Genomic DNA, 48,611 nt, shown 5'->3' on the forward strand with positions numbered 1-48,611 from the left:
GGAAGCGCTCGAAGCTGCCGCCGATAATGGCGACCATCAGCGGCAGGCCAAGCGTACCGGCGCGCGCGAACGAACCTGGCGTACCGCCAACGCCGAGCCAGATCGGCAACCGTTCCTGATGCGGGCGAGGATAAACACCTTCACCATTCAGCGCTGGCCGGAAACGGCCATTCCAACTGATATGAGGCGCATCGTTGAGCTTGAGCAGGAGGTCGAGCTTTTCGGCAAACAACGCATCATAGTCGCGCAGGTCGTAGCCAAACAGCGGATAGGCTTCGGTGAAAGACCCCCTGCCAACCACAAGTTCGGCTCTGCCTTTCGAAATAAGATCGAGTGTCGCGAACTCCTGAAACACCCGTACCGGGTCGGCAGCGCTGATCACCGCGACCGCGCTTGTCAGCCTGATAGTCTTCGTGCGCGCCGCCGCAGCCGCGAGAATAACGGCAGGCGCCGAGTCGAGCGTGTTCTCCCGGTGATGCTCGCCCATGCCGAAGACGTCCAGGCCGACCTGGTCGGCCAGCTCCATTTCTGCAAGCACGCTTTCCATGCGATCAGGGGCGGACTGCAAATGGCCTGTCCTTGGGTCGATCGCAAGCATCGCAAAACTATCGATACCGATCTCCACTCTTCATTCCTTTCGAGGCGCGATACTGAGAACTTGCGCGATCTGAAACCTCGACAATGCGGTGTTGATCTTCAAAGGCATTCAAGAGTGCCTGTTTTGAGCCCGACTTCGGTTTCAGCCGTGGTTCTGGAGGACGTCGGACAGACTGCGGCGATGCAGCCATGCGACAGTCGAGGTGATCGCCAGCAGCACGATAGCCGGGAGCGGGCTCCCGCCGATCAGCGCCAGATGAGTGAACACGGCGCAGACCATGGTAACAGCCAACAGAACGGCGCCGAACGCCGCCGTCGCCGGGACCAGAATGGCGATACCGCCCACGATCTCGACCACGCCGGTGAAGATCCTGAACCACTGGCCGGCCCCGATCTGCTCGAAAATAGCAACCATCATCGGCACGCCCGCAAGCTTGGCGCCGCCGGCAGAAATGAATGCAGCCGCACTGAGCAGGCGAAGAACCCAGGAAGTGATCCTGACAGCTTTGGTGGGAGTCTGTGAGTTTTGCGATGATGGCATAGAGCACCTTGAAACTGAGCGTTGGGGGAAACTGCGCAGTCCAGACGGGTTTGACGCGCTTTCGAGAGGTAACTTTGCGAGGGCATGAAAGCTGATCGCGACATCACTTTTCTCGCGGCCCTTGCCATCTGAAAAGCCGTTATTATAAGATATATACCATCAGCAAATCCGATGGATTATGTCTCATGGTGGACGGCTTATCGCTTGATCAGGTGCGCACCTTCATCGCTGCGGTCGACGAGGGAAGTTTTTCGGCCGCCGCGCGCAAGCTGGGTCGCGCCCAGTCCGCCGTCAGCGAACTCGTGCGCGCTCTTGAGCATCAGTTGGGCGTGGAGCTCTTTGACCGGACCGGTCGCTACCCGCAACTGACTCCGGCCGGAAGCATGCTGCTCGCTGGCGCGCGCGAGGTGGTCGCCAAAGTCGATGCGTTCAAGTCGCAGGCGAAAGGCATGGCATCCGGGCTCGAACCCGAGCTGTCGGTCGTGATCGATGTGTTCTTCCCCATCAGCGTCATTGCCGAGGCCGCCCGGGAATTTCTGGAGCAATTCCCAACCGTGCCGCTACGGCTCTTCGTCGAGGTTCTGGGTGGCACGGTTCTGCCGATCCTTGATCGCCGCGCCCATTTGGGCATCGTCGGCACCTTGCCTGTCATGCCCCCCGGCATTAGCACAGAGCCGCTCGGCGCCGTGGATTTTGAAGTCGTGGCCGCTGCCAACCATCCGCTTGCTGCGTTCGACGCGCCGATCCCGCGCGGTGAACTCAGCAACCATATCCAACTCGTCCTTACCGATCGTACCGAACTTTCCCAGGGGCGGGAGTTCGGGGTGCTGTCGTCACAGACCTGGCGGCTGGCTGATCTTTTCGCCAAGCACACGTTCCTGCTCAACGGCCTTGGCTGGGGCGGCATGCCCGGCCATGCCGTGAGGGCAGATATAGAGGAAGGGCGGCTGTCCCGTCTGCGCATCGAAGGCGTCGCCGCCAGCGATCTCAAACTGCCGATGTCCATCGCTTATCGCGCCGATGATCCCCCGGGACCGGCCGGCCGATGGCTTATCCAGCGATTGGGAAAATGCGCACATCACCACCAGACAGGTTCCTGACGAGGGCAAACGCGCCGGCGCGTGCGGACGACTGTGGCGTCCCGCCGACGCCGAGCCAGATCGGAAGCTGAGCCTGGTGCGGGCGTGGCTAGACGCCCTGACCGGTCAGGGCCGGGCGATAGCGGCCCGACCAGCAGGGATGGGTCTTATCGCGCAGCTTGACCGGTGGCGGAATCGGGCAAGATAGCCGCGAAGCTGTCGATGCCGATGTCCATGGCGTGGTCCGCTCCCCGGCGTGGGTGCGGCCCTTGTTGCCGAGGCTGTCCTCATGGGTGACCGCGCCCTCTTGCACATAGGTGATAATCTGTTGGCATGAGGGTGCAGGAGCCAGCCGGATCCGATGGCGATTTCGTCATCGTTGAAGAGGAACAGGGTCCCGACTGGAAGATGCGTCGGATTGCCATGAACGAGGAAGGCGAAGTGGTCGCGCGTCTTGAGCCAGCTTAGGTCGACGCCGGCGATCTCGGCTAGGGCTTGTGCTGGAGCATGCTCAGTGGGCCCGCGTCGCGACGATGTTCATCGGGATGATCCTTGGACTGAATGAGGTCCGGAGCGTGTCCCCGAGGCCGGAATCGCGGTCCCGGCCTCTGTGTCTTTCCGCCTAGGCGGCGAGTGCGGCGATCTCGGTCTTGGCCTTGGCGATCGCGGCGGCCTTGACCTCATCGCCCATGTTGAGGCCCTCGGCCCGCACGACCGTGATGTCGGTCAGGCCGATGAAGTGCAGCACGCTTCGCAGGTACGTTTCCTGGAAGTCGAGACCAGCGGCCGGGCTGTCGCCGGTGTAGACGCCGCCACGCGAGGAGGCGATGAACACCTTCTTGCCCTTGGGCAGCAGGCCTTCGGGCCCGTTCGCGCCATATTGGAAGGTGCGGCCGACGACGCAGACGCGATCGATCCAGCCCTTCAGCTGCGATGGAACGGAGAAGTTGTACATAGGCGCGCCGATGACGATGATGTCGGCGGCGAAAAGGTCGTCGATGTAGGCGCCACCAGCGGCCAGATCCGCCCCGAGGCCGGGGTCCGACACCGCGCCGCCCTGGAAGACCGCCATGTGCCGATCTGACAGATGCAGGGCGGCGTCCGCCACCAGATCCCGGTAGATCACCTTTAAGTCCGGATGCAGGGCCTGTTGTCGGGCTACGATATCAGCAGAAAGCGAGCGGCTGACCGAGTAGCCCCCGAGAATACTGGAGTCGATGTGTAGGATCGTCATGGATTTAATCTCCGGGTTGCGCTCGGGCCTGGACATTGGGCGGAACAGGACTTTTCTGAGCGCTTCGAACATGAGGGTTTATCCGACGGCCAACTCTGTCTGAAAAGTGGGGATATTCCGAACCTATCCATCGGATAGGCCGATGGATAGCGGTGTCGCGCTCAGGACCGAAGCTCCTAGAATGGCGGAGCTGTCGATCGGGGACATGCCGCCTGTTCCGGCTGCGCTCATCACCGGAATCCGCTGTGACCTTCCCGGCTCGATCTCTGGTCGGCGACGGCGGCTCGTTCCAGACACCTATGCCTTGGAACCGGGCGATTGCTTCTTGTGCGCCCGGATGGCTATATCGGCGCAATCATCGGCAGCGATGATGTCCACTCTCCGGACGACAATCTTCAAGGCGTTGGCTTAATGGGTCCTACGCCGTCCGCCTAAGCGAGAAGTCGGGCAACTCGGCCTCCTCGTCGCCCGGGGGGGCCACTACAGGGCGTTCAGCGGAACGCGGTCCGCCCTGTAGGACACAAGTTCAGCCAGCGGGGCAGGTGGCGCGGCCAGCGGCATCCCGCCGCAAGCTCTGAGAATGGCTCCTACGCTAAATCGAACTTCAGTGTGCCAAGCTTCTCAATTCGGCTGGTGATCCTATCGCCGGCCTTGAGCCAGACCTGCTTCTCTTTCGGCATTCCGATGATCACTCCCTCAGGAGTGCCCGTAAAAATGATGTCGCCTGGCTCCAGCGCAAACAGTTTCGAGGCATAAGAGATCACCTTCTGCGGGTTGAAGATGAATTTTGAGGTATGCGACGATTGTCGCGGCTGAGCTTCATCATTGACGAATGTTTCGATCGCAAGGTTGTTCGGATCGACCAGATCGGCCGAGACGAAGTAGGGGCCGATAGGTGCGAACCCATCCAGCGTCTTGCCGACCATCCATTGGCCGCCCGTCTCCAGTTGAAGGTCACGCGCGGAGAAATCATGTCCGACCGCGTAACCCGCAACATAGTCGAGGGCCTCTGCTTCTGAAACATTGCGGGCCGTCTTCCCGATGACCACGAGCAATTCGGTTTCGTAGTCGAACTTGTGAGAGACCTCACGTGGGGGCAGTTTTATCGTGCAATTGTGCGCGGCAAGTGTATTGTTGTACTTGTTGAAAAGGATGGGAATCTTTGGAAGCTTTTCGCCGGCTTCCTCCGCGTGCGCCTTGTAATTAAGTCCGACGCAAACGATTTTGCCCGGGCTGGCAAAGAGCCGGCCGAACTTGATCGTCGCTTCATCCTTTAAGAACTCCGGCTTGTCCTTTGCCGCTGCGATCAGACGTTCGAGCGCGGCGGCGTCTCCACGCGCAAGCAGTTCTTCAAGGGTCGTCGGCACGACCAGGTTCAGGGTCTTGCCAGCTAAAGCTACGTCAAGAATGCCGCTCGACAGTTTGACACCGAGTGTCTCACGCCCGTCGACCTGGACCAAGGACAGCAATGTAAGCCCGCGCGGCATTTGCATTTCCCTACTTCCCGAAGTGGTTGAGTACGCTGTGTCAGCTTGCGACAGAACGGTGCTCCCTAAGCTAGCTACAACTGCAGTTTTCATAAAGTTTCGGCGGGTCGTCATGCTTTCCTCCCAATAGTTTGGACGCGCATGCGAAATTGAAATCCTTGCCAAGATCTTGATGGCATCGGCCTTGCGCGTGAAGCACTCTCTATCTCGGTGCGAGGTGGCGCTACTTGGTCGACAGCACCTCGCCGAAGCGCTCCCACTGCTTGCCGCTGAAGCGCATGAACTGCAGCTGCTCGACCGGCAGATGGTCACTCTCGCCGGTGTTGACCTTGATGCCGGGCAGCAGCATCGGCAACTCCAGATCTTTGATCGAAAGCGCCTGCCGCATGATGTTTTCGCGACTCAGGTCGTTGCCGGCAGCCTTAAGCACGTGCTCCAGCACCATGCTGAAGTTGTAACTGTTGACGTAGTTGGAATCGCGGATGTCGCCGTCAGGCAGGTATTTGGCCATGTAGTCGCGCCATCCCTTCACGCCTGAATCGTCCGCCCAGGCCGGATCGTTCGGATCCTTGAAATAGGCGCTCGAGATGATGCCGGTGCCGGCGTCGAGGCCGGCGGGCTCCATCACCGAGGACATCCAGACCGACACGTTGCTCAGGAACGTCATCGGACGCCAGTTGATCTCGAAACTCTTGCGGATCGCCTGCGCGGCGAATTTCGGCGTCGCGGCGATCACGAGCGCATCCGCGCCGGTCGCTTTGAGCTTCACGATCTGGGAATCGATCGTCGGCTCGGTCGGCTCGTAGGTCGCCGCCGCGACTGCCGTGTCGAACCGATCGCCGAGCACGTCCTTGAGCCCGGAAAGGTAGTCGCGGCCGAAATCGTCGTTCTGCGCCAGCACTGCGAAGGTCGCATCGGCCTTCTTCTGCAGGACGTAGCGCGCGTACATGCGGGCCTCGTTGCGGAACGGCGCCATCACGCCCATCAGCGCCAGGGGAAACTGCGCAGGATCACCGAATTTCGAGGCGCCCGAGGCGACGAACAGCTGGGGCACCTTCTTAGCCGCCAGATATTTGGCGATCGCCGTGTTATGCGCGGTCCCCATCGTCGAGAAAATGAACGAGACGTCGTCGCTCTCGACCAGTCGGCGCGTCTGCTCCACGGTCTTGGGTGGCACGTAGCTGTCGTCGAGCGAGAGCAGGTTGACTTTGCGGCCGTTGATGCCGCCGCGGTCGTTCACCATCTTGAAATAGGCGACCTCGCCCCTGCCGAGGATGCCGAAGGCGGACACCGGCCCGCTATAGGGCATGGTCTGTCCGATGCGGATCTCGGTGGCGGTGATGCCGGGCTGGTCTTCGGCGAGAGCCGGTGCCGCGAGAACAGACCAGACCACGCACAGCCCTGCAGCTGCGATAGCGCTTCGCATTCGGCTCCTCCCTGATGGGCCGCGCTGACGGCGGTCATCTTATTGGGAGCATACGGAGGTCGCGGCCGGCCCGCAACAAAAATATATTTTCGTGTAAAAATCTATTTTGGCTTCTGCCGCTGTGATACACATGACCAATGTCCGGAAGCGCCACTCAGACCGTCTATGAACAGCTCCGTGTCAGCCTGCTCGCCGGCCGATACCTGCCCGAGGCGAAGCTCAAGATCAGCGAGCTCGGCTCGGCCTTCTCGGTCAGCACCGGGGCGGTCCGCGAGGCGCTTGCGCGGCTGACCGCAGAGGGGCTGGTGACGGCGATGCCGCAGCGCGGCTTCCGCGTCGCGCCGGTGTCGGTCGCCGACTTGCGCGATCTCGCCGAAATGCGCATCGAGATCGAGACCAAGTGCCTGCGCCGTGCCATCGCGAGCGGCGATCTCGCCTGGGAGGCGGCAGTGGTCGCAGCGCATCACCGGCTGGCGGTGACGCCGATCGCAGCCGCGGACGGCGGCTTCTCGCCGGCCTGGATCGTGGCGCATGGCGAATTCCACGCAGCGCTCGCACAGGCCTGCGATAGCGCCTGGATGCTGCGCGTGCGCGACCTGTTGTTCGCCCATAATGAGCGCTATCTCGACCTCGCGCGCAAGACCGACCGCGGCAATCGCGACGCCGCGCGCGAGCACCGTGAGCTGATGGAGGCGGCGCTGGCACGCGACACCGACCGGGCGGTCGCTGCCATAGCGGCGCATATCGGCAAGACCCGGGATACGATCGAGTCGGCCCTGAGGCGCGCGGAGATGGACGAGCTCGGGTGAGATGCCTGCGAGGTCGCCCCGCGGGCGGTCCTCGGAGGAGAGAGTTGCGGCTTCAACTCGTGCCAGAGAACGTCGTCCGATTTCTGCCTGCTGCGCCTCATCTCGAAACGTTCGACGATGCGTGAATCCCTGACGCCGTCCCATTCGCCGGTGCGAAGGAAAGCCGTGCTTCGTCGACGGAGGCGTGACAAGGGCGCGCATCACGTACTGGTCATGGAGCCTTGCGAACGCTTTCTGCAGTAAGCGAGCTTGAGCCGTTGTGCGCAACGCCTACCTCGGCCTCTGTTGAAAACGATCGTCTGCAAGAGAGAGCGACAAGAACGCCAAAATCAGCAGCGAGGCCAAGGAGGTCGGCTTCGATGGCTCTATCCATCAAATGCGGTCGAGCCGCAGTGGAGTTTGTCGTGCTCCCATCTGCGCATCCTGCGCTGCGTCACGGCGTCGCTATGAGGGCGCTTGGAATAGAATGGCGACGCGCAGCACTCAGTCCACGATGAGGTCCTGATGCATGCCCGAGAAGCAAACGCTCATTGCGTTATTGCGTCCATTAAAAATCATTCGCCTCCGGTGAGAGAGTCTCGTCTGTCCTTTTTTCAAAATTTCGACGGCGCTGATTTGGAATTGTCCAAAGCGCATTCGGGAAGTTTTTCCACGCGCTCCATCGACTAACTCGAACCGTCGATGATCGAGACATTCTAAGTCGCAGTGCGCGCATTTGCGTTGCGGTCGCAAAAATCTCTCTCTAAAGAAGCCGGGCAGATCATTAGCAAGTCGAAGTTGTCGGCGACGGCGCAGGCAACCAATCTGTCTGCGGGACTGCTGAGGAGCTTGTTCACTAATCAAAAGTGTCGGCCGAGTTCGGACGCGGCAACGGATCTTCGATCCGTGATTGCCGCAGGCCGAGCGCGGAGCCGCGTCTCGTTGGCCGACGGAACTGCCGATCAGGAACTTTCTGGAAATGCGACGTGCAGATGAGATGGGGACCGCAGCTCGCATTGGTGCGACCCTGCTTGGTGGAGTGGCGCTGCTGACGTGGTTTGAACCGCCCGCGCGATCGCAGGCATCGCAAGGCGTGAACTCCCTTCCGCCCGTAACGGTTGATGCGCCGACGCCGCGGTCGGCCCGCCAGGTGCCGATCAAACGTGATGGCGCCAGAGCCCGGCTAGGTTCACGTCGTGTCGTGGTCTCTCGTGCTCCGCAACCGGACGCCGTCCCGGTACAAGCGCAGCAGTCGCGGTCGGGCGTGGCGCCCGAGTTCGCCGGAGGGCAGGTCGCTCAGGCTGCCCGGCTGGGCATGCTTGGAAATACCGGCACAATGAAGTCGCCATTCAACGCGACCAGCTACACAGACAAGTTCATCCGGGATCAGCAGGCTGCGACGGGCGCGGATGCCTTGATCCTCGATCCTTCCGTACGAAGCTCTCACCCAACGGGCGGTGTGGTTGACTCGTTCAACATTCGTGGTTTCCCGATCAACGAAGGTAACAACGGTGAATTCGCCTTCGAGGGCCTTTACGGAATTGCGCCGACATACCGCATCTTCACGGACTACGTCGAACGTATCGAGGTGCTGAAGGGTCCTTCGGCCGCGCTCTCGGGAATTGCGCCAAACGGTGGCGTTGGCGGCGTCATTAATGTCGTGCCTAAACGCGCCGAAGAGGACCTGACCCGCCTGACTGCGAGCTACGGCTCGACCGCACGATTTGGCGGCCACTGGGATGTTGCCCGGCGTTACGGCGACGGCAGGGAATGGGGCGTGCGAGCCAGTGGTAGTCTCCGCGACGGCGATACGCCAATTGACCGTCAGTCCGAAACGACGGGCATCGGATCGCTGGCTCTCGATTATCAGGGCGAGCGGTACAGATCCTGGCTCTACCTCATTGCCCAGACCGATCGGTTCGACGCTCCGTCACGTCCATTCCTCGTGGCTGCCGGCCTGCAAGTGCCAAAGGCGCCGGACGCCCGGCTGAACGTGACGCAACCCTGGGAATGGTCGCACATCAACGATCAATCGGTCCTGTGGCGCAACGAATATGATGTAAGCGATCAGGTTACACTGTTCGCCGATGTCGGGGGATCGCGGACCAATGTCGAGCGGTTCTTCGGTCTTCCGACGATCACCAGCGCGAGCGGCAACACCACCTCGACGCCGCAATACTTCGGGCTCAGCATTGATCGGTACACGTATGATGGCGGTGTCCGGTCTCGCTTCGATACCGGCTTCGTTCACCATGCCGTCACCTTCCAGGCCTCGGTCTATCACGACGAACTGTACCGACGGCTCACCAATGGCGGCTTGGTCGCCTCGAACATCTATAATCCGGCGGTGGCCCCAACGCAGTTCGCAAACGAGACGCCTGGGCGTCCTCGACTCTCGGACAGTCAACTCACGGGGGTGTCGATTGCTGACACCCTGTCCGTGCTCGACGAGCGGGTGTTACTGACCTTGGGTGTCCGTCGCCAGGACATTGAGGCGAACAACTATCTCTCCAACGTCGGAACGCTGACGTCGTCCTACGACAAGAGCGCGACCACCCCGGTGGTCGGGTTGGTCATCCGGCCCAAGGAAAATGTCTCCCTGTACGCGAACTATATCGAAGGACTTGCCCGGGGCGACGTGGCGCCCCAGACGGCTTCCAATTTCGGCGAAGTGCTCGCCCCCTACATCGCCAAGCAGTACGAGGCCGGCGTCAAGGTGGACTTTGGCAGGTTCGCAACCACCTTCAGTGCCTTCGAAATCTCCAAGGCGAGCGGCGAACTGTCCGCCGGGCGCTTCGCCGCAACCGCCGAACAGCGAGTGCGCGGGCTCGAGTTCAACGTCTTCGGCGAACTCGGGCCCGATGTTCGTGTCCTCGGAGGCGTCTCGCTGCTGGACGGCACGCTGACGAAGACTGCAGTCCTCGCCAATTTGGGTAACACGCCAATCGGCGTTCCGAACGTACAAGCGAACATCGGGGCAGAGTGGGATCTCCCATGGATGAGAGATCTCACATTGAGCGGAACAGTCATCTACACGGGCAAGCAATTCGTCGACAGCGCAAATAAGCAACCAATCCCGGATTGGACAAGACTCGATCTCGGTGCCCGCTACACGACGGCGATCAACGGCAAGAAAACTGTCTTCCGCGCAAATATTCAAAATGTGACCGGTGAAAGCTACTGGTCCAGCGTGGCCTCATTCGGCACGTTTTTTCTGGGAGCGCCGCGCACGTATCTCCTGTCGATGACCGTCGACATGTAATCGCTGCCCTCACCGCATGGCCGACGTGACCGAGGCGGAGTTGACGCGCGGTTGTGATCTGAGCCGTGCCGACCTGCAGCGCTTGCTCGATCGCATCGCGGCAGAGGCTGGATCGCGCGCTTGCCGGGCTATGGCTGGCGCTTTGCGGAGTCAGTGTCGAGCCCGCGCCGCTCAGGCGCAGGTGATGCCCTTCCGCGTGGTGATCGAGCCGGCACCTGGCACCAGAGGTTCATCGCTCTGCCGAGCAGGCGCGCCCTTGAAGGAGCGTACGTCGTAGGAAATTGGGCATATTGGAGCCGGTCAAAAAGGCTCCTCCTTTGCAGATTGGCTTCATTGTCGTGCAGGTTGCAGCCGCTTTAAGTCCTGAATGGTCCGTAGCAAAAGGAAATCTACAAACGAACTCCACAGATGTGGCGGCTCAACGCCCCTCATGTTGGATCTCGCCGTTCCGACAAGCTGCAAGGAAGAATGTAACGCCTGAGGTCACATGCAAGTCGATTTCTGGCTCGAGCTTCTTGAGGTCCACCTCGAACAGCGCCCTGAGGATCATCGGCACGACAAGCACGTCGAGGAAAGCCCGCGCCGTTGTGGGAAGACGTTCTGGCGCGAAGGCCGGCATCGAAGCAAGTTCGTCGGATTGCGTTAAATTACGCAGCAATTGTGCCCCGAGCTCAGTGGAGAGGTCACGCGCCCTGCGGCTCACCTGAGCGGCCAGTTCGGGGAAGCGATGCGCCTCCGCGATGGCGAGCCGCATGAGTGCGATCCGGTCAGCATCGAAACTCCAATGCAGCAATGTCGAGGCAACACTGGCTAGGCGCTCCTCGATGGTCGCGCCAACAGGCGGTTCCGCCTTGGACTCCGCGATGCGCGTGAGGATGTCCCGTGTCACCACTTCCGTAAAAAGCGCCCGCTTGTCAGGGAAGCGAGAATAGATCGAGCGCTTGCCGGAATGAGCCGCCTCGGCGATCTCGTCGATGCTCGCACCCTCGAAGCCGCGTTGTAAAAAGACCTTGCGTGCTGCGTGGAGGATGCGGGCATCCACCTCGCCAGCAAACTCCTTCGGCGGCCGTCCGGCGCGTCCGGCGACCGGCTTGCTTTTGAGCGGGCGGAGTTCTGCAGTGGATTGGTTGTGATCGGTCATGAGGCTTCCGGCTGGCGACTGAGACAATGTGTCAGTCAGATACCCCTATCACATCCCCTTGTAAATAGAACGATACCGTATCGTTCTATTGACTCCGAATGGCCCTTGAGACTATGTGTCGGTAAACGAAACGGTATCGTTTTATTTATGAAACGGGATGGTTGGGAGCAGCAGTCATGTCTGAACACCATGGTTTGGAGCTCAAGCAACCGGGCCGCGGCGGCACGGAGGGTTCGGCGTCGGCCACTTATGAGACCCTAGGTGTCTCCGACAGAGCAGAGGTCATCTCGCGGGTTGCTGCACGGGAGCCCCCCGCCGCCAAGGAGGCGGCTTCGCCGGATACAATTCATCCAGGTGTCCCCGGCAGCGCAGCCCCCCGCGGGCCGCTCCGCCACCGCCCGATCGCCATTGCGGTCACTGCTGTTTTGCTCGCCACGATCGGTGCCGGCTATCTCTACATGGATTATACCGAGCATTTCGAGGAGACTGACGACGCCTTTATCGCGGCTCGGCAATTCCCTCTGGCATCGAAGGTCTCCGGCTACATTAGCGCCGTTCCGGTCACTGATAACCAGCACGTCGCGGCGGGTGACGTGATCGCGCGCCTCGACGATCGCGACTATCGCGCTGCCCTGGCTCAGGCTGAAGCGCAGGTCGCGGCCGCCCGCGCCAACATCGAGAATGTCGACGCGCAGCTCGACGTCCAGCAGGCGCAAATTGCCGCCAACCAGGCACAGGTCGATCAGGCGCAGGCGGCGCTTGTGTTCGCCCAGCAGCAGGCGCAGCGCTATCAGCATTTGGAGCAGACCGGCTACGGCACGGTGCAGAACTCCGAGCAGTATACCTCTCAACTGCATCAGCAGCAGGCCGCCCAACTCAGCGCGCAGGCAACCCTCAATCTCGCGCGCCGGCAGGTGGAAGCGCTGCAAGCACAGCGCAAGAGCGCGGTCGCAAATCTCACCCAGGCCAAGGCGCAACGCGACCAGGCATCGCTCAATCTCTCCTATACGACAGTCACCGCCGCGCAGCCGGGTCGCGTCGTTAACCTGTCGGCCGCGGTCGGTCAGTTCGCACAGGCCGGCACCAACCTGACCATGTTCGTGCCGGACCAGATCTGGGTCACGGCGAACTTCAAGGAAATCCAGCTCGACCGGATGCGGCCCGGCGAGAATGTCAAGGTGAGGATCGACGCGTACCCGGGGAGGATCATCGAGGGTCATGTCGAGAGCGTGCAGCCCGGCTCTGGCACGGCGTTCTCGCTGCTGCCGGCGCAGAATGCGACCGGCAACTACGTCAAGATCGTGCAACGCGTGCCGGTCAAGATAGCGATCGAAAACCCTCCGGCCGACGTCGCGCTGGGACCGGGTATGTCTGTGGTGCCGAGGGTGCGGATTGATGCAACACCTTCGCTTTTGGACCGCCTGGAGAGAGTGCTGTGAGCGGCTCCGCGATCGACGCAAAAGCGGTTTCCTCGCGGGGCGCAGCCGCCGCCAACCCCTGGCTGATCGCTATCGTGGTCGCGCTGGCGAGCTTCATGGAGGTGCTTGACACCACCATCGCAAACGTGGCGCTGCCCTATATTGCCGGCGGCTTGGGCGTGAGCTCAGACGAAGCCTCCTGGGTCGTCACCAGCTACCTGGTGTCGAATGCAATCATTCTGACCGCCTCCAGCTTTCTTGCCAGAATGCTTGGCCGCAAGACTTTCTTCCTGATCTGTCTCGGCATCTTCACGGTGAGCTCGATCCTGTGCGGCTTCGCTTCCAGCCTGAATGCGCTGCTGCTATTCCGTATCCTGCAAGGCCTCGGCGGCGGCGGTATGGTACCGGTGGCGCAGTCAATTCTTGCCGACGCCTTCCCGCCCGCCAAGCGCGGTCAGGCCTTTGCAGTGTTCGGGGTGGCCGTCGTCGTGGCCCCGGTCGTCGGGCCGACGCTCGGCGGTTGGCTCTCTGACAATCTGTCCTGGCACTGGTGCTTCCTGATCAACGCCCCCGTCGGCGTGTTCGCGATTGCCCTTATCGCCGCGGTGCTGCACGAACCGGCGAAGACGGAGGCAGAGCAGCCAAAAGCCGGGTTCGACATCATCGGTTTCGTGCTGGTGGCAACTTTCCTCGGTGCGTTGGAGGTGATGCTCGATCGCGGACTGGAAGACGACTGGTTTGCTTCACCGTTCATCGTGACCTCTGCGGCCATCTGCGGCATGGCCTTCATTCTGATGATCCCGTGGGAAATGTGCCGTCCCAATCCGATGATAGACCTGCGCATGGTGGCGAGCCGGCAGTTCGGCGCCTGCTTCCTGGTGATGACGGCGACCGGCGCAATCCTGCTTGCGACGACCCAGTTCCTCCCGCAACTGGTGCAGCAGGATTTCGGCTACACCGCGACCTGGGCCGGGCTTGTATTGTCGCCCGGCGGCATCGTCACCATGTTGATGATGTTCGTGGTAGGCCGCCTCGCTGCCAAGATGCAGCCGAAATATCTAATCGTTGCCGGCGCGGCCGTCATCGCCATCTCGATGTACAGCATGACGAGCGTCTATGCCGATCTTGGCTTCTGGTTCATGGCGCGCACCCGCATGCTCCTCGGTGTCGGACTGCCCCTAATTTTCGTGCCAATCATGGCGGCGTCCTATGACGGGATTCCACCCAACAAGACCGACCAAGCGTCAGCGCTGATCAACGCGGCGCGCAACACAGGAGGCTCGATCGGCGTTTCGCTGGTTTCGAACGTGTTGGCGCATCGCGCGCAGTTTCACCAGAGTCGGCTGGCCGAGCTGGTGACGCCATCGAGTCTGCAATATCAGGATACGCTGCAGCAGATTACGAATGTTTTCGTCTCTCAGGGCAACTCTCTTGCACAAGCACATCAGCAAGCGATGCAGTGGATCGGACAGCAGGTGCAGAACCAAGCGTCCTTCCAGTCCTACATGGATGCCTTCTGGGTGCTGATGCTGATTTCATTATCGGCTATTCCGCTTGCATTGACTTTGCGAAAAGTCAGGCTCGGCGGTCCGGTCCAGGTGGGTCATTGAAGTTGGCACCACTCCCCATCTTGCGCACGTGCACGGGCGGACCGCGGACCTCGTCCTGAAACCACACCACACTATCGGAAGCGCAGGGTGCTGCCACCTGTCATTTGGAACAGCACCGCTCGGCCAGTTTCAGCTCACTAAACTAGGTGATCTCATCGTGTCGAGCTGTCGTTCTCATCCAGCCGCAATGAAATCGCAACGAATTGAGCGAAATGAACGTGAACAGAATGCGACCGGCGGGGCTGCCGTATCAAGAAAGTCAATGACTTAGAAGATGCTCACTGCGTTCGGGACGCAGGGAACGCCCCTCGGTCAGATCGCCACCCGAACGGAATGTCGGTGTCGGTAGTTGCGCCTCCGGGATTTGAAGTGCGTCAGGAGAAGCTCATGATGTCTAGCGGATGAAAGTTCTGCCGAGGTAGGTCTTAGCCAGACGCCTCGTAGCGAGTCTTGGGTCCGAACCGGTAACGGCAGGACCAAGCGTAGACAGCAAGCGTGCAGGGTGTGTATTGGGCCACGTAATCGGATCGTCGCGGTCGCCTTGGCTGCTTCAAAAGTCGAAGGCAACACCGGGATCTGCGCTAAAGGCGAGCAGGTTCTGGGCCGCCGGGGTCGGAGACCACATCATGCGCGCAGAGAAATCATGGGAACCTGAGAAACCCTGTCATGTGCTCCGGCTCGTCACCGGAGGGGGAATTGGCCGAGCGAAAAGCAGAGGCTGTTCCTCAGGCACGGCAGGGTGGCGGATCGGGGCGTAGTACTGTCGATGGCGGCGAAGGCAACGAGTCGACCGGAGGGAAGGCCCCGACTGATGGGAAACTCCGGTGAGCAGGCACGGGACCGGACACAGAGCCGGGTCATCCTGTCAGCCAATCTCACCAGGGTGAATGAGGCGGCCAAACGGTCGCGCCAGACCAGGTTCACGGCGCTGCTGCACCACGTTGACATCGCTGCGCTCGAAAGGGCGCATCGACGGCTGCGGCGGCAGGCGGCGCCCGGGGTAGACGGGGTGACAGTGGAATCCTACGGGCAAGACCTCGAAGGTAATCTTCGCGATCTAGCCGACAGGGTCCATGGCGGCCGCTATCGGCCGTTGCCGGTTCGCCGGACGTACATCCCTAAGGCTGACGGCGGTCAGCGGCCTCTCGGCATCCTCGCGCTGGAAGATAAAATCGTTCAGGGCGCGGTGGCGGAGGTCTTGAGCGCCATCTATGAAGCCGACTTCCTCGATTGCTCCTTTGGCTTCCGACCCAGACGCAGTGCTCATCAGGCGCTGCGGGTGGTGCGCGAGGCCATTACGACGGAGCCAGTGAACTGGATACTCGATGCCGACATCCGCAGATACTTTGACAGCGTTGACCACGCCTGGCTGCTGCGGATGCTGGCGCACAGGATTGCCGACCCGAGAGTCCTGCGGCTGATTGGCCAATGGCTCCGTGCCGGCATCCTGGAGGATGGCGTGTACGCCGATACGGTGGAAGGAACGCCCCAGGGTGCGGGCATCAGCCCGCTGCTCGCCAACATCTTCCTGCATTATGTGCTCGATCTCTGGGTGGAGCAGTGGAAGCGGAGGCATGCGACCGGTCAGGTACGGCTGGTCCGATATGCCGACGTCTACTTGCTCCTATTCCAGCGACGGCAGGATGCAGAGACGATGATGGCGGCCTTGGTGGAGCGACTGGCCAAGTTCGGTCTTCATCTTCATGAGGACAAGACACGGCTGATCGAGTTCGGACGGTTTGCTGAAGAAAACCGTCGGCGCAAGGGCAGGGCGCGGCCGGAGGTGTTCGACTTCCTGGGCTTCACGCATTACTGCGGCAAGACCAGAGCTGGGCGCTTCCTCCACTGCCAGAAGACCCAAAGGAAGCGGATGATCCGCAAACTGAAGGAGCTGCGCCAGGAGATGAGGCGGCGGATGCACCAACGGCTCCGCGATCAGCACAGGTGGCTGGCTGCGGTGCTGCGCGGGCACTACGCCTACTTCGGCATCCCTGGCAACAGCACCTGCCTCGGTCGCTTCCGTCTTCAGGTAATGAAGGCGTGGCGGCGGGTCCTACTACGGCGAAGCCAACGGCCGAAGCTGTCGTGGGAGCGGTTCAACGCAATCCTGAAGGTCTTCCCGATACCGATCGGGCATGTACGCGACTGGCGTCACCAAATGGTCTGATCAAGCTACTCGTCAGAGGAGCCGGCTGCGGGAAAGCTGCACGTCCGGATCTGTGAGGGAGGCGTCGAGCGATCGACGCCTCTACTCGACCCTGCACTCTGGGTCGGAAGGAAGCCGACGAGGGGCACCCACGTGCCTTACGGTATGATTTCGACACCGAATACGGGCGCGTTTTCGATCTTCCACGACAGAGGACGCTTTTGCCTGACCTGCAGCTGGAGGTCTTTCAACTTTCGCCTTTGTGAGGGTAAATCTGCGCTCGCCCCACGGGGCTCACGAACTGCCCTATGCGTAAGATCGGATGAGGTATCGCAGGGTTGGTTGGTGTGGAAAGGCGGTAGCGCTCCAGGGACTCGAACCCCCGACGAAGCCTGCTGCGAGACCATCTTTCGACGTGGAAGAAGGCGACGCGGCCCGGTAGCGTGGAGGCTACCCCGCGTTGGCCTTCAACCCCGCCGCCTGGATGCCCGCCACCGCACAGGCCTCGTCATTGTCGGAGGTGTCGCCGGAGACGCCGACGGCACCGAGCAGCGTGCTGCCGTCCATGATCAGCACGCCGCCGGGGACCGGCACCAGCGCGCCCTTGGCAATGGTGTTCACGGCGTCGACGAAATAGGCCTGCTCCTGCGCGCGCTGGAACAGGGCGCGCGAGCCCATGCCCATCGCGAGGGCGCCATAGGCCTTGCCGTGCGCGATCTCGGCGCGCATCAGGCTGGTGCCGTCCTGCGCCGCCGCGAGCTTGAGCACGCCGCGGGCATCGAGAATGGTCACGACCAGCGGCTTCAGCTTCAGCTCGCCAGCCTTCGCGAAAGCGGCGTCGAGGATCTTGCGGGCGATGTCGAGCGAGAGGTCAGCCATGGCTGGTTTCCTTTGCAGCTTGAGAGGTGGAATGGGTTTCGGAGTGATCGAGGCTCATCGCCAGCACGCGCGCGACGTGAAGCGCCTCGCGCTTCGTGCCGTCGTGGATCTGGTGGCGGCAGGAGGTGCCGTCGGCGACGACCAGCGTATTTGGATCCGCGCGCCGCACGGCGGGCAGCAGCGACAGCTCGGCCATCTCGATCGAGGCATCGTACGTGTCCGCGCCATAGCCGAAGGCGCCGGCCATGCCGCAGCAACTGGACTCGATGGTCTCGACCTTCAGGCCGGGGACGAGGCGCAGCACCTGCTCGACCGGCTTGAAGGCGCCGAAGGATTTTTGATGGCAATGGCCGTGCACCACGGTCTTGTCGGCCACCGCGCCGAGCGGCAGTTGCAGCCGTCCGGCCTCGGCCTCGCGCACCAAGAATTCCTCGAAGGTCAGCGCATGGGCGCCGACGGCCTTGGCGTCGTTGTCCTTGCGCAGCGAGGAAAGCTCGTCGCGCAGCGTCAGCAGGCAGCTCGGCTCGAGGCCGACGATCGGCACGCCGCGCGCGGCGAAAGGCGCGAAGGCGGCCACGAGACGGTCGAGCTCGGCTTTGGCTTCGTCGACGAGGCCAGCCGAGAGGAAGGTTCGGCCGCAGCACAGCGGCCGGTTACCGCTCACAGGCTTCGGCATGTGCACGCGATAGCCGCCAGCCGTGAGCACGCGCAGCGCAGCGTCGAGGTTCTCGCGCTCATAGATGCGATTGAAAGTATCAGTGAAGAGCACGACCTCGCGGCCGCTCTCCGGGCCGACTCTGTCAGCTGGCGGCACGAACACGTCGCTGCGGAAGGCGGGCAGGGCGCGACGCGCGCTGATGCCGGCAAACCGCTCGAACAGCTTTCGCAACAGCGGGCTGTGGTTGCGCAAATTCGCGATTGGCGCGAAGCGCGACGCAAGGCCGGCATAGTGCGGCAGGTAGCCGACCAGGCGGTCGCGGAAGCTCAGGCCGTGGCTGGCAGCGCGCGCGGCCAGCACCTCGATCTTCATCTTGGCCATGTCGACGCCGGTCGGGCATTCGTGGCGGCAGGCCTTGCAGGAGACGCAGAGTTTCAGGGTCTCCATCATCTCGTCGGAGGACAGCGCATCGGGGCCGAGCTGGCCGGAGATCGCAAGGCGCAGCGTGTTGGCGCGGCCGCGCGTGACGTCCTTCTCGTTGCGCGTCGCGCGATAGGACGGGCACATCACGCCGCCTTCGAGCTTGCGGCAGGCGCCGTTGTTGTTGCACATCTCGACCGCGCCCTGGAACCCGCCGCCGGCGCCGGGATAAGCCGACCAGTCGAGCTTCGTCTTCAGCTCGTTGACGCGATAGTCGGGCTTGAAGCGGAACAGCGAACGATCGTCCATTTTGGGCGCGTCGATGATCTTGCCGGGATTGAGGACGCCATTGGGATCGAAGCGCTGCTTGACCTCTTTGAAGTCGGCAACGAGGCGCTCGCCGAACATGGTTTCGTGGAATTCGGAACGCACCAGGCCGTCGCCATGCTCGCCGGAATGCGAGCCCTTGTACTCGCGCACCAGCGCGAAGGCCTCTTCGGCGATGGCCCGCATCGCCTTGACGTCCTTCTCCAGCTTCAGGTTCAGCACCGGGCGCACATGCAGGCAGCCCTCTGAGGCGTGCGCGTACATCGTGCCGCTGGTGCCGTGCTTGGCGAAGACTTCGTTCAGCCGCGCGGTGTAGTCGGCGAGATGCGGCAGCGGCACGGCGCAGTCCTCGACGAAGGAAACCGGCTTGCCCTCCTGCTTCATCGACATCATGACGTTGAGGCCGGCGGCGCGGAAATCGGCGATGCCGCTCTGCAGTGCGGGTTCGGTGATCTCCACCACGCCGCCCCATTTGCGCGTGTCGTTATTCCAGCCGAAGCCGAGATCGCCCATCAGCTCGCCGAGCTGCTTGAGACGGACGAGATTGTCGGCCTGGTCCTCCTCAGCAAACTCGACCACCAGCACCGCATCCGGATCGCCCTTGATCGCCGCGGAGATGATCGGGCGGAACATCGCGATGTCGCGGCCGAGCGCGATCATGGTGCGGTCGACCAGTTCGACAGCGATCGGCTTGAGCTTGACGAGGTGCTGGGCCGCGTCCATCGCCTCGTAGAAACTGCCGAAATGGCAGACGCCGAGCGCCTTGTTGCGGATGACCGGCCAGAGCTTCAGCTCGACCTTGGTGGTGAAGGCGAGCGTGCCTTCCGAGCCGACCAGCAGATGCGCCATGTTGTTCGGTGCGTTGCGCGGCACCAGCGCATCGAGATTGTAGCCGCCGACGCGGCGCTGCACCTTTGGGAAGCGCGCGGCGATCTCGTCGGCCTCGCGCGTGCCGAGATCGAGCATGTCGCGGAACAGGGCGCGGGTGGCGTCGCTGGCCTCGAGGTCGGAGAGATCGCGCGAGACCTCGCCGAAGCGGCCCAGCGTACCGTCGGCGAGCGAGGCCTCCATCGACAGCGTGTTGTCGCGCATGGTGCCGTAGCGAAGCGAGCGGCCGCCGCAGGAATTGTTGCCGGCCATGCCGCCGATGGTGGCGCGGGAGGCGGTGGAGACGTCGACCGGAAACCACAGGCCGTGCTTTTTCAGCTGGCGGTTGAGGTCGTCGAGCACGATGCCGGGCTCGATCACGCAGGTGCGGCCTTCGACGTCGACCGACAGGATGCGGTTCAGGTGCTTGGAGAGATCGACCACCAGGCCGTCATTGACGGTCTGGCCGCATTGCGAGGTGCCGCCACCGCGCGGGGTGACCTTCAGTCCCTCGTCGCGGGCGATCGCCAAGGCCCTCAGGGCCTCGTCCATGGTTTTCGGGACCACCACGCCGGCCGGCATGATCTGGTAGAACGAGGCGTCGGTGGCGTAGCGGCCGCGGCTGAAGTCATCGAACAGGACGTCGCCGGTCAATTCCGACCGCAGGCGCCGTTCGAGCGAGGAGGCGTTTGTCATCCCTGATCCCGGACTGCCTCAGCGAGGCTCAGCCTTGCTGAGTTATTCATTATTGTTCCTGACCGATTATATTATGAATTCAAAATGAGCAAGCCGGCCGCCTCAGGCGGAGGCTGGCGCGTCCTCTTGGGGCTCGGTCAGATGCTCGATCGCCGCCGTCCGCTTGTTGCGCAGGTGCTGGAACAGGATGTCGCTGAGTTCGCTGCCGGCGCGGCGGCGCAGCGCATCGAGGATGGACTCGTGCTCGCGCATCGCTTCCGCCCAGCGCTGCCGCTTGCGGGCGAAATTGGCGGAGTAGCGGACGCGGCGGATCCGTCCGGCAAAGTTGGCGTAGGCGATCTTCAGCGTCTCGTTGCGCGCGGCCGCGACGATGCTCTCGTGGATGCGCTGGTTGGTCTGGAAATAGCCGTGCATATCGCGGTGCAGATAATGGCCGTACATCTCGTAGTGCAGCTGCTCGATCGCGGTGATTTCCGCATCCGTAATGGCCTCGCAGGCGAGGCGCCCGGCCAGACTTTCCAGTCCCGCCATCACGTCGAACAGTTCTTCGAGATCGCGCTGGCTGAGCTGGCGCACGCGTGCGCCGCGGTTGGGCAATAGCTCGATCAGACCCTCGGCGGCGAGCACCTTCAGGGCCTCGCGCAAGGGCGTACGGGAGATGCCGAGCATCTCGCAGAGCCGCCGCTCGGGAACGCGGGCTCCTTCCGGAATGTTGCCTTCGACCACGTAGTCGCGCAGCCGCAGCAGGATCTCGCCGTGAAGCGAGGCCTCGTGACGGTTTTCCTGGCGGTCGCCGCCATTGCCGGCGGGCGGGGTGATCGGAACCCCGGTGTCGGGAATCGTGGATTTCATTTGCAGCACAGTAGTTTGCTCGTTTGGTCGCGTCGACGTCCACAATCGAATACCAAATTTCGATTGAAAGGACAAAGAATGAATGCAAAATAGCCAACAGAGCCGGCCATAACCCGCCGATAGGGAGGTTTTCATGCACCAGGGACGTCATTTCCTTCAGATTCCGGGCCCGAGCCCGGTCCCCGAGCGCGTCCTGCGCGCCATGGACATGCCTGTCATCGACCACCGCAGCGCGGAGTTCGGCGAGCTCGGCCGCACCGTGCTCGAAGGCAGCCAGAAGATCTTCCAGACCAAAGGCCCGGTCATCATCTTCCCCTCGTCGGGGACCGGCGCCTGGGAGGCCGCGATCGTCAACACGCTGTCGCCGGGCGACAAGGTGCTGATGGTCGAGACCGGCCATTTCGCCACCCTGTGGCGGCAGATGGCCGGCCGCTTCGGCATCGAGGTCGATTTCGTTCCGGGCGACTGGCGCCGCGGCGCCGATCCTGCGGTGATCGAGGCCAAGCTCACCGAGGACAAGGCGCGCACGATCAAGGCCGTCATGGTCGTGCATAACGAGACCTCGACCGGCGCGACCAGCCGTATCGCCGAGATCCGTGCTGCGATCGACCGCACGGGCCACCCCGCACTGCTGATGGTCGACACCATCTCCTCGCTCGGCTCGGTCGACTACCGCCACGACGAGTGGAAGGTCGACGTCAGCGTCAGTTGCTCGCAGAAGGGTTTCATGCTGCCGCCCGGTCTCGGCTTCAACGCGATCTCGGAGAAGGCGCTGGCTGCGTCCAAGACCAACAAGATGCCGCGCTCCTATTTCGACTGGGAGGAGATGCTCAAGCCCAACGCCAAGGGTTTCTTCCCCTACACGCCGGCCACCAACCTGCTCTACGGCCTGCGCGAGGCGATCGCGATGCTGCTCGAGGAGGGGCTCGCCAACGTGTTCGCCAGGCATCAGCGGCTCGCCGCCGCGACGCGCGCCGCCGTCAATCATTGGGGGCTCGAAGTGCTCTGCCAGGAGTCTTCAGAGTTCTCGCCGGTGCTGACGGCCGTGCTGATGCCGCCCGGCCATGACGCCGATCAATTCCGCAAGGTCGTGCTCGACAATTACAACATGTCGCTCGGTTCGGGCCTCTCGAAGGTCGCCGGAAAAGTCTTCCGCATCGGCCATCTCGGCGAATGCAATGCGCTGACGCTGCTCGGCGCGCTCACCGGCGTCGAGATGGGCCTGTCGGTTGCCGGCGTGCCGCATCGCTCCGGCGGTGTCGATGTCGCGATGAAGCTCCTGGAGCAGCGTCCGCAAGGCAACGCCTCGCCGCACCTGAAAGTGGTCGGCACCTAAATCGCGCGGGACAGGCGGGCAGCAATCATAACAACAGCGATACGGGAGGGGTGAGATGGGAGTTCGGTTCAAGGCCACGCATGTCGTGCTGGCGATGCTCTGTGCGATGTATTTCATCACCTATGTCGACCGGGTGAACATCGGCACGGCCGCAAGCGAGATCCAGAAGGAGCTGGGTCTGTCGAACACCCAGCTCGGCCTCGTGTTCTCGGCCTTCGCCTATCCCTACCTGTTGTTCCAGGTCATCGGCGGCTGGGTCGGCGATCATTTCGGGCCGCGCAAGACGCTGTTCTGGTGCGGCATGATCTGGGCGGTCGCCACCATCATGACCGGCTTCGTCACCGGTCTCGCTGCGCTATTCGTCGCGCGGTTCGCGCTCGGTTTTGGCGAGGGCGCGACGTTCCCCACCGCAACGCGCGCGATGCAATATTGGACGCCCGCCAACCGCCGCGGCTTTGCGCAAGGCCTGACCCATTCCTTCGCCCGGCTCGGCAATGCCGTGACGCCGCCAGTGGTGGCGCTGCTGATCCTTTGGCTGACCTGGCGCGGCGCCTTCGTCGTGCTCGGCTTCGTCAGCCTCATCTGGGGCGTGATCTGGGTCTGGTACTTCCGCAACGAGCCGAAGGAGCATGCCTCCATCACCGAGGCCGAGCTTGCCGCATTGCCGCCGCGTCCGACCGGCGAGCGGCCGCGCGTGCCGTGGGGCCCGCTGCTCGGGCGGATGTGGCCGGTGACGCTCACCTACTTCTGCTACGGCTGGTGCCTGTGGCTGTACCTCAACTGGCTGCCGCTGTTCTTCAAGAACAATTACAATCTCGACATCAAGAACTCGGCGCTGTTCGCCTCCGGCGTGTTCTTCGCCGGCGTGGTCGGCGACAGCGTCGGCGGCGTGATCTCGGACAGGATCCTCGATCGCACCGGCAATGTTCGCCTGGCGCGGCTGAGCGTCACCGTAACAGGGTTTACGGGGGCGCTGCTCTCGCTGCTGCCGATCCTGTTCGTCCACGACATCACCGTGGTGGCGCTGTGCCTCTCGGCCGGCTTCTTCTGTGCCGAGCTCGTGATCGGCCCGATGTGGTCGATCCCGATGGATATCGCCCCGAAATATTCGGGCACCGCCTCGGGAATCATGAACACCGGCTCGGCCTTCGCCGCCATCGTCTCCCCGCTGGTCGCTGGCTTCGTGATCGACGCGACCGGCAACTGGTACCTGCCATTCCTGATGTCGATGGGCCTGTTGCTGCTCGGCGGCTTTTCCGCCTTCCTCATGCACCCGGAGCGGCCGTTCGCGGCGGTCGAGGGCAGGGGGCCGGCCGGAAAGTTGGTGGCCGCGGAATAGGGGCGGCGGATACCCGCCGCTTGTGCATGGGAGTCGCCCTTTGGGAGGGGGACAAGCCGGTCAAATGGTGCTATTCGGCGGCCTTCAAAATAAGGCTAGACCGGGAAGGACGCCTATGACCGTGCATACTGGAAGGCATTTCTTACAGATTCCAGGACCGACCAACGTGCCCGACCGCGTGCTGCGGGCGATGGACATGCCGACGCTGGACCATCGCGGTCCGGAGTTCGCCGAGCTCGGCTTCGCCGTGCTTGCCGCGATGCAGCGCGTGTTCCGCACCAAGCAGCCCGTGATCATCTTCCCCTCGTCCGGCACCGGCGCCTGGGAAGCGGCGATGGTCAACGTGTTCTCCCCCGGCGACAAGGTTTTGATGTGCGAGACCGGCCAGTTCGCAGTGCTGTGGCGCGGTATCGCCGACAAGTTCAAGCTCGACGTCGACTTCATCCCGAGCGACTGGCGCCACGGCGCCGATCTCGCTGAGATCGAGAAGCGCCTCGCCGCCGACAAGCAGAACACCATCAAGGCGGTCTGCGTCGTGCACAACGAGACCTCGACCGGCTGCGTCACGCCGCCCGCGGAGGTGCGCAAGATCCTCGACCGCACAAAGCATTCGGCGCTGCTGATGGTCGACACCATCTCCGGCCTCGGCTCGATGGAATACGAGCACGACGCCTGGGGCATCGACGTCTCGGTCGCCGGCTCGCAGAAGGGCTTGATGCTGCCGCCCGGTCTCGGCTTCAACGCCGTCTCGGAGAAGGCGCTCGCCGTTGCCAAGGCCAATCCGGGCATGCGCTCCTATTGGGACTGGCAGGAAGTCATCAGCTTCAACAAGCTCGGCACCTTCCCCTACACGCCGGCGACCAATCTGCTCTACGGCCTGCGCGAGGCGGTGAAGATGCTGGAGGAGGAAGGGCTGGAGAACGTCTGGACCCGCCACAAGCGTCACAGCGCGGCGACGCGTGCCGCGGTCAAGGTCTGGGGCCTGGAGACGCAGTGCGCTGATCCTGCCGCGCATTCGCCGGCGCTGACCGGCGTGCGCGTGCCTGAGGGCTTTGATGCCGACGCCTTCCGCAAGGTCGTGCTGGAAAACTTCGACATGTCGCTGGGCACCGGCCTGAACAAGGTCAAGGGCAAGGTGTTCCGCATCGGCCATATCGGACATTTCAACGACCTGATGCTGATGGGTACGCTCGCCGGCGTCGAGATGGGCCTGGATCTTGCAAAGATCCCGCACCGGAGCGGCGGCGTGCTGGCGGCCATGGACGTCCTGAAGGGACGCGACGTGGTGCCGATGACCAAGGCTCAGGTGGCCTGAACTAACCTAGAAAGTGAGCGCGCGATGAACGCACCGACGACGACCAACGAAGACCTGCTCTACTCCGTCACGGACGGCATCGCGCGGATCACCTTCAACCGCCCCCAGGCGCGCAACGCCATGACCTTCGCCATGTATGACCGCATGGCGGAGATCTGCCAGGAGATCAACGCCGACCGCTCCATCAAGGCCCTGATCCTGACCGGCGCGGGCGACAAGGCGTTCGCCTCCGGCACCGATATCTCGCAGTTCCGTGCGTTCAAGACCGCGCAGGACGCGCTCGACTACGAGGCGCGGATCGACCGCGTGCTCGGCACGCTGGAGCAGTGCCGCGTGCCCGTGATCGCGGCCATTGCCGGTGCCTGCACCGGCGGCGGCGCCGGCATTGCGGCCTGCTGCGACCTCCGCATCGGCACCGAGACGACGCGGATGGGATTCCCGATCGCGCGCACGCTGGGCAACTGCCTGTCGATGTCGAACATCAGCCGCGTCGTCGCGCTGGTCGGTCCCGCGCGCACCAAGGATATGATCTTCAAGGCGCGCTTGGTCGAGGCGCCGGAGGCGCTGGCGCTCGGCCTGCTCAACGAGATAGTGCCCGACGTCGAGACGCTGCAGCGCCGCGCGGACGAGACCGCAAAGCTCGTCGCCAGCCATGCGCCGCTCACGCTGGAAGCAACCAAGGAAGCGGTGCGCCGCATCCGCCGCACGCTGTCGCGCGAAGAGGGCGAGGACCTGATCCTCAAGGCCTATATGAGCGAGGATTTCCGTGAAGGCATGGACGCCTTCCTCAACAAGCGTGCGCCTGTCTGGAAGGGCAGGTAGCGCGCCCCAGGTCTTTGAGCCGGTGGACATGCCGTCCAGCCGGCGTCATCAAGATTAGCAAGCCTGTGTGGCAGGCGCGATACGGCAGTTGCATGCCAAAGTGTTAGGATTCCGTCACGCCCCTGGCTTAAGCTGCTGCCGTAGTCGACAGGAGGGCAGGATGATAAGGAAGGTTGGGCCCGATCAGGCAGCGAACCTCCGGGGTCGGCCGCCTCGCCGCGCGCTAGCGTTGCTCGTTCTTGCTGGCTGGATTCTCGGGAGCGCTACCGGTGCCGAGGCCCAGTCGCTTCGCCAGGGCGTCTCCGCATTCCACCGCCAGGACTATGCGGCGGCCTCTCGCATCTTCATTCCGCTGGCCGAGCGCGGCAACGCGGCGGCGCAGACCTATCTCGGCTTCCTGTTCGAGACCGGCCGTGGCGTGCCGCAGAACTATGCGGAAGCTGCGATGTGGTACCGCCGCGCGGCGGAGCAGGGCGACAGCCGTGCCCAATATTCGCTCGGCCTGCTCTACGACCGCGGCTTTGGCGTGCCGCAGGACATCGTCGAGGCCTCCAAATGGCTCAACCTGTCGACGTCCGCAGCGCCTCCGCCGGCGCGCGAGGCGCGGGCCCGGATCCGCGATGCCGTCACCACCAAGATGACGCGTGGCGAGATCGCCGAGGCCCGCCTGCGGGCGCTGGAATGGGCGCCGAGCCGCGAGCACTGACGGCCTTTCCCACACCGGGTCTACTGGCCCCAAACAAAAAAGTGCGAAAACAACCCCATGCACAGTAGACGGCGACCGCCGGCGCGGCGCGTCCCGCATGCGGCGGAATGTCGAGTCCTTCCGCGATCACCGCGCCTTAGCCGGACCAGCCGCCGGGCCAGTTCGCGTACCAGGTCTCGCCCAGCCAACCGAGCCAGATCGCCGGTGCCAGGAACAATCCGAACGGCAGAAGGGCGGTGCCGCGCAGCGGTTTCTTTCGCAAGGCTGCATTGGCGGCATAGACGGCGATCGCGAGCAGCGCCGCAAGCTCGATCACCGCGGCCACGGTCACAAGATCGAGCCAGGCGCCGCACACCGCGGCGAGTTTGACGTCGCCGAGCCCGAGCCCGTCACGGCCGCGCCAGCGCCGGTAGAGCGCCATCAGCAGCAGCAGCGGCAGCGCCACGGCGGCGGCACGGGCGAGCGGCCAGAGCAGCGCCTCCAGGCCGATATCGGGCACGAACGCCCCGGCGCGGAGCAGGGCGAGCGCGAAAGCCGTGCCCGTCAGCTCGTTCGGAATGAGATAGTGGCGGGCATCGTGCGCGGCGATTGCCAGCATCAGGGCAGCCAGGAACGCGCCGTACAGGCTTTCCGCCCCCGGCGCGGTGGCGAGGCTCGCGAACACCCCCAGCAGCAGGGCGATGCCGAGTGCGAGCGGAGCGCCGGTACCGTTGTTCACAATCCGGTCTGTCACGCCGTTAGCGCACCGCCCCGGGCGGGCTCACGGTGACCACGGGATTGCTGGTCCCGACTATACGGCCGTTCATCTTGCTGCGCATCTCCTCGGCGATGACGTGAGCATCGACACCGTCCTTGATCACGGTCGGGCGGATGAACAAAATCAACTCGGTGCGGGCACGCGCGTTGGTCTGATGCGAGAAGGCATCGCCCATGCCGGGAATGGAATCCAGGATCGGCAGGCCCTGGCGCTGCCTGTTCTCGGTCTCGCTGATCAGACCGGCGAGCAGCACGGTCTGCCCGCTCGTCACTGCGATCGAGCTCTTCACCCGGCGCTGCGAGATCGTGGGCGTCAAGGAGTTGGCACTGCCGGCGGCCACGCTCGAGATCTCCTGCTCGATGTCGAGCACGACGTTGCCGTTGGCATTGGCGCGCGGCAGCACCCGCAGGATGATGCCGGTGTTCTTGTAGTCGATGGTGTTGACCACGGTGTTGTTGGCGGTCAGCACGGTCGCCGTGCCCGTCGAGAACGGCACCTGGTCGCCGACCTGCAAGGTCGCGGTCTGGTTGTCCAGCACCACCAGCGACGGGTTCGACAGCACCTTGACGTTGGTGATGCCGTGCAATGCGTCGAGCACGACGCGCGGCGAGTTCTCGGAGCCGATCAGGAAGTTGAAGCCCGGCAGCGCGCGGCCGAGCAGGGCACCGGCGGCGGCATTGACTGGATTGCTCGCCGGCTCGGTGTTGCTTCCGATCGTGGCGCTGTTGCTGACGCCCGAAATGGTGTTGGAGATCGAACCCTTCTGGCTCGCTAGGAAGAATTGCACGCCATAATTCAACTGGTCGTTCAGCGTCACCTCGGCGATCGTCGCCTCGATGGCGATCTGGCGCTGCGGCCGGTCGATCTGCCGGATGGTCTGCTCGACGATGCGCTGTGCCTCTTGGTTGGCGTAGACGAGCACGGCGTTGTTGGTGACGTCGGCGGTGATTCGCACGTTCTGGAGGATGCCGTTGAGGCCGGGCTTGGCCCCGCCGCCCGCGGGTCCGCCGAGGCCATTGTCTTGCGCAGGTGTCGCGGCGGCGGCGGGCGCGAGACGGGCGCTGAAGGATGATCCCGTAGGTGTGGTGACCGGCGTTGCCGCCCCCGCGGCAGCAGTCGGCAGTGCGCTCAGCGACGCCACGGGATTGCTGGAGGACGTCGTCGACATCCCGGCGCCGGGCGCTATCTGGCTCGACGCGTTATCGAGCGTCGAACTGCTCGCCGAGCCCTGGTTGAGCAGCATCTCGTTCAGCAGCGCCACGATCAGCTTGGAATTGCCGTAGCGCAGCGGAAAGGATTTCAGGTTCACCCCGTCGGTGTCGGAGCGATCGAGCCGCGCAATCCACGTCTGGGCGCGCTTGAGATATTCCGGCTTCTGGCTCACCACGAGGATCGAGTTGAGCCGCGAGATCGGCTGGAACTTGATCACGTTCTGGCTCATGCCGCCTTCACCGGAATCCATGATCTTCTCGATCTCGGTGATGACAGGCTCCGGCGAGGAATTGCGCACCGGGAAGATGCCGACGGATTGTCCGCGCATCCAGTCGGCGTCGAAGGAGAGGATGGTGTCGACCGCAGTCGCCCGGTCGGCGCCGCTGCCGCTGACGATCAGCGTGTTGCGGGCGTTGTCGGGACGCATGGTCGAGGCCTTCACGCCGAAGGCATCGAGCAGCTTGAAGATGTTCTGCGCCGAGACATAGCGCAGCGGCACCACCGTCACGCCCTGGCCGGCCGCGGCATTCATCGAACGGTCGATGCCGCCGGGGCCGGCTTCCGGCGCCGGGAGCAGCCGATAGCCGGTGCGGTCGCGGACCAGCGCGACACCGGACATGCGTAGCGCGTTCTCCAGCATGTACAGCGTGTCTGCCTTGGGCACGGGGCGCACCGAGGCCAACGTCACGGTCCCCTGCACGCGCGGGTCGATCGTGTAGCCGACGTTCAATACGTCACCAAGAATGACCTTTGCCACGGTGGCGACCGGCGCATTCTCGAAATTGAGGTCATAGCCACTGCCGCCGCCATCATCGCGCTCGGCCAGCGTGCCGCCTTGCGGCGTTGTGCCATCGCTGAGGTATATCGCGGGCTTGGACGATTTCGTCTGGGCAATGCCGCTCGCGCCCGTGTCCGTAGCTTGCCGCGGCTGCAGGTCGAGGGAGCGGATCTTGTCGGCGATGTCCTGGGCGCGCGGATCCTTTGGATCGGCCTCGATCGACTGATCGGCGGTGACGATGCACGCACCGAGCAGGAAACCGGACGACAACAGGATGAGCGCTCCAGGCAACGCTGAGCGGAGGCGCAAGAGCGGCTGGAGTAATTTGAACGAAATATGACGGCTGCCGCTTCGAGTGGCCGAAAAATGTGTCTGATCCATCATGGATCGTATGCGCCAAAATTTGCGTCGCTGCCATTTCTTGCTAGTAAACCTATCGTGGACTCCATGGTCGTGAGCGGGCCGGATGGATGTGTTACTAACAAGCGTGGTGCGGTGAAGGTCATGCAAGACGTCGCGGTCGACACCTTCAAACAGCATCTTCTCGCAAAGCACTCGCTACCGTCACGCGCGCTTACGCGCCTCGCTGGTCCGACAGATGCCGGATCTGGTCGGTCGCTCCGCGAGCTGTGGGAGAAGATGGACCTCTCGTCAGCCGAATTTGCTGACGAGGTCTCGGAATATTTTCGATTTCCGCGGCTCAGTCTTCCGCAGTTACTGTCAATCACGCCTTGCCTCGACGGCTTCTCACATAGATTCCTGCGGGAATCGACTATATTTCCATTCCGCTCTTCGAGCGGAATTTACGGAATAGCGATTGCCGATCCTCTGGATGCAGCCGCCATCCGCGCCGCCGAGATTGTCTTCGGCACGCAGGTCGATATTGTCGTCGCGTCATATGAAGATATTACGACAGCTCTCGACCAAAGAACCGGCGCCGCCGAAACAAATGCGGACGAAGGCGTTCGATTGCAGCAGCAGTCCGACGACGACATCGAGAGCCTGCGCGATCTCGCCAGCGGTGCGCCGGTGGTGCGCGCGCTCAACGATCTTCTGGAGCGCGCGGCGGACTTGCGCGCGAGCGACATCCATGTCGAGCCGTTCCGCGCCGGACTTGCCGTGCGCATGCGCGTCGACGGTCTCTTGCGCGTATTGCCGTCGCCGCACGGCATCCCGCCGCAGGCGTTGATCTCGCGCATCAAGATTCTCGCCAGCCTCAACATCGCCGAGCGGCGGCTGCCGCAGGACGGCGCCGCGCGCGTGCGCGTCGGGCGCAGCGAGATCGACGTCCGCGTCGCCACCATGCCGACGCAGCACGGCGAGAGCGCCGTGATCCGCCTGTTGCCGCGCGACCGCGGCCTCCTGGAGATGAGCAAGCTCGGCCTTGCCGCGCGCGACGAGAGCGTGATGACGCGCCTCCTGGCGATGCCGCACGGCATGATCGTCGTCACGGGCCCGACCGGCAGCGGCAAGACCACGACGCTCGCGACCATGCTGTCGATCCTGAACGAGCCGACGCGAAAGATCCTCACCATCGAGGATCCCGTCGAATACGAGATCCCTGGCATCAACCAGTCCCAGGTCAAGCCGTCGATCGGCCTGACCTTCGCCTCGGCCATGCGCGCTTTCGTGCGCCAGGACCCCGACGTCATCATGGTCGGCGAGGTTCGTGACGCCGAGACCGCCCATATCGCAATCCATGCCGCGCTGACCGGCCATCTGGTGCTGACGACGCTGCACACCGAGACGGCGGCGGCGGCCGTGCCGCGCCTGATCGATCTCGGGATCGAGGGCTTCCTGCTGAAGTCGACGCTGCGCGCGGTGGTGGCGCAGCGCCTGGTGCGCGTGCTCTGCGACCGCTGCAAGGTGCCGCATGCTTTGACCGAGGCCGATCTTGCCAAGGATCCGCGCCTTGCGGTGGTCGGCTTCAAGTGCGGCGAGGTCGTGCACGAGGCCGGCGGCTGCGAGCGCTGCGGCGGCACCGGCTATCGCGGCCGCAACGGCGTGTTCGAGATCCTCGAAATGTCTGACGAGGTCCGCGCGCTGGTCGGACCGCAGACCGACTCCCATTCGATCGACGCCGCCGCGATGCGGGGCGGCATGACGACGATGCTGGAGGACGCGGTGGCCAAATGCCGGGCCGGGCTCACCACCGTGCCCGAGCTCTTCCGCGTCACGACGGTGCGCTGACGCCCATGCCGAACTATCGTTACCGCGCGCTCAATGCCAACGGCGAACTGGTCTCCGGCGCCATCGCCGCGCCCGCGGCGGGCGATGTCGCGCAGCGGATCGAGCGGCTCGGTCTTGTCCTCGTCGACAACGTCACGCCGGAGGAGAGCGGCGCGGCCGGCCGCGTGACCAGCCTGTTCAACAGGCCGAAGCCGGAAGACGTCACCATCTTCACCCGCGACCTCGCGCTGCTGTTGCGGGCCGGCGCCCGCATCAATGACGGATTGGAGCTGCTCGCGACCGATCCCGATTTCGGCCGGCTGCGGCCGGTCGTTGCCGACATCCGTTCCCGCGTCGTCTCGGGCGAGAGCTTTGCCGAAGCGCTGGCACGGCATGAGGGGCTGTTTCCGCCGATGTACATCGCGCTGGTGCGGGTCGGCGAGGCCTCGGGGTCTCTCGATCAGGTCCTGGAGGTGCTGGCCAGCGAACGCGCGCGCAGCGAGGCCTTGCGGCGACGGTTGTCGGATGCGATCCGCTATCCCTTGTTCGTGCTCGGCGCGGCCGGCTGCGTGCTGCTGTTCTTCCTCACCTTCGTGCTGCCGCAATTCGCATCGGTGTTGCAGGATTTCGGTGCCAAGGTCGATCCGGTCGTCGGTGTCTTCCTCAACATCTCGACCTTCCTGCGCGGCAATTCCGACGTGGTGCTGGCCGGCCTCGCGACCGTCATCGCCGCGACATGGCTTCTGCTGCGGCAGGAGCGTATCCGCCGCGGCATCACCAACGCGATCACGCGGCTGCCGGCGATCCGCAACGTCATGAGCGCGTACCGCACGGCGCTGTTCTGTCGCAATCTCGGCCTGCTGCTCGGCAGCGGCGTCAATCTCACCACCACGCTGCGCATCCTCATCGACATGATGGCCACGACCGGCCCGTCCACGGTCTGGAGCGAGGCCGCCGACCGCGTCCGCCACGGCTCGAAACTTTCCGATGCGCTGGCCGAGACCGCGGCGTTGCCGGCGATGGCGGTGCGCATGCTCCGGCTCGGCGACGAGACCGGGCAATTGCCGATGCTGTCCGGGCGGGTCGCCGAATTCTACGAGGCCAAGTTGCAGCGTACGCTGGACCGCGCCGTCGGCATCGCGGGACCGGCGGCCATCATCGCGATCTCGCTGGTCGTCGGTGGCCTGATCACCTCGGTGATGACGGCGCTGATGTCGGTGAGCCAGATTGTCGGATAGGCAGGGAACGGGAGAAGCTTGAAGTGACCAAACATCCATCAGCAAGCCGCGGTCGGCGGCGCGCCGGCCGACGGGAAGCAGGCTTCACCCTCGTCGAGATGCTGGTCGTCATCACCATCATCGGGATGATCATGGCGCTGGTCGGCCCGCGCGTGCTGAACTATCTCAGCGAGTCCAAGGCGAAGGCGGCGAAGATCCAGATCGAGAGTTTTTCCAGCGCGCTCGATCTCTATTTTCTCGATCTCGGCCGTTATCCGACGTCCAACGAAGGCCTCGCGGCGCTGACCCGCAACACCAACCAGTCCGGCTGGAACGGGCCCTATTTGCGCGGCGGCGTGGTGCCGAGCGATCCGTGGGGCCACATCTACGTCTATCGTTCGCCGGGCGCGAGCGCGCCCTACGAGATCATTTCGCTCGGATCGGACGGCCAGGAAGGCGGCAGTGGAACGGCAGCCGACATTGTCAGCGGCGCGCGCTGAAGCCATCCGCCATGCGCGCGGCTTCGCGCTGATCGAGATCCTGTGCGTGCTCGCGATCATCGGCCTGCTCGCGGCGATCATCCTGCCGGCGATACCGCGCTCGACGACCCGGGCGAGGCTCGAAAGCTACGCGGTCGAGACCGCGGCGCTGCTGAAGGCCGACCGCAGCGCGGCGCTGCGCCGGCAGGTCAGGGTGACGACGCAGGTCGACGCCGAGGCGCGCGCGATCCGTTCCGGCGTCACCGGGCGGACCATCCGCCTGCCGGGCGACGTGGTCATGCAGGCGATGCTGGCCTCGCGCTGTGCCGATCGCGCAGCGGGACGCTCGATCGACTTCTTTCCGTCGGGCATGTCGTGCGGGGGAACGATCGCGCTGGCGCGGCCCGGCATGGGCTATGAGGTGCGCGTCAACTGGCTGACCGGAGGCGTCGAGATTGTCCCGCAGAAGCTGCTCTGACGCCGCCGGTTTCACGCTGATCGAGGCGCTGGTCGCGCTCGCGATCATCGCCGTCGTGCTCGGGACGATTGGCTCGGTCATCGCCACGACGGCGAAGGGCACGCGTGCGATCGACCAGCGTCTCGTGCTCGCCGGCACGGCCGAGACCCTGCTTGCGAACCTGCCGGCGCGGTCCTTGCTGAAACCGGGGCGGCAGAGTGGCGAACTCGCCGGCAGTCGCTGGCGCGTCGACGTTGCGCCGATGAGCGTGACGGGTGGCAATCCCGAGACCGATCGCTTCGTGCCGATGGCCGTCAATCTGCGCCTGCAGCGCGCCGACGGCGCTGCGATCCAGGTGACGACGGTGAAGCTGGTGCCGAGGGCTTCACAGTGAAGGGCTTTTCTATTCAAGGCTCTATTGAAGGCCTGGCCATGAAGCGCCTGCGCCGCGCACTCGCCGACGAGGCGGGCTTCACCCTGCTCGAAGTGCTGCTCGCGACGCTGCTGATGACCGTCATCCTGGCGGCGCTCGCGACGGTGACGGCGCAATGGCTGCCGAACTGGAACCGCGGCATCGCCCGCGTGCAGCGGGCCGAGCGCCTCGCGACCGGGCTCGACCGCATCATCGCCGACCTGTCGGTCGCCGAGCAGATGACGGTCAACGGCGATGCCAAGGCGCCGCTGTTCGAGGGCGCCGAATTGTCGGTGACGTTCCTGCGCACTGCGCTCGGCCCGAGCGCGCGTCCCGGGCTCGAATTCATCCGCTTGATCGAGAAGGCCGACGCGCAGGGGCTCGCGCTGGTGCGCGAGCGCGCGCCGTTCCAGCCGATGCCGACGGACGGACAGATCCGCTTCGTCGACCAGGTCGTGCTGATCCGGGCGCCGTTCCGCGTCAGCTTCGCCTATGCCGGCCAGGACGGTCAGTGGCAGCCGACCTGGCGCGGCCAGCCGCAACTGCCGGCTCGCATCCGCATCACCGTGCGTGACGGCGCCAGCGGCCAGGTGCTGGCGGTGTCGGGCGCGGTGATCCCGCACATCACGGCACCGGCGGAATGCGCGCGGGCCAAGAATCCGGTGACCTGCGTCGCGGCGGGCAGCCGGCCGCAACAACCGACGAAAGAGGAGCAGCAGCTGTGAGCGGCGCGAGGCCCGACCATGCGACGCTGGGTGATGGCCGCGGCTTCATCGTCGTCGCGGTGCTCTGGATGCTGGCGGCACTGGCCGCGCTGGCGCTGATCTATCTGACCTATGTCACCAACACCGCGGTCACGGTTGCCGTCAACGCCGACCGGCTGCAGGCCGACGCGCTGGTGAACGCCGGGCTCGAGCTCGCCGCCTACCGGCTGACGGCGCAGAACGAAGCGGCACGTCCGACCAGCGGCACCTTCAATGCCCGCGTCGGCGCCGGCCGGGTAAGCGTGACGTTCCGCTCGGAATCTGCGCGCGTCGACCTCAACATGGCGCCGAAGCCGATACTCGCCGGTCTGATGAGCGCACTCGGCGTCTCCGCGAGCGATGCGCCCGTCTATGCCGACCGGATCCTGGCCTGGCGCTCGTCGACGGAGTCCGGACAGGACAATCCGGAGGATTCCTACTATCGCACGCTCGGCGCATCGTACTTGCCGCGTCACGCGCCGTTTCCGCACAGCGACGAGCTCTGGCTGGTGCGCGGCATTCCATCCGCCGTGGTGGAACGCGTGATGCCGTTCGTCACCGTGTTCAGCAACATGCGCACCGTGAACGTGCTCGATGCCGCGCCGCAGGTGGTGGCCGCGCTCCCCGGCATGACGCCGGAGACGCTTCAGCAGGTGCTGCGCGACCGCGCCGATCCCAAGGTCGACCCGCGCTCCCTGGTCGGGCTCGCCGGCAGCGCCAATGCGACGATCGAGGGCTCGAAGGCGTACCGGATGACGGTCGCCGTCGAGGCGCCGTCGCATCGCCGCAGCTCGGCCGAAATCGTCATCCTGCTTCTCGAAAGCGGCGACGAGCCCTATCGTGTATTGTCGTGGCACAACGCCTTCGACGGCTCTGCCGGAAAGCCTCTGTGAGATGAGCTCGCTCAATTCCCTTCGCGGCATTCTCGACGCCTGGACCGGCACCGTGGCCGGCACGATGGTCGCCGCCCTGGAGCGCGTGGTGGCGCCGCGCCTGGTGCGGCTGGTCGAGACCGGGACCGGCACATTCGCGCTGGAGGCCTCGAAGTCGGAGAACGCGCCGAAGGAGCTCACCTTCGAGGACGGCAAGTTCGCGGGCGCTAATCTCGCCCAGATCGTCCGCGGCAGCCGCGTCGAGATCGTGCTGCAGCCGACGCGTTTCCTGTTTCGCCCGCTGGAGCTGCCGGCCCGTGCGGCCGATTTCCTCGATGGCATCGTGCGGGCCCAGATCGACCGGCTGACGCCATGGAGTGCCACCGAGGCAGTGTTCGGGTGCAGTCCGCCGGCGGCGCACGGCAGCGAGAGCATCACCACCGAGATCGCCGCAGCGCCGCGCCGGCTGGCGATGGGCTATGTCGAGGCGCTGTCGGGCTTCCATCCCTCGGCGATCGCGATCGTGACCGAGGGGGCGGATGGCCCGCGCATCAAGGTGTTCGAGCAGAAATCGCGCGGCGCCGTCGACCCGGTGCGGCTGAGCCGCACGCTGCAAGCCGTTCTTGCGCTTGCCGCGGTCGCCGCGGTGACCGGCTCGGTCGCGGCCAGCTATCTGGCCGACAGCCTCAGCACGCAGCAGAGCGAGCTCGAACGGCAGATCACCCAGCGCCGCGCCGCGCTGCGCGGCGATGGCGGCGGCGAGCGCTCGCCGCTCGCGCTGCTCGAGCGGCGCAAATACGAGACACCGGCGAGCGTGATCGTGCTGGAGGCGCTGAGCCGGCTGCTGCCCGATCACACCTATGTCACCGAGCTGCATGTTGCCGGCAACAAGATTCAGATCGGCGGCATTACCCGCGATGCGCCCTCGCTGATCCCGCTGATCGAGCAGTCCCAGCATTTCACCCGCGCGACCTTCTACGCCCCGACGACGCGCAGCCCCTCCGATCCCGGCGAGCGCTTCCACATCGAGGCGCAGATCGAGCCGAGGAACGCGCCATGAGCAGCGCCAAGAACAGTGCCAAGAACAGTGTCATGAGCAGCAAGGTTGCGAGCGGAAACGCCGTGGCGCGGGCGCTTACGGGCTCGCCGCTGGTTGCGGTCTCGCTGTACATCGCCATCGCCGGCGGGCTGTTGCTGATGGCCGGCCTCTCGATCGCCGACGTCATCGCTCACCGCCAGGCGCTGGCAGAGAGCTCCGACCTGCTCGATCAGCTGCGCGGCCGCAAGGGCGGCGCCAAGAACGCCGCGACGTCGCCGGCCAAGCATCCCGGCACGCCGTTCCTGGAAGGGCCGACCGTGACGGTCGCGGGCGCCAATCTGTTGCAGCGGGTTGCAGCGGCCGTCGGCAATGTCGGCGGCTCGGTGCAGTCCTCGCAGGTCGACGTAACAGGCGCGCAGGTGAAGGACGGCTTCGTCGGTCTCGTGGTGAGCTGCGAGCTGGAGCAGCCCGCGCTGCAGAAGCTGCTCTACGATCTCGAGGCGGGCATGCCGTTCCTGTTCGTCGACCAGCTCGACGTCCAGGTGCCGCAGACCACCGCGCTCGGCGATGCGCCCACCGGCCGTGTCAGGGTGATCCTGGGCGTCTCCGGCCAGTGGCAGGCGGGGAAGTAGGGCGGTCTCGTCAGCTCACCAGCTGTATCTGAACACGCCTTGCCGGCATAGCTGGATTGCGCGGGGTTCCAGGCTGTTCTGCGTGCAATTTCCGCAGTCGTGGCTGTTGGGCAGCATTTTCACGCGTCCTACATCTGCGGGGCGAGATGCGGCCTTTCCGTCGGAATCGAACCGATACGAGGCGGGTTGATGGTCGGGGCCATCGGGCCTAGTTTGCTCCAAAAGGACTGGCCGCGCGCCGGCGCCGCCTTCGGCCGCAAGGGACCTTGCAGGGAAATTCGATGTCGGGGTGGCTTCGAGCGATGGGAGTGGCTGCGCTGTGGACGGTGCTGGGCAGTGCCGCGACCTGGGCTGCCACCTCCTCGCGCATGGACATCCTGCCCGACGATGCCGCGGGCGGTCCTGCCGAAAGCGTCGATGTCGGGGCGGTGAGACCGATTGCGCGTCCGGCGCAGGCTGTGAGCAAACCGGTCCCCCGCGGCAATCCACTATGGTCGGTGCCGCTCTCGGCGCTGACGGCAACCCTGGAGCGCCCGATCTTCTCGGCCTCGCGCCGGCCACCGCCGCGCGCGGTCGCGGGGTCTCCGGTCGAAGAGGTGCAAGCAGCCCCGCCGCCCAAGCCGATCGAGGCGCCGCCGCCGCTGCTGCTGGTGGGGGCTGTGGTAGGCGAGGGCGACGCCATCGCTATCCTGGTCAATCGCATCGACCAGAAGGTCGTGCGCCTGCGGCAGGGCGAATCGCTCGGCGGCTGGTCGCTGACGGAGGTTCAGCCGCGCGAGGTGACGTTCAGGCAGGGCGATCGCAGCGAGGTCCTGGCGCTCCAGCGACGCGAGACGATCGTCCCTACGACTCCGCTCACAGATGCGTTGACCATTCCTGCTCTGGCCGACCCGTAGCTTCCGCTTTAGGCCCCGTTCGACATTGAAGAACGGCGAGCCGGATGGGCTCTGAAGACTGGTGACCTAGGTGGATCGCTTGCCGGGAAAGACGCGGCTTGATCGACACGCAAATGCAAGGCTGACGATGCGAAGGAAGCCTTTCGACGTTGGCCTTTCACTGCTAGTGGCTCTGCACAGTGATTATGACTCTTTGGAAGTGACGGGATAGGCGCGCCCCATCTTGGCGCGGACCTTGTCTGTTGTGAACATCCATTTGGTGCGTGAGCGGGCGGCATTTCGCTTGCGTTCCCAGGCGGCGATTTCGCGGCGCAATCGCTTGGGGTCGTCGATCCTGCGATCGAGGCACTGGCCCCGCAGGACGCCAATCTCGATCTCAACCATGTTGAGCCAACTTGCGTGCTTGGGGGTGTAGTGGAACTGGAGCCGTCGCAAGAGCCGCCTGGCTTCGGCGGGCGGGAAGGTCTGATAGAGAGCGCCGGCGGAGTGGATTGATAGATTGTCCTGCACGACCCGGATGATCTCGGCATCTGGATAATGGACATCGACGATGTCGCGCATGCAGTGGGCGTAGTCTTCTGCCGCCCGCCGCTCGGTAACCTTGACCTTGCGCCAGGGACGATGCACGTCGAGGAGAACGAAGAGATTGACCGTGCCGTTGCGACGATACTCGTAATCGTAACGTTCGAGCCGGCCGGGCGCGGCCGGAATCGGCTGGCGCGCCTCGCCGATGAGTTGCACCGGGCTTTCGTCGAAGCACACCACCGGCCGCTTGGGGTCGGGCGCATCGGTGTAGAGATCGAGCACGTCCTCCATGCGGGCGACGTATTCGCCGTCGACCTGCGGAATGCACCACATGTCCTTGCGCCAGGGCTTGAGGCTATTTTCGGCTAACCGCCGCCGAACCGTCTCGTGCGACAGGCTCTTGTGTTCGGTGAGTTCGACCATCGCACCTGCCAGCAGTTCGAGCGTCCAGCGGGCGCGGCCCTTTGGCGGACTGGAGCAGGCCGTCGCCACCAGCAAGGCTTCTTCCTTGCCCGTGAGTTTGCGCTCCGCCCCGGGCCGCGGCTCCTCGCTCAGCGCCCGCTCCAGATTGCCTTCCACGAAGCGGCGCTTGGTCCGGTACACGGTCGAGCCGCCCACGCCGACGCTCCGCGCGATCTCCTCGTCGCTGCCCCCGGCGTCGGCAGCCAGCAAAATCTGCGCGCGCTTGAGCTTACGGGACGCATGTTTGCCGCCGCTGAGCAGCGCCCTGAGTTCCGTGCGCTCGATTTGGCTGAGGTCGACCCGATAGCGTACATTCATGGCGTGCCTCCATGTTCGAGGCACGCACCAACAACTGAATCGGATGGCCGGCGTGAGTCCTTCCGCAAAAACCTTCACGCCCAAGCAAGGGCAGTATCTGGCCTTCATCCATCTCTACACCCGGCTGCACCGCAGACCCCCGGCCGAAACCGACATGCAGCAATATTTCCGCGTCAGCCCGCCTTCCGTTCACCAGATGGTGCTGACGCTGGAGCGGGCAGGCCTCATCACGAGGCAGCCGAGGACCCCTCGCAGTATCGAGGTCCTCATTGATCCAAAACATCTCCCGGAGCTAATCTAAGCTCCGGATCCAACCCGTCAAAACCACTGTGCAGAGCTACTAGTCGGCTAACCTGGTCCCGTAGGGCTGACGCAGCAGCTTCTGCAAATTTTGGCCTGCCTGCATGTCTCAGCGAAGCGTGAACCATGTCATCATCTAACACGCTGCTTCGTCGCTAAATGCGGTGCTCCCTACGACCACCTCCTCCTATTCACTGGTCTCTAGCATAGCCAACACCACCACTAGCTTGGTGGTTCAAATTGTAACTCGGAGCGGGCTCGAATCTTATTCCAAAGTTGTGCGTGTCGGGTTGCCGGGTCGCTTGAACTTGGCCGTGTTCACCTCCACAATAGCTTTGAGTTCTTCGTAAATTACTAATCCGAACAAGAACATAGGGAAGACGCACGTGGGACATGGAATGAAGGCGGCAATCGTGCTGGCGGCCGCGCTCTGCGGCACGCCCGCTCTTGCCGGCTGGGAGCCGACCAAACCCGTCGAGATCGTGGTGGCGGCGGGTGCGGGCGGTGCCTCCGATCAGATGGCGCGGATGATGCAGGCCGCGATCCAGAAGAACAACCTGATGAAGCAGCCCATGGTGGTCTCGCTCAAGGGCGGCGCCTCCGGTGCGGAAGCGCTGATGTACATGAAGTCCAGCGAGGGCGACCCGAACAAGGTGCTGATCGCCTATTCGCTGATCTACATGCTGCCGCTCTCGGCGAAGATCCCGTTCAACTGGCGCGAACTGACCCCGGTCTCGGTGATCGCGCTCGACCAGTTCGTGCTGTGGGACAACAGCGCCGGCCCCAAGACGGTGAAGGAATTCATCGAGGCCGCGAAGGCGGCGAACTCGCCGTTCAAGATGGGCGGCACCGGCTCCAAGCGCGAGGATCACGTGCTCACCGTGTTCCTGGAGCAGGAGACCGGCGCGAAGTTCTCCTATCTGCCCTACAAGTCCGGCGGCGAGGCCGCGACCCAGCTCGTCGGCAACCACACCGAAGCCAACGTCAACAATCCCAGTGAAAATCTCGAGGTCTGGCGCGCCGGCCAGGTGCGTCCGCTCTGCGTGTTCGACAAGGAGCGCATCTCCTACACCAGCAAGGTGACGGACACCCAGTCCTGGGCCGACATCCCGACCTGCAAGGAGCAGGGCGTCGACGTCCAGTATCTGATGCTGCGCGCGATGTTCCTGCCCGGCAAGGTCACGCCGGAGCAGCAGGCGTTCTACGTCGATCTGTTCCACAAGGTGACGCAGACCGCCGAGTACAAGGACTACATGGAAAAGCAGGCGCTGAAGCCGATTTTCCTCACCGGCAAGGACATGGTGCAATTCCTCGAGGAGGACGATGCCATCAACAAGGCGCTGATGACGGAAGCCGGATTCGTCGCGAAGTAGCCAGTCTTCACCTCGCCCCTCTTGCGGGGAGAGGTCGCATTGCATCGTCAGATGCGATGCGGGCGAAGGGGGGGACTCTCCGCTAGTCCGGCTTTCTCGTCCCCGTGGAGACTCCCACTCACCCTGACCCTCTCCCCGCAAGCGGGAGAGGGGATTGACCACAGCGTTTGTTGTTCGCTCATGTCTCAAACCGATATCGAAATCGTCGTCGACGATCCGACCGCCCCCGAAGACGACTCGCCCTCCGTCGTCTCCTCCAGCAGGATCGAGATCATCGTCTGTCTCCTTCTGCTCGCGCTCGCCGTCACGCTCGGTTACGACAATTGGCGCACCGGTGCGTCCTGGGATGCGACCGGACCCGAGCCCGGCTATTTCCCGTTCTATCTGTCCGTCATTCTCGGTGGCGCCAGCCTCTACGGGCTGATTGCGGCGCTGCTGGTGCGGCGCACGGCAGCCGGGACCTTCGTCACGCGCGCCCAGGCCCGCCGTGTGATGGCGGTGTTCGTGCCGACGCTGCTGTTCTGCCTCGTCACCCAATTCCTCGGTCTCTATGTCGCGAGCTTCCTCCTGATCGCGGGCTTCATGCGCCTCGTCGGCAAAATCGCGCTGTGGAAGTCGCTGCTCACAGCTTTCGTGTTCACGGCGATCATGTTCGTCACCTTCGATATCGCCTTCGACGTCATCATGCCGAAAGGGCCGCTCGAAGCGGCCTTCGGCCATTAGAGCGGGCGAACGATGGAAGCTCTCGGTCTCCTGCTTCACGGCTTCGCCGTCCTGCTCACCTGGAAGACGCTCGTCCTGATGATGGTCGGGCTGGTGCTCGGCATCTTCGTCGGCGTGCTGCCGGGTCTCGGGGGCCCCAACGGCGTCGCCATCCTGCTGCCACTCACCTTCACGATGGACCCGACCTCGGCGATCGTGATGCTGTCCTGCATCTATTGGGGCGCATTGTTCGGCGGCGCCATCACCTCGATCCTGTTCAACATCCCGGGCGAAGCCTGGTCGGTTGCAACCACCTTCGACGGCTATCCGATGGCCCAGCAGGGCAGGGCGGCGGAGGCGCTGACGGCGGCGTTCACGTCCTCCTTCGTCGGCTCGCTGGTCGCGGTGCTCCTGATCACCTTCCTCGCGCCGATGATCTCCTCCTTTGCGTTGAAATTCGGCCCACCCGAGTTCTTCGCGGTCTATCTCCTGACCTTCTGCTCATTCGTCGGCCTAGGGCGCGAAGCCAAGCACAAGACAGTGATCTCGATGTCGCTGGGGTTGCTGCTCGCCGGCGTCGGCATGGACACGGTGTCGGGCAATCTGCGCATGACCTTCGGTTCGGCCGACCTGCTTCGCGGCATCAACTTCCTGGTCGCCGTCATTGGCTTGTTCGGCATCAGCGAGATCCTGCTGACGATGGAGGAGCGCCTCGCGTTGCGCGGACATGCGGCCAGCATCTCGCTGCGCGTCGTGCTCGGGGTCTGGAAGGACCTGCCGAAATACTGGGTGACGCTGCTGCGCTCCTCCTTCATCGGCTGCTGGCTCGGCATCACGCCGGGCGGCGCGATCGCGGCGTCCTTCATGGGCTACAACCTCGCCAAGCGCTTCGCCAAGGACTCCGAGAGTTTCGGCAAGGGGCGCATCGAGGGCGTGTTCGCGCCGGAGACGGCGGCGCATGCCTCCGGCACCTCGGCACTGCTGCCGATGCTGGCGCTCGGCATTCCCGGCTCCGGCACCGCCGCGATCCTGCTCGGCGGCCTGATGGTGTGGGGCCTCAATCCAGGTCCGCTGCTGTTCGTCGAGCACAAGGACTTCGTCTGGGGCCTGATCGCCTCGATGTATCTTGGCAATGTCGTCGGGCTCGTGCTGGTGCTGACGACGGTGCCGGTCTTCGCCTCGATCCTGCGCGTGCCGTTCGCAGCGGTAGCGCCGATGATCGTGGTGTCCTGCGCGATCGGCGCCTATGCGATCCAGAACGCGATGTTCGACATCTGGCTGATGCTGGGCTTCGGCATCGTCGGTTACGTCTTCAAGAAGATCGGCATTCCGCTGGCGCCGTTCACGCTGGCCCTCGTGCTCGGCAACCGCGCCGAAGACGCCTTCCGCCTGTCGATGATCGGCTCCGGGGGGACGCTGAAGGTGTTCTGGTCGAACGGGCTGGTCGGGTCGATTACGACGCTGGCGATCGTTCTGTTGTTTTGGCCCGTCATCGACGGTCTGTTCAGTCACTTCGGACGGAGGGGGCGGGCGAAGACTGCGGCAGGGTGAATTCCGGGTTAATTCGAATAATATCAATAGTTTGTCCTGTCGTTGACGTCCTGGTCCAAGTCCCGGCGCCGTCCGATTATTTCCAAATGTTGCCGCCGCGCGACAGCCGTGCCCGCGCGGAACGCGTATGGTCCCATCCAGATTGCGGATTTTATTTTAATCGCAGGGGGCGAGTATGAAGCGGATTGTGATGGGATTGGCGGTGGTCTCGCTGCTTGGGACGAACGCGATGGCGGCCGATCTGGCGGCGAAGCCATATGTGAAGGCGCCCGCGATCGTCGATCCCGGATACAATTGGACGGGATTCTACGCGGGGTTAAACGGCGGCTATAGCTGGGGCAGAACGACCGCCACCGCTTTGATCGGTGCGCCCTTTCCCGCGGGATCCATAGGCTCGGTCAAGCAGAACGTGGATGGCGGCCTCGGTGGTGGCCAGGTCGGTTACAACTGGCAGGTGGACCGGAAATGGGTTGTCGGCGTCGAGGCCGACATTCAAGGCACGGGCGAACGCGGCCGGTCGAACGACGTGCTTGGGACCGTCCGAATCGGCAGGTTCGGTCTCACGGCGTCCACGGCCACCAGCACCGATTTCCCTTGGTTCGCAACCTTGCGGGCACGCGGCGGCTTCCTTGTCGACCCGAGCTTGCTGCTCTATGCGACAGGCGGTCTGGCAGTCGGCGAGGTCAAGTTCTCCAACACGCCGACTCTTACGCTCCAGGCCTTCGATGGCAACACGCCGATTGGTGCACCGATATCGGCCACTGGCCCGACGGTGTCGGAAAGCAACACCCGGGTTGGCTGGACGCTCGGCGCGGGCCTAGAGAAGAAGTTCGCTCCCAACTGGTCAGCGAAGCTCGAATATCTCTATGTCGATCTCGGCACCAAGACCTACTTCAGTGGAACAGGGAACGACATCGACGTCCGCTTCCGCGACCACATCCTGCGGGCTGGGTTCAACTACCAGTTCACGGCGGGCCCGGTCGTCGCCAAGTACTGATCGGCAGGCAGTTTTCGGATTGGAAAAGCTCCGGTTTTCCGGGGCTTTTCTCATGGTTGAGCGCCTGTGCGGGCCAGCTTTCGCTCACACTACCTTGGCGTCCCTCAGCTTGCTGATCTCGTCCGCACTGAGGCCGAATTCCTTCAGCACATCGTCGGTCTGCTCGCCGAATTCCGGCGGTCGCGCCACCATCCTGCTCGGCGTGCGCGACAGCGTCACGGGCTGGCCGACCAGGCGGATATGGCGGCCCTCGTCGTTCGGCACGTCCTGCGCGATGCCGAGATGCTTGACCTGCGCGTCCTCGAACATCTGGTCAATGGCATAGATCGGTCCGCAGGGAACGCCGGCCTCGTTGAGCTCGCGGACCCAGGTCTCGGTCGACTTCGTCACGGTGCGCTTCTCGATCTCGGCGTTGAGCGCGTCGCGATTCCTAGAGCGGGCGGGGGCCGTCGCATAGTCGGGATGACTGTAGAGCTCCGGCGCGCCGATCGCCTGCGCACAGCGCTCCCAGATCCGCCCGCCGGTCGTGGCGATGTTGATGTACCCGTCCGAGGTCTTGAACACGCCGGTCGGGATGCTGGTCGGATGATTGTTGCCGGCCTGTTTTGCCACTTCCTTCTCCATCAGCCAGCGTGCGGCCTGGAAGTCGAGCATGAAGATCTGGGCCTGCAGCAGCGAGGTCTGCACCCACTGTCCCTTGCCCGAGACCTCGCGCTCGAGCAGCGCGGTGAGGATGCCCATGGCGCAGAACAGGCCCGCGGTGAGGTCGGCGACGGGAATGCCGACCCGCATCGGTCCTTCGCCCGGCGCGCCGGTGATCGACATCAGCCCGCCCATGCCTTGCGCGATCTGATCGAAGCCCGGCCGCTTGTGATAGGGGCCGTCCTGGCCGAAGCCGGAGATGCTGCCATAGACGATGCGCGGATTGATTGCGGCGAGGCTCTCATAGTCGATGCCGAGCTTCTTCTTCACGTCGGGACGAAAATTCTCGACCACGACGTCGGCCTTGGCCGCGAGGCGCTTGAACACGGCAAGCCCGCGCTCGTCCTTCAGGTTCAGCGTCATCGCCCGCTTGTTGCGATGCAAATTCTGGAAGTCGGAACCCCTGCGCGGCCCGCCCGGCTGCTCGCCGCCGGCATCCTCGGTCAGTGCGTCGATCTTGATGACGTTGGCGCCCCAGTCAGCGAGCTGACGCACGCAGGTGGGCCCGGACCGGACGCGCGTCAGATCAAGCACGGTGAAGCGCGACAGGGCTTCCGAGGCATGCGGAAAGGGCATCTTGAAAGGCTCCGGGACAGATTGCGGAGCCACCATAGTGCCGAAACGTCGGGCGGCAAGTCTGCCTCGACGCGGATGCCGCCTGTCGAAATGCAGGTCTGACCGGGGCTGGCCTGACGCAGCGTGCCGCTCCGCGCAAGCGATCAGCGCGACAGGCGCTTCAGCTCGGCGCGCGCCTGCTCGGCCAGCGGGTCATCGCCGTGGCGCGCTATGAAGAGCTCGAACGCCTCCTGCGTCCCCGTCCGACGGGCGGCTTCGAATTCCTCCGCCACCGCGGCGGAAGGATCGCGGGCCATTGGCATCGAGGGGGCGCGTCCCGCCTTGGTATTCCCCTTGCTGCTTTCGTCCGCATTGGCTTTCGAGGCCATGACAGGCTGTTCTCCGATGGGCAGACGGTCCGGCCAGGCGAGCATCGCCAGGGCTCCGATCAGACCGGCCGAAAGTGGGCCAAGTTTCATGGTTTCCTTTTCGGAACAGGCGAGGCACGGAACTGAGTGCCGCCGCTGATCCGTATCACTACGGGATTTGATGGCTAACACGGCGTTACTGCCCGGCTGACGGCCCGATGCCCCAATTAAACCAAACGTATAACTCTCTAGCTAGAATCATGCCCCTGCGCCGCGAATCGCGCGCGATGCATCGTTCGTTCCGGAGAGTTCATTGGCTACCTCTGTTTACGTCAGTGCCACCAACAACGCCGAGATCGACGGCCTGCTGTCGGGCTACAAATGGGCCGGCACGATCAGCTACAGCTTTCCCGACTCGCCCAACGACTACGCCAATCCTTACACCGGCGGCAGCAGCGAACCGACGTCGTCGGGTTTCGCCTCGGCGCCGAGCCAGATGCAGGCGGCGATCAACTACGCGATCGGGCTGATCATCGGCTACACCAACGCCACGATCCAGTACAACGGGACCGGCAGCGGCGATATCATGATCGCGCAGTCGCCGTCCGCCAATCCGACCTCCTACGCCTACTACCCCGGCAATTATTCAGCGGGGGGCGATATATGGTTCGGCACCCAGTACAACTACTCGCTGGCCAAGCTCGGCAACTACTATTTCACGACGGCGCTGCACGAGCTCGGCCACGCCTTCGGCCTCAAGCACAGCCAGGAGGCCGGCGGCCCGGCCAACGTCGCGGTGCCGACCGCGCATGACGATAGCGAATACACCGTCATGAGCTATCGCAGCTATGTCGGTGCGTCGACGACCAGCGGTTACACCAATGAGGCCTACGGATATCCGCAGACCTACATGGCCAACGATATCCTCGCGCTTCAGACGATGTACGGCGCGGACTACACGACCCAGAGCGGCAGCACGGTCTACACCTGGAATCCGACGACGGGCCAGGAGTTCATCAACGGCGTCGGGCAACTCGCGCCGGGCGGCGGCGCTGGCGGCTCGGCCAATCGCATCTACGAGACGGTGTGGGATGGCGGCGGCGTCGATACCTACGACCTGTCGAACTACACGACGAACCTGAGCATCAACCTCAATCCCGGCGCCTCATCGCTGTTCTCTGCGACGCAACTGGCCAATCTCGGCAACGGCCATTACGCCTCGGGCAACGTCTACAACGCCTACCTCTACAACAACGACGCGCGCTCCTACATCGATAACGCCATCGGCGGGTCCGGCAACGACACCATCGTCGGCAACGCCACCGCCAACACGCTGAACGGCAGCATCGGCAACGACACGATCACCGGCGGCGCCGGCAACGACACCATCGTCGGCGGCGCCGGCACCGATACGGCCGTGTATTCGGGTAACGAGGCTAACTATTCCATCTCATTCAATCCCAACACGCAGATTTTCACCATCAAGGATCTCCGCTCGGGTTCGCCGGACGGTACCGATACCGTTTCAGGAACGGAATATTTCCAATTTGCGGACGGTCCGGTCGCGAGTTTCTCGTTCGCCTCGCCTATCGCGATCGAGTCCTCTGGCACGACGAGCTTGGTCCAAGTTGGGAATAACTATTTCCTCAATCCTGCGGCGGGCGGAACAGGGCCTGAGCTTATCTTTTTGGGAGCGCCGGTCACGGTCGGCATGTGGATGGACTGGTCGCCGATCGGGGCGGAGCAGACCGGCAACGGCTACGAAGTGGCTTGGAAGAATGCGAGTACGGGCCAGTACAATGTCTGGAGCACCGACTCGAACGGCAATTACGGCGCGAACCTGCTCAGTTTCGTTTCCGGGACGAGCACGGCGCTGCAATCGTATGAGACCACATTCCATCAGGATCTCAATGGCGACGGTGTAATTGGTGCACCAACGGTCGCGATCGAGTCCTCTGGCACGACGAGCTTGGTCCAAGTTGGGAACAACTATTTCCTCAATCCTGCGGCAGGCGGAACAGGGCCTGAGCTTATGTTTTCGAGTGCACCGGTCACGGTCGGCATGTGGATGGACTGGTCGCCGATCGGGGCGGAGCAGACCGGCAACGGCTACGAAGTGGCTTGGAAGAATGCGAGTACGGGCCAGTAC

42 protein-coding genes (1 of these 42 cut by a window edge) are annotated in these 48,611 nt (G+C 63.9%); 27 read left to right on the forward strand and 15 right to left on the reverse strand.

Annotated features, from left to right (window positions below; translation table 11 throughout):
• Nucleotides 1-625: the 5' portion of an Atu2307/SP_0267 family LLM class monooxygenase gene (locus GGD63_RS05565; protein ID WP_183239897.1), read on the reverse strand. The gene continues 419 nt to the left of window position 1, outside the view; the window shows 625 of its 1,044 coding nt (coding positions 1-625); the start codon lies at nt 623-625; its stop codon lies beyond the left edge, outside the window.
• A gap of 114 nt (nt 626-739) precedes the next feature.
• Nucleotides 740-1,138 carry a DoxX family protein gene (locus tag GGD63_RS05570; protein ID WP_183239898.1) on the reverse strand — a complete coding sequence of 133 codons (399 nt, stop codon included), beginning with the start codon at nt 1,136-1,138 and terminating at the stop codon, nt 740-742.
• A 185-nt stretch (nt 1,139-1,323) separates the two neighbouring features.
• Between GGD63_RS05570 and GGD63_RS05575 the strand changes: the two genes are divergently transcribed.
• On the forward strand, nt 1,324-2,238 hold the full coding sequence (locus GGD63_RS05575) for a LysR family transcriptional regulator (protein WP_183239899.1): 915 nt from the start codon (nt 1,324-1,326) through the stop codon (nt 2,236-2,238).
• An 88-nt stretch (nt 2,239-2,326) separates the two neighbouring features.
• On the opposite strand, the gene GGD63_RS40925 is transcribed toward GGD63_RS05575, so the two are convergent.
• The 4 genes from GGD63_RS40925 to GGD63_RS05595 form a co-directional block, all read right to left on the reverse strand.
• The gene (locus GGD63_RS40925; RefSeq protein ID WP_409334046.1) at nt 2,327-2,575 is read right to left on the reverse strand and encodes a pirin family protein; all 249 of its coding nucleotides are present in this window, start codon (nt 2,573-2,575) and stop codon (nt 2,327-2,329) included.
• 264 nt (nt 2,576-2,839) lie between these two features.
• A complete protein-coding gene (locus GGD63_RS05585) occupies nt 2,840-3,451 on the reverse strand; it encodes an FMN-dependent NADH-azoreductase (RefSeq protein ID WP_183240735.1) in 612 nt (203 codons plus the stop codon).
• A 587-nt stretch (nt 3,452-4,038) separates the two neighbouring features.
• Nucleotides 4,039-4,944 (reverse strand): fumarylacetoacetate hydrolase family protein, encoded by a 906-nt coding sequence (locus GGD63_RS05590; RefSeq protein ID WP_246785365.1) that lies wholly within the window; start codon nt 4,942-4,944, stop codon nt 4,039-4,041.
• Nucleotides 4,945-5,161: 217 nt separating this feature from the next.
• Nucleotides 5,162-6,364, reverse strand: coding sequence for an ABC transporter substrate-binding protein (locus GGD63_RS05595; protein WP_183239902.1), 1,203 nt, complete (start codon nt 6,362-6,364; stop codon nt 5,162-5,164).
• Nucleotides 6,365-6,501: 137 nt separating this feature from the next.
• Here GGD63_RS05595 and GGD63_RS05600 point away from each other — a divergent pair, with 137 nt between their 5' ends.
• Nucleotides 6,502-7,173: a GntR family transcriptional regulator gene (locus GGD63_RS05600; protein ID WP_183239903.1), complete on the forward strand. Its 672-nt coding sequence runs from the start codon at nt 6,502-6,504 to the stop codon at nt 7,171-7,173.
• Between the two features lie 958 nt (nt 7,174-8,131).
• Nucleotides 8,132-10,414 (forward strand): TonB-dependent siderophore receptor, encoded by a 2,283-nt coding sequence (locus GGD63_RS05605; RefSeq protein WP_183240737.1) that lies wholly within the window; start codon nt 8,132-8,134, stop codon nt 10,412-10,414.
• A 418-nt stretch (nt 10,415-10,832) separates the two neighbouring features.
• Here GGD63_RS05605 and GGD63_RS05610 read toward each other — a convergent pair whose 3' ends face one another.
• Nucleotides 10,833-11,555, reverse strand: coding sequence for a TetR/AcrR family transcriptional regulator (locus GGD63_RS05610; protein ID WP_183239904.1), 723 nt, complete (start codon nt 11,553-11,555; stop codon nt 10,833-10,835).
• A gap of 176 nt (nt 11,556-11,731) precedes the next feature.
• On the opposite strand from GGD63_RS05610, the gene GGD63_RS05615 reads away from it, so the two are divergent.
• The 3 genes from GGD63_RS05615 (at nt 11,732) to ltrA (ending at nt 16,750) form a co-directional block, all read left to right on the forward strand.
• Entirely contained in the window at nt 11,732-12,994 is a 1,263-nt protein-coding gene (locus GGD63_RS05615) for an HlyD family secretion protein (RefSeq protein ID WP_183239905.1), read from the forward strand.
• Complete coding sequence (locus GGD63_RS05620) at nt 12,991-14,583, forward strand: DHA2 family efflux MFS transporter permease subunit (RefSeq protein ID WP_183239906.1); 1,593 nt, start codon at nt 12,991-12,993, stop codon at nt 14,581-14,583. Before GGD63_RS05615 ends, GGD63_RS05620 begins: the two co-directional genes overlap by 4 nt.
• Nucleotides 14,584-15,394: 811 nt before the next feature.
• Entirely contained in the window at nt 15,395-16,750 is a 1,356-nt protein-coding gene (gene ltrA, locus GGD63_RS05625) for a group II intron reverse transcriptase/maturase (RefSeq protein ID WP_246785366.1), read from the forward strand.
• A 429-nt stretch (nt 16,751-17,179) separates the two neighbouring features.
• Here the strand turns inward: ltrA and GGD63_RS05630 are convergent, their stop codons facing one another.
• From GGD63_RS05630 to GGD63_RS05640, 3 genes are all read right to left on the reverse strand, one after another.
• Nucleotides 17,180-17,608: a heme-binding protein gene (locus tag GGD63_RS05630; RefSeq protein ID WP_183239908.1), complete on the reverse strand. Its 429-nt coding sequence runs from the start codon at nt 17,606-17,608 to the stop codon at nt 17,180-17,182.
• Entirely contained in the window at nt 17,601-20,576 is a 2,976-nt protein-coding gene (locus GGD63_RS05635; protein ID WP_183239909.1) for an FAD-binding and (Fe-S)-binding domain-containing protein, read from the reverse strand. Before GGD63_RS05635 ends, GGD63_RS05630 begins: the two co-directional genes overlap by 8 nt.
• A gap of 102 nt (nt 20,577-20,678) precedes the next feature.
• Complete coding sequence (locus GGD63_RS05640) at nt 20,679-21,428, reverse strand: GntR family transcriptional regulator (protein ID WP_183239910.1); 750 nt, start codon at nt 21,426-21,428, stop codon at nt 20,679-20,681.
• Between the two features lie 133 nt (nt 21,429-21,561).
• Here GGD63_RS05640 and GGD63_RS05645 point away from each other — a divergent pair, with 133 nt between their 5' ends.
• From GGD63_RS05645 to GGD63_RS05665, 5 genes are all read left to right on the forward strand, one after another.
• Nucleotides 21,562-22,764: an alanine--glyoxylate aminotransferase family protein gene (locus tag GGD63_RS05645; protein ID WP_183239911.1), complete on the forward strand. Its 1,203-nt coding sequence runs from the start codon at nt 21,562-21,564 to the stop codon at nt 22,762-22,764.
• A gap of 55 nt (nt 22,765-22,819) precedes the next feature.
• Nucleotides 22,820-24,103 (forward strand): MFS transporter, encoded by a 1,284-nt coding sequence (locus GGD63_RS05650; RefSeq protein ID WP_183239912.1) that lies wholly within the window; start codon nt 22,820-22,822, stop codon nt 24,101-24,103.
• Between the two features lie 115 nt (nt 24,104-24,218).
• On the forward strand, nt 24,219-25,418 hold the full coding sequence (locus tag GGD63_RS05655; protein ID WP_183239913.1) for an alanine--glyoxylate aminotransferase family protein: 1,200 nt from the start codon (nt 24,219-24,221) through the stop codon (nt 25,416-25,418).
• A 24-nt stretch (nt 25,419-25,442) separates the two neighbouring features.
• Nucleotides 25,443-26,240: an enoyl-CoA hydratase/isomerase family protein gene (locus GGD63_RS05660; protein ID WP_183239914.1), complete on the forward strand. Its 798-nt coding sequence runs from the start codon at nt 25,443-25,445 to the stop codon at nt 26,238-26,240.
• 229 nt (nt 26,241-26,469) lie between these two features.
• On the forward strand, nt 26,470-26,946 hold the full coding sequence (locus tag GGD63_RS05665; protein ID WP_183239915.1) for a tetratricopeptide repeat protein: 477 nt from the start codon (nt 26,470-26,472) through the stop codon (nt 26,944-26,946).
• 136 nt (nt 26,947-27,082) lie between these two features.
• Here GGD63_RS05665 and GGD63_RS05670 read toward each other — a convergent pair whose 3' ends face one another.
• The gene (locus GGD63_RS05670; protein WP_183239916.1) at nt 27,083-27,679 is read right to left on the reverse strand and encodes an A24 family peptidase; all 597 of its coding nucleotides are present in this window, start codon (nt 27,677-27,679) and stop codon (nt 27,083-27,085) included.
• Between the two features lie 4 nt (nt 27,680-27,683).
• Nucleotides 27,684-30,074 (reverse strand): type II secretion system secretin GspD, encoded by a 2,391-nt coding sequence (gene gspD, locus GGD63_RS05675; protein WP_183240739.1) that lies wholly within the window; start codon nt 30,072-30,074, stop codon nt 27,684-27,686.
• Between the two features lie 123 nt (nt 30,075-30,197).
• Here gspD and GGD63_RS05680 point away from each other — a divergent pair, with 123 nt between their 5' ends.
• The 10 genes from GGD63_RS05680 to GGD63_RS05725 all read left to right on the forward strand — a co-directional run bounded on the left by GGD63_RS05680 (nt 30,198) and on the right by GGD63_RS05725 (nt 38,609).
• A complete protein-coding gene (locus tag GGD63_RS05680) occupies nt 30,198-31,883 on the forward strand; it encodes an ATPase, T2SS/T4P/T4SS family (protein ID WP_183239917.1) in 1,686 nt (561 codons plus the stop codon).
• Between the two features lie 5 nt (nt 31,884-31,888).
• A complete protein-coding gene (locus GGD63_RS05685) occupies nt 31,889-33,100 on the forward strand; it encodes a type II secretion system F family protein (protein WP_183239918.1) in 1,212 nt (403 codons plus the stop codon).
• Between the two features lie 23 nt (nt 33,101-33,123).
• Nucleotides 33,124-33,579 (forward strand): type II secretion system major pseudopilin GspG, encoded by a 456-nt coding sequence (gene gspG / locus GGD63_RS05690; protein ID WP_183239919.1) that lies wholly within the window; start codon nt 33,124-33,126, stop codon nt 33,577-33,579.
• On the forward strand, nt 33,542-34,036 hold the full coding sequence (locus GGD63_RS05695; RefSeq protein WP_183239920.1) for a prepilin-type N-terminal cleavage/methylation domain-containing protein: 495 nt from the start codon (nt 33,542-33,544) through the stop codon (nt 34,034-34,036). Before gspG ends, GGD63_RS05695 begins: the two co-directional genes overlap by 38 nt.
• A complete protein-coding gene (locus tag GGD63_RS05700) occupies nt 34,014-34,409 on the forward strand; it encodes a prepilin-type N-terminal cleavage/methylation domain-containing protein (protein WP_183239921.1) in 396 nt (131 codons plus the stop codon). Before GGD63_RS05695 ends, GGD63_RS05700 begins: the two co-directional genes overlap by 23 nt.
• Nucleotides 34,410-34,447: 38 nt before the next feature.
• The gene (locus tag GGD63_RS05705; RefSeq protein ID WP_210315653.1) at nt 34,448-35,152 is read left to right on the forward strand and encodes a general secretion pathway protein GspJ; all 705 of its coding nucleotides are present in this window, start codon (nt 34,448-34,450) and stop codon (nt 35,150-35,152) included.
• On the forward strand, nt 35,149-36,063 hold the full coding sequence (locus tag GGD63_RS05710) for a type II secretion system protein GspK (protein WP_183239923.1): 915 nt from the start codon (nt 35,149-35,151) through the stop codon (nt 36,061-36,063). The genes GGD63_RS05705 and GGD63_RS05710 overlap by 4 nt, the downstream gene beginning before the upstream one ends.
• 1 nt (nt 36,064) lies before the next feature.
• Nucleotides 36,065-37,102 carry a PilN domain-containing protein gene (locus tag GGD63_RS05715; RefSeq protein ID WP_183239924.1) on the forward strand — a complete coding sequence of 346 codons (1,038 nt, stop codon included), beginning with the start codon at nt 36,065-36,067 and terminating at the stop codon, nt 37,100-37,102.
• Nucleotides 37,099-37,713: a type II secretion system protein GspM gene (gspM, locus tag GGD63_RS05720; protein WP_246785368.1), complete on the forward strand. Its 615-nt coding sequence runs from the start codon at nt 37,099-37,101 to the stop codon at nt 37,711-37,713. Before GGD63_RS05715 ends, gspM begins: the two co-directional genes overlap by 4 nt.
• 302 nt (nt 37,714-38,015) lie before the next feature.
• Nucleotides 38,016-38,609 carry a hypothetical protein gene (locus tag GGD63_RS05725; RefSeq protein ID WP_246785400.1) on the forward strand — a complete coding sequence of 198 codons (594 nt, stop codon included), beginning with the start codon at nt 38,016-38,018 and terminating at the stop codon, nt 38,607-38,609.
• A gap of 183 nt (nt 38,610-38,792) precedes the next feature.
• On the opposite strand, the gene GGD63_RS05730 is transcribed toward GGD63_RS05725, so the two are convergent.
• The gene (locus tag GGD63_RS05730) at nt 38,793-39,914 is read right to left on the reverse strand and encodes an IS630 family transposase (protein WP_183240743.1); all 1,122 of its coding nucleotides are present in this window, start codon (nt 39,912-39,914) and stop codon (nt 38,793-38,795) included.
• Between the two features lie 43 nt (nt 39,915-39,957).
• Between GGD63_RS05730 and GGD63_RS05735 the strand changes: the two genes are divergently transcribed.
• From GGD63_RS05735 to GGD63_RS05755, 5 genes are all read left to right on the forward strand, one after another.
• Nucleotides 39,958-40,215 (forward strand): LexA family transcriptional regulator, encoded by a 258-nt coding sequence (locus tag GGD63_RS05735; RefSeq protein WP_183239926.1) that lies wholly within the window; start codon nt 39,958-39,960, stop codon nt 40,213-40,215.
• Between the two features lie 397 nt (nt 40,216-40,612).
• On the forward strand, nt 40,613-41,587 hold the full coding sequence (locus GGD63_RS05740; protein WP_183239927.1) for a tripartite tricarboxylate transporter substrate binding protein: 975 nt from the start codon (nt 40,613-40,615) through the stop codon (nt 41,585-41,587).
• A gap of 180 nt (nt 41,588-41,767) precedes the next feature.
• On the forward strand, nt 41,768-42,310 hold the full coding sequence (locus tag GGD63_RS05745) for a tripartite tricarboxylate transporter TctB family protein (RefSeq protein WP_183239928.1): 543 nt from the start codon (nt 41,768-41,770) through the stop codon (nt 42,308-42,310).
• A gap of 12 nt (nt 42,311-42,322) precedes the next feature.
• On the forward strand, nt 42,323-43,840 hold the full coding sequence (locus GGD63_RS05750; protein WP_183239929.1) for a tripartite tricarboxylate transporter permease: 1,518 nt from the start codon (nt 42,323-42,325) through the stop codon (nt 43,838-43,840).
• Between the two features lie 175 nt (nt 43,841-44,015).
• Nucleotides 44,016-44,837, forward strand: a complete 822-nt coding sequence (locus GGD63_RS05755) for an outer membrane protein (RefSeq protein ID WP_183239930.1) — start codon at nt 44,016-44,018, stop codon at nt 44,835-44,837.
• An 84-nt stretch (nt 44,838-44,921) separates the two neighbouring features.
• Here GGD63_RS05755 and GGD63_RS05760 read toward each other — a convergent pair whose 3' ends face one another.
• Both GGD63_RS05760 and GGD63_RS05765 read right to left on the reverse strand, forming a co-directional pair.
• Nucleotides 44,922-46,115 (reverse strand): CaiB/BaiF CoA-transferase family protein, encoded by a 1,194-nt coding sequence (locus GGD63_RS05760; RefSeq protein ID WP_183239931.1) that lies wholly within the window; start codon nt 46,113-46,115, stop codon nt 44,922-44,924.
• A 143-nt stretch (nt 46,116-46,258) separates the two neighbouring features.
• Nucleotides 46,259-46,654 (reverse strand): hypothetical protein, encoded by a 396-nt coding sequence (locus GGD63_RS05765; RefSeq protein WP_409334043.1) that lies wholly within the window; start codon nt 46,652-46,654, stop codon nt 46,259-46,261.
• A 121-nt stretch (nt 46,655-46,775) separates the two neighbouring features.
• Between GGD63_RS05765 and GGD63_RS05770 the strand changes: the two genes are divergently transcribed.
• Nucleotides 46,776-48,611 (forward strand): M10 family metallopeptidase C-terminal domain-containing protein (locus GGD63_RS05770; protein WP_183239932.1); only part of this gene is annotated, 1,836 nt, incomplete at its 3' end.

The sequence above is a fragment of the Bradyrhizobium sp. cir1 genome (assembly GCF_014198245.1).
Classification (GTDB): Bacteria; Pseudomonadota; Alphaproteobacteria; order Rhizobiales; family Xanthobacteraceae; genus Bradyrhizobium.

Coding starts and splice junctions, on each gene's coding strand:
- GGD63_RS05645 (WP_183239911.1), top strand. CDS start 21,562: ATGCACCAGGGACGTCATTTCCTTCAGATTCCGGGCCCGAGCCCGGTC.
- GGD63_RS05615 (WP_183239905.1), top strand. CDS start 11,732: ATGTCTGAACACCATGGTTTGGAGCTCAAGCAACCGGGCCGCGGCGGC.
- GGD63_RS05600 (WP_183239903.1), top strand. CDS start 6,502: ATGTCCGGAAGCGCCACTCAGACCGTCTATGAACAGCTCCGTGTCAGC.
- GGD63_RS05640 (WP_183239910.1), bottom strand. CDS start 21,428: ATGAAATCCACGATTCCCGACACCGGGGTTCCGATCACCCCGCCCGCC.
- GGD63_RS05575 (WP_183239899.1), top strand. CDS start 1,324: ATGGTGGACGGCTTATCGCTTGATCAGGTGCGCACCTTCATCGCTGCG.
- GGD63_RS05745 (WP_183239928.1), top strand. CDS start 41,768: ATGTCTCAAACCGATATCGAAATCGTCGTCGACGATCCGACCGCCCCC.
- GGD63_RS05630 (WP_183239908.1), bottom strand. CDS start 17,608: ATGGCTGACCTCTCGCTCGACATCGCCCGCAAGATCCTCGACGCCGCT.
- GGD63_RS05590 (WP_246785365.1), bottom strand. CDS start 4,944: ATGCAAATGCCGCGCGGGCTTACATTGCTGTCCTTGGTCCAGGTCGAC.
- GGD63_RS05755 (WP_183239930.1), top strand. CDS start 44,016: ATGAAGCGGATTGTGATGGGATTGGCGGTGGTCTCGCTGCTTGGGACG.
- GGD63_RS05715 (WP_183239924.1), top strand. CDS start 36,065: ATGAGCTCGCTCAATTCCCTTCGCGGCATTCTCGACGCCTGGACCGGC.
- GGD63_RS05635 (WP_183239909.1), bottom strand. CDS start 20,576: ATGACAAACGCCTCCTCGCTCGAACGGCGCCTGCGGTCGGAATTGACC.
- GGD63_RS05680 (WP_183239917.1), top strand. CDS start 30,198: ATGCAAGACGTCGCGGTCGACACCTTCAAACAGCATCTTCTCGCAAAG.
- GGD63_RS05595 (WP_183239902.1), bottom strand. CDS start 6,364: ATGCGAAGCGCTATCGCAGCTGCAGGGCTGTGCGTGGTCTGGTCTGTT.
- GGD63_RS05585 (WP_183240735.1), bottom strand. CDS start 3,451: ATGACGATCCTACACATCGACTCCAGTATTCTCGGGGGCTACTCGGTC.
- GGD63_RS05650 (WP_183239912.1), top strand. CDS start 22,820: ATGGGAGTTCGGTTCAAGGCCACGCATGTCGTGCTGGCGATGCTCTGT.
- GGD63_RS05730 (WP_183240743.1), bottom strand. CDS start 39,914: ATGAATGTACGCTATCGGGTCGACCTCAGCCAAATCGAGCGCACGGAA.
- GGD63_RS05735 (WP_183239926.1), top strand. CDS start 39,958: ATGGCCGGCGTGAGTCCTTCCGCAAAAACCTTCACGCCCAAGCAAGGG.
- gspM (WP_246785368.1), top strand. CDS start 37,099: ATGAGCAGCGCCAAGAACAGTGCCAAGAACAGTGTCATGAGCAGCAAG.
- ltrA (WP_246785366.1), top strand. CDS start 15,395: ATGGGAAACTCCGGTGAGCAGGCACGGGACCGGACACAGAGCCGGGTC.
- GGD63_RS05605 (WP_183240737.1), top strand. CDS start 8,132: ATGCGACGTGCAGATGAGATGGGGACCGCAGCTCGCATTGGTGCGACC.
- GGD63_RS05760 (WP_183239931.1), bottom strand. CDS start 46,115: ATGCCCTTTCCGCATGCCTCGGAAGCCCTGTCGCGCTTCACCGTGCTT.
- GGD63_RS05685 (WP_183239918.1), top strand. CDS start 31,889: ATGCCGAACTATCGTTACCGCGCGCTCAATGCCAACGGCGAACTGGTC.
- gspD (WP_183240739.1), bottom strand. CDS start 30,074: ATGGATCAGACACATTTTTCGGCCACTCGAAGCGGCAGCCGTCATATT.
- GGD63_RS05725 (WP_246785400.1), top strand. CDS start 38,016: ATGGGAGTGGCTGCGCTGTGGACGGTGCTGGGCAGTGCCGCGACCTGG.
- GGD63_RS05570 (WP_183239898.1), bottom strand. CDS start 1,138: ATGCCATCATCGCAAAACTCACAGACTCCCACCAAAGCTGTCAGGATC.
- GGD63_RS05610 (WP_183239904.1), bottom strand. CDS start 11,555: ATGACCGATCACAACCAATCCACTGCAGAACTCCGCCCGCTCAAAAGC.
- GGD63_RS05660 (WP_183239914.1), top strand. CDS start 25,443: ATGAACGCACCGACGACGACCAACGAAGACCTGCTCTACTCCGTCACG.
- GGD63_RS05750 (WP_183239929.1), top strand. CDS start 42,323: ATGGAAGCTCTCGGTCTCCTGCTTCACGGCTTCGCCGTCCTGCTCACC.
- GGD63_RS05705 (WP_210315653.1), top strand. CDS start 34,448: ATGAAGCGCCTGCGCCGCGCACTCGCCGACGAGGCGGGCTTCACCCTG.
- GGD63_RS05655 (WP_183239913.1), top strand. CDS start 24,219: ATGACCGTGCATACTGGAAGGCATTTCTTACAGATTCCAGGACCGACC.
- GGD63_RS05740 (WP_183239927.1), top strand. CDS start 40,613: ATGAAGGCGGCAATCGTGCTGGCGGCCGCGCTCTGCGGCACGCCCGCT.